Origin of the sequence: Bradyrhizobium sp. SZCCHNR1043 (assembly GCF_032489675.1) — a bacterium.
GTDB lineage: Bacteria > Pseudomonadota > Alphaproteobacteria > Rhizobiales > Xanthobacteraceae > Bradyrhizobium.
Map to the genome: position 1 here is coordinate 173,015 of NZ_JAUEYN010000017.1, position 56,702 is coordinate 229,716.

The 56,702-nt window shown below is 65.3% G+C and carries 52 protein-coding genes and 1 riboswitch (1 of these 53 cut by a window edge); of the genes, 33 read left to right on the plus strand and 19 right to left on the minus strand.

From position 1 onward, the window contains the following. The first annotated feature begins 112 nt into the window (after nt 1–112). The gene (locus QX039_RS28335; RefSeq protein ID WP_315773729.1) at nt 113–1,252 is read left to right on the plus strand and encodes an acyl-CoA dehydrogenase family protein; all 1,140 of its coding nucleotides are present in this window, start codon (nt 113–115) and stop codon (nt 1,250–1,252) included. A gap of 216 nt (nt 1,253–1,468) precedes the next feature. Here the strand turns inward: QX039_RS28335 and QX039_RS28340 are convergent, their stop codons facing one another. Further along, nucleotides 1,469–1,924 carry a fasciclin domain-containing protein gene (locus QX039_RS28340; RefSeq protein ID WP_315740630.1) on the minus strand — a complete coding sequence of 152 codons (456 nt, stop codon included), beginning with the start codon at nt 1,922–1,924 and terminating at the stop codon, nt 1,469–1,471. Between the two features lie 659 nt (nt 1,925–2,583). Between QX039_RS28340 and QX039_RS28345 the strand changes: the two genes are divergently transcribed. Beyond that, nucleotides 2,584–3,540 (plus strand): IS481 family transposase, encoded by a 957-nt coding sequence (locus QX039_RS28345; protein WP_315740559.1) that lies wholly within the window; start codon nt 2,584–2,586, stop codon nt 3,538–3,540. Between the two features lie 328 nt (nt 3,541–3,868). Here QX039_RS28345 and QX039_RS28350 read toward each other — a convergent pair whose 3' ends face one another. The 9 genes from QX039_RS28350 to QX039_RS28390 all read right to left on the minus strand — a co-directional run bounded on the left by QX039_RS28350 (nt 3,869) and on the right by QX039_RS28390 (nt 13,863). Then, complete coding sequence (locus QX039_RS28350; protein WP_315773727.1) at nt 3,869–4,906, minus strand: amino acid ABC transporter substrate-binding protein; 1,038 nt, start codon at nt 4,904–4,906, stop codon at nt 3,869–3,871. A gap of 66 nt (nt 4,907–4,972) precedes the next feature. Continuing rightward, nucleotides 4,973–5,566 carry a L,D-transpeptidase gene (locus tag QX039_RS28355; protein ID WP_315740557.1) on the minus strand — a complete coding sequence of 198 codons (594 nt, stop codon included), beginning with the start codon at nt 5,564–5,566 and terminating at the stop codon, nt 4,973–4,975. 109 nt (nt 5,567–5,675) lie between these two features. Continuing rightward, a complete protein-coding gene (locus QX039_RS28360) occupies nt 5,676–5,801 on the minus strand; it encodes a DUF2474 family protein (RefSeq protein ID WP_315757675.1) in 126 nt (41 codons plus the stop codon). Next, nucleotides 5,801–6,811, minus strand: coding sequence for a cytochrome d ubiquinol oxidase subunit II (cydB, locus tag QX039_RS28365; protein ID WP_315773725.1), 1,011 nt, complete (start codon nt 6,809–6,811; stop codon nt 5,801–5,803). Before cydB ends, QX039_RS28360 begins: the two co-directional genes overlap by 1 nt. Continuing rightward, nucleotides 6,808–8,214: a cytochrome ubiquinol oxidase subunit I gene (locus QX039_RS28370; RefSeq protein ID WP_315773724.1), complete on the minus strand. Its 1,407-nt coding sequence runs from the start codon at nt 8,212–8,214 to the stop codon at nt 6,808–6,810. Before QX039_RS28370 ends, cydB begins: the two co-directional genes overlap by 4 nt. 365 nt (nt 8,215–8,579) lie before the next feature. Beyond that, nucleotides 8,580–9,191, minus strand: a complete 612-nt coding sequence (locus tag QX039_RS28375; protein ID WP_315773723.1) for a sigma-70 family RNA polymerase sigma factor — start codon at nt 9,189–9,191, stop codon at nt 8,580–8,582. A 231-nt stretch (nt 9,192–9,422) separates the two neighbouring features. Continuing rightward, nucleotides 9,423–10,166, minus strand: coding sequence for a response regulator (locus tag QX039_RS28380; RefSeq protein ID WP_315740552.1), 744 nt, complete (start codon nt 10,164–10,166; stop codon nt 9,423–9,425). Beyond that, nucleotides 10,163–11,908 carry a DUF3369 domain-containing protein gene (locus tag QX039_RS28385; protein ID WP_315740551.1) on the minus strand — a complete coding sequence of 582 codons (1,746 nt, stop codon included), beginning with the start codon at nt 11,906–11,908 and terminating at the stop codon, nt 10,163–10,165. Before QX039_RS28385 ends, QX039_RS28380 begins: the two co-directional genes overlap by 4 nt. After that, nucleotides 11,878–13,863, minus strand: a complete 1,986-nt coding sequence (locus QX039_RS28390; RefSeq protein WP_409998914.1) for an ATP-binding protein — start codon at nt 13,861–13,863, stop codon at nt 11,878–11,880. The genes QX039_RS28385 and QX039_RS28390 overlap by 31 nt, the downstream gene beginning before the upstream one ends. 510 nt (nt 13,864–14,373) lie before the next feature. Between QX039_RS28390 and ugpB the strand changes: the two genes are divergently transcribed. From ugpB to QX039_RS28440, 10 genes are all read left to right on the plus strand, one after another. Next, nucleotides 14,374–15,699 carry a sn-glycerol-3-phosphate ABC transporter substrate-binding protein UgpB gene (gene ugpB, locus QX039_RS28395; RefSeq protein ID WP_315773721.1) on the plus strand — a complete coding sequence of 442 codons (1,326 nt, stop codon included), beginning with the start codon at nt 14,374–14,376 and terminating at the stop codon, nt 15,697–15,699. A gap of 2 nt (nt 15,700–15,701) precedes the next feature. Further along, nucleotides 15,702–16,652, plus strand: a complete 951-nt coding sequence (locus QX039_RS28400; RefSeq protein ID WP_315773719.1) for an aminoglycoside 3'-phosphotransferase/choline kinase family protein — start codon at nt 15,702–15,704, stop codon at nt 16,650–16,652. Nucleotides 16,653–16,875: 223 nt separating this feature from the next. Then, complete coding sequence (locus QX039_RS28405; protein WP_315773718.1) at nt 16,876–18,498, plus strand: ABC transporter substrate-binding protein; 1,623 nt, start codon at nt 16,876–16,878, stop codon at nt 18,496–18,498. Between the two features lie 195 nt (nt 18,499–18,693). Beyond that, entirely contained in the window at nt 18,694–19,707 is a 1,014-nt protein-coding gene (locus tag QX039_RS28410; RefSeq protein ID WP_315773716.1) for an ABC transporter permease, read from the plus strand. Continuing rightward, on the plus strand, nt 19,704–20,606 hold the full coding sequence (locus tag QX039_RS28415; RefSeq protein ID WP_315773714.1) for an ABC transporter permease: 903 nt from the start codon (nt 19,704–19,706) through the stop codon (nt 20,604–20,606). Before QX039_RS28410 ends, QX039_RS28415 begins: the two co-directional genes overlap by 4 nt. Before the next feature lie 137 nt (nt 20,607–20,743). After that, on the plus strand, nt 20,744–22,558 hold the full coding sequence (locus QX039_RS28420; protein ID WP_315773713.1) for an ABC transporter ATP-binding protein: 1,815 nt from the start codon (nt 20,744–20,746) through the stop codon (nt 22,556–22,558). Between the two features lie 26 nt (nt 22,559–22,584). Next, nucleotides 22,585–22,764, plus strand: a complete 180-nt coding sequence (locus QX039_RS28425; RefSeq protein ID WP_315773711.1) for a DUF4089 domain-containing protein — start codon at nt 22,585–22,587, stop codon at nt 22,762–22,764. A gap of 10 nt (nt 22,765–22,774) precedes the next feature. Continuing rightward, nucleotides 22,775–24,175 (plus strand): AtzE family amidohydrolase, encoded by a 1,401-nt coding sequence (locus QX039_RS28430; RefSeq protein ID WP_315773765.1) that lies wholly within the window; start codon nt 22,775–22,777, stop codon nt 24,173–24,175. Continuing rightward, nucleotides 24,156–24,548 (plus strand): oxalurate catabolism protein HpxZ, encoded by a 393-nt coding sequence (gene hpxZ / locus QX039_RS28435; RefSeq protein ID WP_315773709.1) that lies wholly within the window; start codon nt 24,156–24,158, stop codon nt 24,546–24,548. The genes QX039_RS28430 and hpxZ overlap by 20 nt, the downstream gene beginning before the upstream one ends. A gap of 2 nt (nt 24,549–24,550) precedes the next feature. Further along, nucleotides 24,551–25,282, plus strand: coding sequence for a GntR family transcriptional regulator (locus tag QX039_RS28440; RefSeq protein WP_315740542.1), 732 nt, complete (start codon nt 24,551–24,553; stop codon nt 25,280–25,282). Nucleotides 25,283–25,468: 186 nt separating this feature from the next. Here the strand turns inward: QX039_RS28440 and atzF are convergent, their stop codons facing one another. The 3 genes from atzF to QX039_RS28455 all read right to left on the minus strand — a co-directional run bounded on the left by atzF (nt 25,469) and on the right by QX039_RS28455 (nt 28,895). Continuing rightward, the gene (gene atzF / locus QX039_RS28445) at nt 25,469–27,256 is read right to left on the minus strand and encodes an allophanate hydrolase (protein WP_315773707.1); all 1,788 of its coding nucleotides are present in this window, start codon (nt 27,254–27,256) and stop codon (nt 25,469–25,471) included. A gap of 243 nt (nt 27,257–27,499) precedes the next feature. Then, complete coding sequence (locus QX039_RS28450; RefSeq protein ID WP_315773705.1) at nt 27,500–28,042, minus strand: DUF805 domain-containing protein; 543 nt, start codon at nt 28,040–28,042, stop codon at nt 27,500–27,502. Nucleotides 28,043–28,388: 346 nt separating this feature from the next. Next, nucleotides 28,389–28,895, minus strand: a complete 507-nt coding sequence (locus tag QX039_RS28455; protein WP_315740539.1) for a MarR family winged helix-turn-helix transcriptional regulator — start codon at nt 28,893–28,895, stop codon at nt 28,389–28,391. A 77-nt stretch (nt 28,896–28,972) separates the two neighbouring features. Between QX039_RS28455 and QX039_RS28460 the strand changes: the two genes are divergently transcribed. From QX039_RS28460 to QX039_RS28495, 8 genes are all read left to right on the plus strand, one after another. Next, nucleotides 28,973–30,196 (plus strand): cytochrome P450, encoded by a 1,224-nt coding sequence (locus tag QX039_RS28460; RefSeq protein WP_315740538.1) that lies wholly within the window; start codon nt 28,973–28,975, stop codon nt 30,194–30,196. A gap of 8 nt (nt 30,197–30,204) precedes the next feature. Next, nucleotides 30,205–30,528: a 2Fe-2S iron-sulfur cluster-binding protein gene (locus QX039_RS28465; RefSeq protein WP_315740537.1), complete on the plus strand. Its 324-nt coding sequence runs from the start codon at nt 30,205–30,207 to the stop codon at nt 30,526–30,528. Between the two features lie 70 nt (nt 30,529–30,598). Next, a complete protein-coding gene (locus QX039_RS28470; protein WP_315740536.1) occupies nt 30,599–31,819 on the plus strand; it encodes an ABC transporter substrate-binding protein in 1,221 nt (406 codons plus the stop codon). Nucleotides 31,820–32,080: 261 nt separating this feature from the next. Then, nucleotides 32,081–33,250 (plus strand): ABC transporter substrate-binding protein, encoded by a 1,170-nt coding sequence (locus QX039_RS28475; protein ID WP_315740535.1) that lies wholly within the window; start codon nt 32,081–32,083, stop codon nt 33,248–33,250. Between the two features lie 144 nt (nt 33,251–33,394). Continuing rightward, nucleotides 33,395–34,312 carry a branched-chain amino acid ABC transporter permease gene (locus QX039_RS28480; protein WP_315740534.1) on the plus strand — a complete coding sequence of 306 codons (918 nt, stop codon included), beginning with the start codon at nt 33,395–33,397 and terminating at the stop codon, nt 34,310–34,312. Then, entirely contained in the window at nt 34,309–35,256 is a 948-nt protein-coding gene (locus QX039_RS28485) for a branched-chain amino acid ABC transporter permease (protein WP_315740533.1), read from the plus strand. The genes QX039_RS28480 and QX039_RS28485 overlap by 4 nt, the downstream gene beginning before the upstream one ends. Then, entirely contained in the window at nt 35,249–36,019 is a 771-nt protein-coding gene (locus QX039_RS28490; protein WP_315740532.1) for an ABC transporter ATP-binding protein, read from the plus strand. The genes QX039_RS28485 and QX039_RS28490 overlap by 8 nt, the downstream gene beginning before the upstream one ends. A 16-nt stretch (nt 36,020–36,035) precedes the next feature. After that, nucleotides 36,036–36,740 carry an ABC transporter ATP-binding protein gene (locus tag QX039_RS28495; RefSeq protein WP_315740627.1) on the plus strand — a complete coding sequence of 235 codons (705 nt, stop codon included), beginning with the start codon at nt 36,036–36,038 and terminating at the stop codon, nt 36,738–36,740. Between the two features lie 343 nt (nt 36,741–37,083). On the opposite strand, the gene QX039_RS28500 is transcribed toward QX039_RS28495, so the two are convergent. Beyond that, nucleotides 37,084–37,419, minus strand: a complete 336-nt coding sequence (locus tag QX039_RS28500) for a hypothetical protein (RefSeq protein ID WP_315740531.1) — start codon at nt 37,417–37,419, stop codon at nt 37,084–37,086. Between the two features lie 219 nt (nt 37,420–37,638). Continuing rightward, nucleotides 37,639–37,740, plus strand: a riboswitch (guanidine-I (ykkC/yxkD leader). Between the two features lie 74 nt (nt 37,741–37,814). On the opposite strand from QX039_RS28500, the gene QX039_RS28505 reads away from it, so the two are divergent. From QX039_RS28505 to QX039_RS28525, 5 genes are all read left to right on the plus strand, one after another. Then, the gene (locus QX039_RS28505) at nt 37,815–38,885 is read left to right on the plus strand and encodes a putative urea ABC transporter substrate-binding protein (RefSeq protein WP_315740530.1); all 1,071 of its coding nucleotides are present in this window, start codon (nt 37,815–37,817) and stop codon (nt 38,883–38,885) included. A 151-nt stretch (nt 38,886–39,036) separates the two neighbouring features. Next, nucleotides 39,037–39,858 carry an ABC transporter permease gene (locus QX039_RS28510; protein ID WP_315773704.1) on the plus strand — a complete coding sequence of 274 codons (822 nt, stop codon included), beginning with the start codon at nt 39,037–39,039 and terminating at the stop codon, nt 39,856–39,858. Continuing rightward, nucleotides 39,858–40,631 (plus strand): ABC transporter ATP-binding protein, encoded by a 774-nt coding sequence (locus QX039_RS28515; protein WP_315773702.1) that lies wholly within the window; start codon nt 39,858–39,860, stop codon nt 40,629–40,631. Before QX039_RS28510 ends, QX039_RS28515 begins: the two co-directional genes overlap by 1 nt. A gap of 40 nt (nt 40,632–40,671) precedes the next feature. Further along, nucleotides 40,672–41,877 (plus strand): agmatinase family protein, encoded by a 1,206-nt coding sequence (locus tag QX039_RS28520; RefSeq protein WP_315757653.1) that lies wholly within the window; start codon nt 40,672–40,674, stop codon nt 41,875–41,877. A gap of 122 nt (nt 41,878–41,999) precedes the next feature. Beyond that, on the plus strand, nt 42,000–42,368 hold the full coding sequence (locus QX039_RS28525; RefSeq protein WP_315773763.1) for a hypothetical protein: 369 nt from the start codon (nt 42,000–42,002) through the stop codon (nt 42,366–42,368). A 12-nt stretch (nt 42,369–42,380) separates the two neighbouring features. Here QX039_RS28525 and QX039_RS28530 read toward each other — a convergent pair whose 3' ends face one another. From QX039_RS28530 to QX039_RS28540, 3 genes are all read right to left on the minus strand, one after another. After that, nucleotides 42,381–42,635 carry a hypothetical protein gene (locus tag QX039_RS28530; RefSeq protein ID WP_315773701.1) on the minus strand — a complete coding sequence of 85 codons (255 nt, stop codon included), beginning with the start codon at nt 42,633–42,635 and terminating at the stop codon, nt 42,381–42,383. 4 nt (nt 42,636–42,639) lie between these two features. Next, nucleotides 42,640–42,993 (minus strand): PilZ domain-containing protein, encoded by a 354-nt coding sequence (locus QX039_RS28535; RefSeq protein ID WP_315773699.1) that lies wholly within the window; start codon nt 42,991–42,993, stop codon nt 42,640–42,642. Between the two features lie 132 nt (nt 42,994–43,125). Further along, the gene (locus tag QX039_RS28540) at nt 43,126–44,046 is read right to left on the minus strand and encodes a helix-turn-helix transcriptional regulator (RefSeq protein ID WP_315773697.1); all 921 of its coding nucleotides are present in this window, start codon (nt 44,044–44,046) and stop codon (nt 43,126–43,128) included. 109 nt (nt 44,047–44,155) lie between these two features. On the opposite strand from QX039_RS28540, the gene QX039_RS28545 reads away from it, so the two are divergent. The 4 genes from QX039_RS28545 to boxB all read left to right on the plus strand — a co-directional run bounded on the left by QX039_RS28545 (nt 44,156) and on the right by boxB (nt 50,184). Further along, a complete protein-coding gene (locus QX039_RS28545; RefSeq protein WP_315773696.1) occupies nt 44,156–45,691 on the plus strand; it encodes a benzoate-CoA ligase family protein in 1,536 nt (511 codons plus the stop codon). Nucleotides 45,692–46,030: 339 nt separating this feature from the next. Next, nucleotides 46,031–46,834 carry an alpha/beta hydrolase gene (locus QX039_RS28550; RefSeq protein WP_315773694.1) on the plus strand — a complete coding sequence of 268 codons (804 nt, stop codon included), beginning with the start codon at nt 46,031–46,033 and terminating at the stop codon, nt 46,832–46,834. A gap of 95 nt (nt 46,835–46,929) precedes the next feature. Continuing rightward, on the plus strand, nt 46,930–48,618 hold the full coding sequence (boxC, locus tag QX039_RS28555; protein WP_315773693.1) for a 2,3-epoxybenzoyl-CoA dihydrolase: 1,689 nt from the start codon (nt 46,930–46,932) through the stop codon (nt 48,616–48,618). A gap of 114 nt (nt 48,619–48,732) precedes the next feature. Next, nucleotides 48,733–50,184: a benzoyl-CoA 2,3-epoxidase subunit BoxB gene (gene boxB / locus QX039_RS28560; RefSeq protein WP_315773691.1), complete on the plus strand. Its 1,452-nt coding sequence runs from the start codon at nt 48,733–48,735 to the stop codon at nt 50,182–50,184. Nucleotides 50,185–50,312: 128 nt separating this feature from the next. Here boxB and QX039_RS28565 read toward each other — a convergent pair whose 3' ends face one another. Further along, complete coding sequence (locus QX039_RS28565) at nt 50,313–51,122, minus strand: SDR family oxidoreductase (protein ID WP_315773689.1); 810 nt, start codon at nt 51,120–51,122, stop codon at nt 50,313–50,315. A gap of 115 nt (nt 51,123–51,237) precedes the next feature. After that, complete coding sequence (locus tag QX039_RS28570; protein ID WP_315773687.1) at nt 51,238–52,296, minus strand: polysaccharide deacetylase family protein; 1,059 nt, start codon at nt 52,294–52,296, stop codon at nt 51,238–51,240. 164 nt (nt 52,297–52,460) lie between these two features. Between QX039_RS28570 and QX039_RS28575 the strand changes: the two genes are divergently transcribed. The 4 genes from QX039_RS28575 to QX039_RS28590 all read left to right on the plus strand — a co-directional run. After that, complete coding sequence (locus tag QX039_RS28575) at nt 52,461–53,855, plus strand: OmpA family protein (RefSeq protein ID WP_315740517.1); 1,395 nt, start codon at nt 52,461–52,463, stop codon at nt 53,853–53,855. 4 nt (nt 53,856–53,859) lie between these two features. Then, a complete protein-coding gene (locus QX039_RS28580) occupies nt 53,860–54,165 on the plus strand; it encodes a hypothetical protein (protein ID WP_315740516.1) in 306 nt (101 codons plus the stop codon). A gap of 516 nt (nt 54,166–54,681) precedes the next feature. Next, the gene (locus QX039_RS28585; RefSeq protein WP_315740515.1) at nt 54,682–55,737 is read left to right on the plus strand and encodes a lysylphosphatidylglycerol synthase domain-containing protein; all 1,056 of its coding nucleotides are present in this window, start codon (nt 54,682–54,684) and stop codon (nt 55,735–55,737) included. A gap of 28 nt (nt 55,738–55,765) precedes the next feature. After that, a protein-coding gene (locus tag QX039_RS28590; RefSeq protein WP_315740514.1) for an ATP-binding protein crosses the window boundary here: on the plus strand, nt 55,766–56,702 show its 5' portion. 371 nt of this gene lie beyond the right edge of the window; 937 of the gene's 1,308 nt are visible here — the first part of the coding sequence; the start codon lies at nt 55,766–55,768; its stop codon lies beyond the right edge, outside the window.

Below are 56,702 nucleotides of genomic sequence, written 5' to 3' on the forward strand. Positions count from 1 at the left end.
GAAGGATGAGGCCCCGACGTTGGCCTCATGGTTCGAGACGGCGCTTGCGCGCCTCCTCACCATGAGGGTTGAGAGCGAACCGGTCAGACGCAGTTTTCAAGGGATTCGTGTCATGCCTCTCCTCCTCACCGAAGAACAATCCATGCTGCGCGACAGCGCGCGCGGCCTGATCTCAGATCACGCGCCGGTGTCGCACCTGCGCAAGCTGCGCGACAGCCGCGACGAGACCGGCTTCTCCAAAGAGCTCTGGGCCACCTTCGCCGAGATGGGCTTCGCCGGCCTGCTGGTGCCGGAGGAGCATGGCGGCTCCGCCCTCGGTGCGGTCGAGGCCGGTGTCGTAATGGAGGAGATCGGCCGCACCTTGATGCTGTCGCCGTTCCTGGCGACCGCGGTGCTGTCAGCCTCGGCGCTCACGCGCGCCGGCTCGGCGGCGCAGAAGTCGGAGTATCTGCCGAAGATCGCCAGCGGTGCGCTGCTGGCTGCGCTCGCGCTCGACGAAGGCGCCAAGCATCGTCCTCTGCACACCGCCCTGCAGGCCGTGCGCTCAGGCAATGGCTTCAAACTGAACGGCGCCAAGGCGATGGTGGTCGACGGCCACGTCGCTGATCTCCTGCTTGTCGTCGCCCGCAGCGCGGGCGCGCCGGGCGAGCGCGCGGGCCTGACCTTGTTCTTGGTCGATCCCAAGGCCAAGGGCGTTGCCATCGAGCGCACCATCATGGTCGACGCGCACAACGCGGCGCGCATCGGCTTCGATGATGTCGAGGTCACCGCGGATCATGTGCTCGGCGAGGTCGATGGTGGCGCGGCCGTGCTGAGCGGCGTGCTCGATCTCGGCCGCGGCGCGGTCGCCTCCGAGATGGTGGGTCTCAGCGAGGAGGTGTTCGGACGCACCGTCGCGTATCTCAAGGAGCGCAAGCAGTTCGGCAAGGCGATCGGCGAATTCCAGGCGCTGCAGCACCGTGCCGCGCAGCTCTACATCGAGATCGAGATCACCCGCGCCGCGGTGCTGAAGGCGCTGCAGACGCTCGACGCCGATTCCGCCGGCGCGACGGCCGCCGTGGCCGTCGCCAAGGCCCGCGCGGGCGCGACCGCGACCCGCGCGGTGCAGGAGGGCGTGCAGATGCATGGCGGCATGGGCATGACCGACCAGTTCGACATCGGCTTCTTCATGAAGCGCGCCCGGGTCTGCGAGGAGATGCTGGGCGATGCGAACTATCACGCAGCGCAGCTGGCTCAGCTCAGGGGGTACTAAGCAAGGCCGCTTGTCGGCACCCCGCCGACTCCACACGCTCAGCTGTCATCGTCCGCGAAGGTGGACGATCCAGTACGCCGAGAGAGGTGTGATTGACCGACAAGCCACAGCGTACTGGGTACCCCGCCTTCGCGGGGTACGACAGTGACTATCGACGGCAACAGCAGAGTTCGCAAAAAAAGAGCGCGCCATCACCGATGGCGCGCTCTCATTCGATCAATGATGCATCGCGGTCTTGGCCGGTGGCAGCAGCACCTTGTCGATGACGTGGATGACGCCGTTCGAGGCCATGACGTCGGCCTGCACCACATGCGCGTCGTTGACCTGCACGCCGAAGAAGGTGCCGTCGACGGCCACCGGCTGGCCTTGCGCGGTCTTTACGCTCAGCTTCTTGCCGGCGACGTCGCCCGCCTTCACCGCGCCGGGGATCACGTGATACTTCAGGATCGCGGCGAGCTTGCCCTTGTTCTTCGGCTTCAGGAGATCCTCGACCGTGCCGGGCGGCAGCGCGGCGAACGCCGCGTCAGTCGGCGCGAACACGGTGAAGGGGCCCTTGCTCTTCAGCACCGGCACGACGCCGGCGGCTTTGGCGGCGGCGACGAGCGTCGTGAACTGGCCGGCGCCGACGGCGGTATCGACGATGTCGGCAGCACGTGCCGCCGTTGCTGACATGGCGAGCGCGCCCAGCATCAACGCGCCAGCCACGAGCGAACGAAATCCCAGCGTCATTCGATTTTTTCCCTGTGAACTGAACTGATGAGTTGGCTGATGCGCAAACAGGATTTGCGGCCCTTGTTCGCCCTGTGATCCAGGGTCGCATCACCCCGACCGGATTGGTCATCCTCGTTACGATCGGTGGGCCCGGATGGATTTTCAGGGGTGGTCACGAACTCGTGAGCCTGCGCATCTGCGCGGTATATGGAGGCCGCGAGGCGGATGAATCCGCTGAACTAATTGGCCGATCCGCGCGAGCGAACTGCCCGTCGTGCCAATTTGTCGCAACCCGACGGGCGTTGTGTCGTCGGGCAAATCACCGGCACATTCCCCGCTGTCTTGGCCCACAAGAGGGACGCTTCGCGGTCGTCACGAGTGTCGGGCTGATGATGCGATGGCCGCATCGGATCGCAGCGTGAGCTTATCGCGCCGACGAACGATTGCGATGCGGACGGGAAGACGTGTGGTCCTGGCGCCTCGATGCTGGCGTCAAGTCGGCGGGTGATGATGATCCTGCCGGCGACGGTGGCTAACTGTGGTCTTCCAGGAGGTTGTCCATCCGGTCTGAACCGAGGAAGCTGAGGTTGCGAAGCTTCAGTGTTCCAAGGAGAGACCAGATGGACGTCCACAAGAATGCGCCTATGACACCGAAAGGTCGAGAGGCGATGGTGCGGAGTGTCGTTGAGGGTGGGCTGAGCTATGCTGAAGCTGCTTACCAGTACAATACGACGCCGAAGACCGTAGCCAAATGGGTGAAGCGGTTCCGCGAGGAAGGTGTCGAGGGATTGCTCGATCGCTCCTCCAGACCGCACTCATCGCCAGGCCAAACCACTGCTGCCACATGTACCGCTATCGAGGCTTTGCGCCGTCAGCGCCACACGGGCAAGCAGATTGCGGCTGAGGTTAAGGTGTCGCCGGCCACGGTCAGCCGCGTTCTGCGACGACTGGGGTTGAACCGAATCCGTGATCTGGAACCGATCGAACCCGTGCGTCGCTATGAGCACGCTGCGCCGGGCGAGATGATCCATATCGATATCAAAAAGCTCGGCCGTTTCGCGCAAAGCGGCCATCGCGTCACCGGCAATCGGAACGGCTATAGTCATTGTCGCGGACTTGGCTGGGAGTACATGCATGTCTGCATCGATGACCACTCCCGTGTCGCCTTTTCACAGCTCAAGCCTGATCAGACCGCCGAGAGTGCTGTTGCGTTTCTCAAGGCCGCTGTCGCTCACTACAAGAGCTTGGGCGTTACCGTCACCCGCGTCATGACCGACAACGGTGGCTGCTATATCGGCTTCGATTTCGATAAGGCCTGCCGCGATATTGGTCTCAAGCATATCCGCACCAAGCCCTACACGCCCAGAACCAATGGCAAGGCTGAGCGCTTTATCCAGACAGCGCTCCGGGAGTGGGCCTATGCACACACCTATCCCACTTCCGATCAGCGCGCCGCGCAACTGCCCATCTGGCTGCACCAGTATAATTGGCACCGGCCTCACGGCGGCATAAACTCCCAGCCGCCTATCAGCAGACTCGGTTTAACCGAGGACAACCTCCTGAGGCTCCACAACTAACAAGCCGGACACCGGGGAGAGCGCGCCATAACCGTTAAAGCCATCGCGCAGGGAGGGCCGGGTCGTTCCGGCTGTACCTGTGGTTCCTGCCGCCTGCATTTTTTTCGCAGGCGGGCCACGGGCCTCAGCCGAGGCCCGGCCTTCCCTGCGCCCTCGATTTCCAGAGGGCGGACGAATTTGCAAAGCTCGGACGCGTGAGGCGTCGCGAGAAGGTCAGGCCATGCTCCGTCATTGCGAGCGAAGCGAAGCAATCCAGAGTCTTTACAACAGCCCTGGATCGCTTCGTCGCGTTGCTCCTCGCGATGACGGTGGAAGTGTGCAGAGATCCTTACCTGATCGGCGGTGCATACTGGACGCCGCCGGCGTTCCAGAGCTGGTTCATGCCGCGCGGAATCTTCAGCTTCGACTCGCTGCCGACGTTGCGCTCATAGACCTCGCCGTAATTGCCGACGTGACGGATCACGCGCGCGGCCCAGTCCTTGGTCAGGCCGAGGTCCTGGCCATAGCTGCCCTCGTTGCCGACCAGGCGCATCACGTCCGGCTTCTTCGACCTCAGCGCCTCGTCGATGTTCTTGGAGGTGATGCCGAGTTCCTCGGCATTGATCATCGCGTACAGCGTCCACTTCACGATCATCATCCAGTCGTCGTCGCGCTGGCGCACCACGGGCGCGAGCGGCTCCTTGGAGATCAGGTCGGGCAGGATGTCGTGATCGCCGGGCTTCGACAGCGTCAGGCGCAGCGCGTAGAGCTGCGAGACGTCGGCGGTGAAGGTGTCGCACTTGCCGCTGTCATACGCCTTGATGACGTCGTCGAGCTTGGGAAACTTCACCTCGTCGTACTTCATGTTGTTGGTGCGGAAATAGTCCCCGACGTTGAGCGCGTTGGTGGTGGAATCCTGCACGCAGACCTTGCTGCCGTTAAGGTCCAGCGCGGTCTCCAGCTTGCGCGCGCGCGGCACCATGAAGCCCTGGCCGTCGTAATAGGCGACCGCCGGGAAATACAGATCGTAATTCTGCTCGCGTGCCATCGACCAGGTGGTGTTGCGCGAGAGGATGTCGACCTTGCGGCTCTGCAGCTCCTTGAAGCGCTCACTGGCGTCGAGCGGCACGAACTTCGCCTTCTTCGGATCGTCGAAGATCGCAGCCGCCACGGCGCGGCAGAAGTCGACATCGAAGCCGCTCCAATTGCCCTTGTCGTCGGGAATCGAGAAGCCGGGCAGCCCGGCGTTGACGCCGCACAGCACCTCGCCGCGGCGGATGGTCCGCTTCAAGGTGCGGGTGTCGTACATCTCATAGGTGACGGCGAGCGCCGCGACGAGGACGGCGACGGCGAGCCCGATCAGCAGGCCGCCTCGGAAAGTGCGCATGGTCAATCTCTTTCGGAAAATGTCAGGACAAAGCGATGGCTGGAAAATCGGCGGCCTTGGCCGCCGTCACAGTTCCGGCTTCTGCCGCACCACGATCTTGGTGCCGACGGGCACGCGGTCATAGAGATCGGCGACATCGGCATTCACCAGCCGGAAGCAGCCGGACGAAATCTTGCTGCCGATGGTCCAGGGCTGATTGGTGCCGTGGATGCGGTACACGGTGGTGCCCAGATACATCGCACGCGCGCCCAAGGGATTGCCGGGGCCGCCGGCCATGAAGCGCGGCAGATAGGGCTGGCGCTGGATCATCTCCGGCGGCGGCGTCCAATCCGGCCACTCCGCCTTCTTGGTGATCGACAGCAGCCCCTGCCACTGGAAGCCGTCACGGCCGACGCCGATGCCGTAGCGGATGGCGCGGCCACCCGGCTGCACCAGATAGAGGTGGCGTTCGGCGGTGGACACGATGATGGTGCCTGGCGGCTCGGTGGTGCGGAAATAAACCACCTGCTTGCGCCATTCGGGATCGAGCTCGTAGCCGTCATCGGCGACGAGGCCGGGCTGATCACCGGGATCCTCGGATTGGGCGAAACTGTGCGACGTAGACAGCGCCAGCGCGATGATGGCGCTGGTGGTACACAGGAGGCGACGGAAACTCGGCATTCAAAGCTCTCCTCAACGGACCCCTGCGAAGCTCGCCCGATTAAAATCACCCGCCAAATTTCAGGGGCATATTCGCAGCAAAGTCAAGGTGAGCGCGGGGCGCCCGCCGTCATCCAAGCTTCATCCAGAGCCGCAGCAGGAAGGCGACGGTGCCGACGGCCGCCACGCCGGCGAGCCACAGCACGACGAACCAGGCGAGGCGCTTCGCGAGCGGGGCAGGCTGCTCGGACGGCATCAATGATAGCCGCTGTCGTGCCCGACCTTGCCGCGAAACACCCAATAGGCCCAGCCGGTGTAGCCGAGAATCAGCGGCACCAGCACGAGCACGCCCGGCAGCATGATCAGTTGGCTGCGCTCCGGCGCCGCCGCCTGCCAGATCGTGATGCTCTGCGGCACGATGTAGGGGTACATGCTGATGCCGAGGCCGGCATAGGACAGCAAGAACAGCGCCAGCGCGAGGAAGAACGGCCAGCCGTCGGTCTTCTGGGCGAGGTTCTTCATCAACAGCACGGTGACACCGACGACGGCGAGCGGCACCGGCGCGGTCAGGACCACGGCCGGCCAGGTGAACCAGCGCTGCGCATATTGGATGGTGAGCAGCGGCGTCGCCAGGCTGACCGTGGCGATCGCGAGCAGCATGGCGAACAGGAGATACCAGCTGATGCGATACGCCTTGTCGCGCAGGTCGCCCTCTGCCTTCAGGATCAGCCAGGTCGCGCCGAGCAGCGCGTAGCCGACCACGAGCGAGACGCCGGTGAGGATGCTGAACGGCGTCAGCCAGTCCCACCAGCCGCCGGCATAGTGCCGGCCCTCGACATGCACGCCCTGCAGAATGGCGCCGAGCGCGATGCCCTGCGCCAGCGCCGCGACCCAGGAGCCGCCGGCAAAGGCGAGGTCCCACAGATTGCGCTGCGCGCGGGTGCGCCAGCGGAATTCGAAGGCGACGCCGCGGAAGATCAGCCCAACCAGCATCGCGATCAGCGGCGCATACAGCGCGGGCATCAGGATCGCATAAGCGAGCGGGAAGGCGGCCATCAGGCCGCCGCCGCCGAGTACCAGCCAGGTCTCGTTGCCGTCCCACACCGGCGCCACGGTGTTGGTGATGACGTCGCGGTCCGACCTGCCCGGGAACAGCGGAAACAGGATGCCGAGCCCGAGATCGAAGCCGTCCATCACGACGTAGATGAAGACGGCGAGCGCGATGATGAAGGCCCAGAGGGTCGCGAGATCGACGGCAACGCTCATGATCCGACGGCTCCCTGCACGACGCCCGCGGCCGGCGTGATGCCGGCCGTGCGGACCGGCTGCTCGCTGCTCGGGCCCGGCTCACCGGGATGCGGCGGCTCGGCCATCAGGCGCAGGATGTACAGCACGCCGGCGGCGAAGATGATGAAATACACGATGATGAAGGCGAGCAGCGAGGCACCCACGGCCGGGGCCGCGAGCGGGGAAACGGAATCGGTGGTGCGCAGCAGCCCGTACACGGTGAACGGCTGCCGGCCGGTCTCGGTGGTGATCCAGCCGGCCATGACGGCAATGAATCCCGCTGGTCCCATCGCAATCGCGAAGCGGTGCAGGCCGCGATTGACGTATAGCCGGTCGCGCCAGCGCTCCCACAGGCTGAACAGGCCGAGCGCCATCATCAGGAGCCCCAGGCCGACCATGATGCGGAACGACCAGAAGGTGATCGGCACCGGCGGCCAGTCCTGCCGCGGCACGGTGTCGAGGCCGGCCATCGGTGCGTCGATCTGGTGCTTGAGGATCAGCGAGCCGAATTTGGGAATGCCGAGCGCCCATTTCAGCTCGCCCTTGGCCTGGTCGGGCCAGCCGAACAGGTAGAGCGGCGCGCCGTCCTTGTGGCTCTCGAAATGGCCTTCCATGGCCATGATCTTCTCCGGCTGGTGCTCGAGCGTGTTGAGCCCGTGCTGATCGCCGACCACGATCTGCAGCGGTGCCACCAGCGCCGCCATCCACATCGCCATCGAGAACATCACGCGCGGGCCCGGCAGGTGCGGATTGCGCAGCAGATGCCAGGCGCCGACGGCGCCGACCACGAGCGAGGTCGTCAGATACGCCGCCAGCACCATGTGCACGAGGCGATAGGGGAAGGACGGATTGAAGATCACCTTGAGCCAGTCGACCGAGACGAACTGGCCGTCGGCGTTGACGGCGTAGCCGGCGGGCGTCTGCATCCACGAATTGGCGGAGAGGATCCAGAACGCCGAAATCAGGGTGCCGACGGCGACCATCAGAGTGGCCAGGAAATGGAGCTTCGGGCCGACCCGCCTGAGGCCGAACAGCATGACGCCGAGAAAGCCGGCCTCGAGAAAGAACGCGGTCAGCACCTCATAGGCCATCAGCGGGCCGATCACCGGTCCGACCTTGTCGGAATACACCGACCAGTTGGTGCCGAACTGGTAGGACATCACGATGCCGGAGACGACGCCCATGGCGAAGGTAATGGCGAAGATCTTGAGCCAGTAATTGAAGACGTTGAGATAGACGTCGCGTCCGGTCCACAGCCACAGCGCCTCGAGCACGGCGAGGTAGGACGCGAGCCCGATCGAGAAGGCGGGGAAGATGATGTGGAAGGTGACCGTGAAGGCGAACTGCGCGCGCGCCAGCTCAACCGCATCCAAACCGAACATCAGCACCGTCCGTCATTGCCACGGGGCTTGTCGCATCGCCCCATGACGGAAGATTGCACCGGCGCCGCGCGATATCAAATGGTCAAATCGACCAAGGCGGCGCTGCAGGTCCATAAACGACGAAGACCCGGCGGGGGCATCCGCCGGGTCTTCGGAGCAACCTTGGGAGGTGGAGGTTATCCTTGAATTTGCTCGCTCGAAACCGAGATCAGCTGGGGGACTGAGGCTCGGTCGATGGATAGCGTTCTAGCGGCCGAAATTTTCCAGGTGATTTCGCCGATTGTTTCAATTGTTTCGTTCGGCGATTTTCGTGCGTCGTCTTTGGAACCCGTCGGGACATCAGCCCCGACGAGAATGAACCTTGGTCAGGCGGCGAGGCTGTGGACGCCGGCACAGCGCAGGAGCTCGGCGAGGTGCTTGCGGGCATAGAACATGCGCGTCTTCACCGTGCTCTGCGGAATGCCGATGATCTGCCCGACCTCCTCTACCGACTTCTCGTGGTAGTAGATCAGGGTGATGATCTCGCGATGGGCCGGCGACAGCTTGGCGACGCAGGCACGCAGGATGGCGCTGGTGGTGGAGCGCTCGAGCGAGGTCTCCGGCGTGTCGGAGTCGTCGGCGATCTCGCGCACCTCGTCCTGGTCGATGTCCTCGAAGCGGCGCTGGCGCAGCGCGGTCAACGCCTTGAAGCGGGCGATCGACAGCAGCCACGTCGAGACCTGTGAGCGGCCCTCGAACTGCTTGGCGGTGCGCCAGACGTCCAGGAACACCTGGCTGACGAGGTCCTCGGCGATCGTGGTGTCGCGGACGATGCGCAGGATGAAGCGATAGACCCGCACATTGTGGCGCGCATAAAGCGTGTGCATCGCGGTGCGATCGCCATCGGCAATGCTCTCCAGGAGCATGCCGTCCGTGGTCGCCTGGGCTGCGATGATGCCCTGGCTGGCTGCGGAATTGATGGCAACGACGTTCTGCATGGCACTCTCCCGTTCCGCCGCCCCCTTGCGGCGTTTCGACGGGAGGGATTGTTAAGGAGCGCCCGTTTCGGGACGTCTGCACGAAAACAGGAAAATGGTTTCGTGCGCCTGCGGAAATGTTTCGTCGCGCCGCACATCGCGAAACAGTCGTGGCGGAATTGTGCCCAATTCCAAGATGCGGAACGGAATGTGGGTGCAGAGGCCGCTTCCGCCGCCGCCGACCGGCCGTCCTCAGGCCTTCTCGCCCGCCGGCGAGAACAGGTAGCCGCCGCCGCGGATGGTACGGATCACCGCCGGCTTGGTCGGATCCGGCTCGATCTTGCGGCGGATCCGCATGATTCTCAGGTCCACGGCGCGGTCGAATGCCTCGGCATCGCGGGCATTCGCCAGCTCGAGCAGCCGTTCGCGCGACAGCACCCGCTTCGGGTTGGCGGCGAACACTTTGAGCAGGCCGAATTCGGACGCCGTCAGCGGGTGCTCGTTGCCCTCGTCATCCCGCAGCGCCTGGGCATCGAGATCGAGCCATTTGGTGCCGAACCGCACCAATTGCGGGTCCTTCGCCTGGGCGGGAGCGGAGTCCGTAGCGGCCGCCGCAGTCTTGGCCGGCCCACTGCGGCGCAGCACGGAGCGGATCCGGGCCATCAATTCGCGCAATTCGCACGGCTTGGCGACGTAATCGTCGGCCCCGAGCTCGAGCCCCACCACCCGGTCGATCGGGCTGGCGGTAGCGGTCAGCATGATCACCGGGATGTTGGTGCGGCCCTTGAGATCGCGGATGATCGACAGGCCGTCCTCTTCGGGCATGTTGAGATCGAGCACGACGAGATCTGCCGGGCCGGTCTCGATGGCGCTGCGCAGGCTCTTGCCGCCGTCGCACAGCGTCACCGCGAAGCCGTGCATCTTGAGGTAATCACCCACCATTTCGCGGGCAGGGGCCTCGTCGTCGACGATGATGATGTGCTGGCTCTGACTCATGACAATTCGGCCGCCGGCAGTGTGATCGTGAAGGTCGATCCGGATCCCGGCCCATCGCTCCTGGCCGTCACCTCGCCACCATGCATGTCGACGATGCGTTTGACAATCGACAGGCCGAGCCCGGTCGAGCTCTCGCCGGCGGTCGGCTTGGCCGACAGCCGCTGGAACCGGCCGAACAGGCGGCCGAGATCCTCCGGCGACAGCCCGGCGCCCTGGTCGGTGACGCCGATGATGGTGTTGTCGCCGTCATCGGCGGCATTCACGGTGATCCTGCCGCCGATCGGGCTGTACTTGATCGCGTTGCTCAGGAGGTTGTCGATCGCCTCGCGGATCCGGTCGATGTCGCACATGGTCGACAGATGCGGCGGCGCCGACACGGCAATGACCTGCTGCTTGTTGAGCGCGAGCGGCTGGTTGGCCTCGACCACCTCGTGGACCAGGGCTGCGATGTCGACCGGCTCACGGCGGATGGTGATGTCGAAGGCGTCGGCCATCGCATCCGAGATCAGATGGTCGACCATCGAGGTCAGCCGCTTGGCGGCATCGCGGATATGTCCGACCTGGCTGGTGATGCCGTCGGCGGAGGCGCCGGTCGCGATCAGCTCGGTCAGCATCTCCGTGCGGCCGAGGATCACGCCCAGCGGATTTTTCAGGTCGTGGGCGACGGTGCCCAAAATCTCGTTCTTGAAGCCGTTGGCGCGCTGCAGCCGCAGCCATTGCGCCGACAGCCGCCGGTTGGCCTGCATCAGCGCGCGGGTGCGCTGGGCGACGCGGTCCTCGAGCTGGGTGTTGGCCTCATGCAGCTGCTGATACAGGATCACGTTGTCGAAGGCGATCGACAGCCGGCTGGAGAAGATCTCGACCAGCGAGCGGTCGGTCTCGGACAGCGGCCGCTCCGCCTGCAGCAGCACCACGACCTCGCGCCCCGAGCCAGTGCGGACATAGAGCACGGTGCGATGGTCGGCAAATTCGTTGCTGCGCTGCCTGAAGGCGGCCTCCACCATGTCGCGCAGATCCGGATCGAGCGAGCGCGAGGTGACGGCGCCGGAGAAGCGGCTGTAGCAGCCGGAGCCGGCCAGCACCGAAAAATCGTCGGTCTGGCTGCCGTCGTCGCGCAGCACCAGGATGCCTGCGCAATCCACGTTCAGCAGCGAAGCGATCTGGGTCAGCACGCCCTCGGCCAGCCGCTGCATCGACTTGAAGTCGTACAGCGTCGAGGCGGCGTCGATGATGATCTCGAGGCCGCGGCGGGTCTGTACCATGCGCTCGAGCTGCTGGTAGCTGCGCAGCGCCGCCGTCAGCGAGGTGAACAGCTTGTCGGCGGTGAGCTCGGTCTTGGCCTTGTAGTCGTTGATGTCGTACTGGACGATGACGCGCCGCTCCGGCGCCTGACCCGGCTGTCCGGTGCGGAGGATGATGCGGACGGTCTCGTTCTTGATCTCGTTGCGGATGTATTCGACGAGCTCGAGGCCGGCGACGTCGGTCTCCATGATGACGTCGAGCAGCACGGCCGCGATGTCGGTGTGCTCCCGCATCAGCGCGCGGCCTTCGGCCGCCGAATAGGCGGACAGGATTTCGAGCCCCTGGCCGTTCAGGCTGTAATCCGACAGCGCAAAGCGGGTGCCCTCGTGCACGGCATGGTCGTCGTCGATGACGGCGATCTTCCATTTCCGGGCCGAACCGTCATCCTCGTCGAAACCGGCATCCTCGATCAGTTGGAGGACATCGTCCTGTTCGGCCATTGCGTCGTTCCGTCGCCCATTGCTGTCTCGGCGCCGCCCTTGGCGACCCGCGGCATGATAATCCGAAAGGTGGTGCCTTGTCCCTCGCGGGATTCCAGCATCATGCGGCCGCCGAGCTGCTGCGTCACCAGATTGTAGACGATATGCAGCCCGAGCCCCGTTCCCCCTTCGTTGCGGCGTGTCGTGAAGAACGGATCGAAGGCCTGACGCTGGACGTCGGGGGTCATGCCGGCCCCGTTATCGGCGAAAATGATCTCGATGTCATCCGCGCCGCGCGGCCGCGCCGTAATCGAGATGGTGCCCGCGCGCCCGTCGACAAAGGCATGATTGACGGCGTTGAGGAACAGGTTGGTGAGGATCTGACCGTAGAACCCGGGATAGCCATCGATGAAAAGTCCCTCGGGGACGTCGACCGCAAGCGTGATCGGCGCGCGCTTGAGCACCGGCTTGAGGCTGGTGATGATCTGATCGGTCGCCTCGCTCAGGACGAAGGTCCGTCGCTCCGCGTGGGAGCGGTCGACCGCGACCTGCTTGAACGATTGGATCAGCTCGCCGGCGCGCTGCAGATTGGCGACCAGCTGCTCGGATGCATCGCGCGAGGAGCGCACGAACTCCTCCAGCTGCGACCGGCGCAGGCCGCCTTCGGGCGACCGCAGTGCGGCCTCGAACATCTCGACCCGGCGCGCGAAGCTGGAGGCCACCGTCAGGCTGATGCCGATCGGGTTGTTCACCTCATGTGCGACGCCGGCGACGAGCCCGCCCAGCGCCGCCAGCCGCTCGGCATCGATCAGGTTGCGCTGCGCGGCGTTGAGTTCGAGCAGCGCGCTCTCGGCCTTTTCCTTCGCGGCGCGGAGCTCGTCCTCGGTCTTGCGCTTGGCGATTGCGTTCTCGCGGAAGGTCTCGACGGCGCGGGCCATCGCGCCGACCTCGTCGCGCGCCTCGGTGCCCTGGACCTCGCGGTCGTAGTCGCCCAGCATGATCGCGCGCATCGAGGCCATGATCTGCTGCAACGGCAGCCGGATCGACAAGGCGATCAGCACCCCGGCGGACAGGATGACTCCCAGGAAGATCACGGCGATCGAGAGGACGCGACGGGAGATGTCCTTCAACGTCCGATCGAAGGTCGCCTGCGCCTTCTGCTCGTGCTGGCGCATCTTCACCGACAGGCCGTCGATGGCGCCGATGGTTTCGGCCTGGCTCGCATCGATGGTATTGCGCAGCAGTTCGGTGCGGTTGGTGAGCTGATCGGTGAGCTTGGAGAATCCTGCGCGCAGCGCCGCGGTCCGGGCTGACAGTCGCTGCAGCGCCAGCCGCTGCAGATCATTGTCCGCAAGACTCGACATCACCGGGATGGTCTTCTCGATCGTCTCCGTGTTGCGGCGCGCGTCGTCGGCGGAGGCGGGCGCGAGCGACAGATAGTAGGAATTGGCCGCGACCAGCATCGCGGTGAAGGCCTCGCGCGACTTGCCGAGCGAGGGCCAGATCTGCGCGTCGCGATGGCCGGTCGCGCCTTCGATCACCGAATAGAGCCCGGCGATGTCGCGGGCGGGGCCGAGAACCTCTTCCTCATAGGTCTTGGAGATCGTCGCCTGCAGACTGCGCAGCTCGCCGAAGCCGTCCAGGAAACGCACGGTGACGCGCTCCAGCTCCTCGACCGACCCCGACAGCATCGGGTCGGTCGAGGCGCGCGTCGTGAGCGTCCCGAGCACGGCCTCGCGCAGCAGCAGGATCTCGGCGAACAGCTCCGGGCTCGGCTGATTGATGTAGCGATGAATGAGGTTCTGCAGCCGGCTCGTCTCGCTTTCGAGCAGGGCCAGCACCTTGTCGGATTCGCGGACCTGGCGAACGTCGTCCCAAGCCGTGCCGAGCACCGTCGCGCCGTTCCAGATCAGCGCCGCCAGCACGATCACGACAGCCGAGTTGAGCGCGGCGATCGAGAGGATGCGCCAGCGGATCGGAACCGCCCGCAGCGCGCGAACGATCCGTGCCCGCCCCAGCACCGCCAGACTGAGCGGCCGCGCGACGGATTTCCGCTGCTCGGATCGCGCCACGATCGCTACCTCGGGCCGGTCGTGCGGAGCCTGCCTGCGTCCGCTCTGCCGCGCTCTGCCGCGCTTGTATGCTGCGGCGCAGCCAGTCGCGACGCCGAGCATGAAAGGGACGAGCGGTACCGCGCGCCCGCCTCAGCGCGCATCAGCACCGGCGTGACGTCCACTCTCGAGATCGACGAAAGATGGGCGCGGTACACAGGCAACACTCTTCCCCCTGATGATGAGGTCGGCCCGGACATGAAAAGGTTCAATGCACTCCCGAACAGGTGCTATAACGTCATTCTGACGTCAAAGCGATACGCGTCAATGGTTTGTTGATAGTCTGTTGCAGCCTTGGGTTGTTAGGCCCAATTTTCGGTCCGATTGCGATCTCAGCCCGGGCAGATTCATTCATCGAATTGGAGTTGGCTCCCGTTGACGGTCCTCTTGCGTTCTGTTTCGTTTGCAATCCTGCTCTGGACGGTTGTTTGCGCAAGCACGGCCCAGGCCGCGACCGAGATCATGTGGTGGCATGCGATGTCGGGTGAGCTCGGCAGGCAGGTCGACAGACTGGCCGCCGACTTCAATGCGTCGCAGTCCGACTATCGCATCGTGCCGAGCTACAAGGGCAGCTATACCGAGACCGTGACGGCGGCCATCTTCGCGTTCCGCTCGCGCAGCCAGCCGGCCATCGTGCAGGTCAACGAGATCGCGACCGCGACGATGACGGCGGCGAAGGGCGCGATCTACCCCGTCTACGAGTTGATGCGCGACGAGCAGGAGAGCTTTTCGCCGTCGGCCTATCTGCCCGCGATCGCCGGCACCTATGCCGACGCCGACGGCAACATGCTGTCGTTTCCGTTCAACGCCTCCACGCCGATCCTCTACTACAACAAGGATCAGTTTCGCGCGGCCGGGCTGGATCCGGGCGCGGCGCCGAAGACCTGGCCCGAGCTCGGCAAGGCTGCCCGGCGGCTGCGCGACAACGGCGTCGCCTGCGGCTTCACGACGTCATGGCCGGCCTGGATCAACGTGGAGAATTTCTCGGCCTTCCACAATCTGCCGATCGCCACCCGCGCCAACGGCTTTGCCGGACTGGACGCCGTGCTGACGTTCAACAATCCGCAGGTCACGCGGCACATCGCCCAGCTTGCGGAATGGGAGAAGAGCAAGGTCTTCGACTATGGCGGCCGCGGCCAGGCAGCCGAGCCGCGTTTCCAGAAGGGCGAGTGCGGCATCTTCATCGGCTCCTCGGCGACGCGCGCCGACATCAAGGCGACTTCGAAGTTCGAGGTCGGCTACGGCATGATGCCGTACTGGCCTGACGTTGCGGGCGCGCCACAGAATTCGATTATCGGCGGCGCGACGCTGTGGGTGCTGCGTGACCGTCCCGCGGCCGAGTACAAGGGCGTCGCCAGGTTCTTCGCCTATCTGTCGCGGCCCGACGTTCAGGCCGCCTGGCACCAGAATACGGGCTATCTGCCGATTACGCAGGCGGCATTCGATCTGACGCGCGCGCAGGGCTTCTACGACCGTAATCCGGGAGCTGCTATCTCGATCGAGCAGGTGACGCTCAATCCTCCCACGGAGAATTCGCGCGGCCTGCGGCTGGGCTCGTTCGTGCTGATCCGTGATGCCATCGAGGACGAGATGGAGCAGGCCTTCAGCGGCCGCAAGCCGGCGCAGGCGGCGATCGATGCGGCCGTCGACCGCGGCAACCGTCTGCTGCGCCAGTTCGAGCGCGCGAGCCCGGATCGCTGAAAATGGCTTTGCCACCGGTCGCCGATGGCGCGCAGCTCCGGCGCCTCCGTGCCGACGCGACGCGCTGGCTGCCGGCTGCACGCGATATTGCGCGCGGCCATGGCTACGACGACGCGCGGCTGGTGCCGTTCGCGGCAGGCACCAATCTGGTTCTCGCGCTGAACGACGGACTGATCCTGAAAATCTTCCCGCCGTTTCATCGCGGCAAGTTTCAGTCCGAGCGGGCGGCCTTGCGCGTGCTCGCCGGTGGCGTCGGCGACGTCCGTACCCCCGACCTGCGCCATGAGGGGGAGCGCGACGGCTGGTGCTATCTGATCATGACCAGGCTCGGCGGCATGCCTGCTTCGGATGTCTGGCGGCAACTACAGGAGCAGGACAAGCAGCTCTTGCTCAGGCAGGTCGGTCGTCTGATCGCCGCCGTGCAGCGGGTCCCGCCTGGCGAGCTGCTCGCGCTCGGTCCGCGCTGGTCGGATTTTTTGAGGATGCAGATGGCCGGATGTCATGCACGCCATCAGAGGTTCGGCTTGCCGCCGACGCTGCTCGCCGGGCTGGACGATCTCCTGCGCGAGGCCGCAGCACTGCTGCCGAAGGATCCGCCGCCGGTCATCCTGACCGGTGAATACATTCCGGAGAATTTCCTCGTCACGCGCAGCGGTGATGGCTGGCAGCTGAGCGGGCTGTTCGACTTCGGCGACGTCATGACTGGTCTTGGCGAATATGATCTGCTCGGGCCGAGTGCGTTCATGGCAGCGGGTCAGCCCGGGCGCGTGCGTGCCTTGTTCGATGGTTACGGATTTGCCCTGGAGGACATCAACTGGCAGCTGAAGCGACGGCTGCTCGCCTTGATGCTGCTGCACCAGGCGAGCGATCCCGTTCGCCACATCTGCATTCCGGATTGGCCGGCCAAGGTCCGCGACTTCGACGAGCTGCAGGCGCTGATCTGGCCGGAGTGATCCCCAACCGGGCGGCGGTCCAACAGGCGTTGCGTAAATCTGTCGCAGGCTATTTGAGGTGATTATAAATGCAGCAAATATGCAGCTCTGTATGCAATAGGGGGCATCGAGCTGTGCCGCTCGGTGAAGGCGCGTCGATATTTCAATAGCTTAGCTTTCGGCCGGGCTTGGCACGAAGCTTGCGATCACTGTTCCCGACAGTCGTTATTCTCGGGAGCATTTGATGAAGCGTCGCGATTTTCTGAAATCCGTGTCCGGTCTGGCTGCGGGGGCCGCGCTGCCAATGGCGCCGGCCATCATGTCTTCCGCCAAGGCCGATGCGCGGTCCGAGACGCTGCTGATCGTGTCCGAAGGCGGTCCCAACAACCTCGACATCCACGGCGTCGGCACCAACGTACCGGGCTACGAGGTGTCCTGGAACTGCTATGATCGCCTGATCAGCCACGAGATGAAGAGCGGCCCCGGCGGGGTGCCGTACTATGACCGCGACAAGTTCAAGCCCGAGCTCGCCGAGGACATGACCATCGGCGACATGTCGGCGACCTTCAAGCTGCGCAAGAACGCCAAATTCCACGACGGCACGCCGGTCACGGCCAAGGACGTGAAGTGGTCGCTCGATCGCGCCGTCAGCGTCGGTGGCTTCCCGACCTTCCAGATGAGCGCGGGCTCGCTGACCAAGCCGGAGCAGTTCGTCATCGTCGATGACCACACCGTGCGCGTCGACTTCCTGAAGAAGGACCGGCTGACGATCCCCGATCTCGCCGTCATCGTACCCTGCGTGGTCAACTCGGAGCTCGTGAAGAAGAACGCGACCGACAAAGACCCATGGGGGCTCGAATATACCAAGCAGCAGACCGCGGGCTCCGGCGCCTACAAGGTGACGAAGTGGACCGCCGGTACCGAAGTGATCATGGAGCGCAACGATGACTGGGTGTGCGGTCCGCTGCCGAAGATCAAGCGCGTGATCTGGCGCATGGTGCCGCAGGCCGGCAACCGCCGCGCGCTGCTCGAGCGTGGTGACGCCGACATCTCCTATGAGCTGCCGAACAAGGACTTCCAGGAGATGAAGTCGAACGGCAAGCACACCGTGATCTCGCTGCCGATCTCCAACGGCATCCAGTATGTCGGCATGAACGTGACCAAGCCGCCGTTCGACAATCCCAAGGTTCGGCAGGCGCTCGCCTATGCGATGCCCTATCAGAAGATCATCGACGCCGTGATGTTCGGCCTTGCCAATCCGATGTTCGGTGCGCCGTCCGACAAGGCGACCGAGGTGGCGTGGCCGCAGCCGACGAAGTATGTCACCGACATGGAGAAGGCCAAGGCGCTGCTGGCAGAAGCCGGCTACCCCAACGGCTTCGAGACCACGATCTCGTTCGACCTCAATTTCGCGCAGGTCAACGAGCCGCTGTGCGTGCTCGTGCAGGAGAGCCTCGCCCAGCTCGGCATCAAGACCACCATCAACAAGGTGCCCGGCGCCAACTGGCGCACCGAGCTGAACAAGAAGGAGATGCCGCTCTTCACCAACATCTTCTCCGGTTGGCTCGATTACCCCGAGTACTTTTTCTACTGGTGCTATCACGGCAACAATTCCGTGTTCAACACGATGAGCTACAAGTCGCCCGAGATGGACAAGCTCATCAACGGCGCGCGCGACGCCGCCGCGACTGGGGACAAGGCCACGTACGACGCCGACGTGAAGGGCTTCGTCGATCTCGCCTTCGCCGAGGTGCCGCGCATTCCGCTATATCAGCCGTTCGTCAACGTCGCGATGCAGAAGAACATCTCCGGCTATCAGTACTGGTTCCACCGCAGGCTCGACTATCGGGCTCTGGTGAAGGGGTGAGGACGTGGGTGACCTTGGTGGTGTGAGCCCAGCTCTCTCATTCCCTCCCCCCTTGTGGGGGAGGGGCAGGGAGGGGGGTAGCCGCACCCACTGCCGTCTCGGCTCACCCCCCACCCCAGCCCTCCCCCACAAGGGGGGAGGGAGCAGACTGCGCCGTGCTGTGGGATCTGGGCCAATTCGGGCGGGGGGCTGCCCATGCTGAGCCTTATCGCCAAGCGCCTCGCCTTCGCGATTCCCTCCCTGATCGGCGTCGTGATCGTCACCTTCCTGCTCACGCGTGCGCTGCCCGGCGATCCCGCGGCGTATTTCGCCGGCCCTGCGGCAACCAAAGAGGCCGTCGAGCAGATCCGTAAGAAGCTCGGCTTCGATAAGCCGCTGGTCGAGCAGTTCTTCCGCTACACCGTCGATCTCGCCCATGGCGATCTCGGCAGTTCGCTGACCACAGGCCAGCCGGTCGCCAGCGAGATTCGCAACCGACTGCCGGCCTCGGCCGAGCTGACCTTGCTCGGTCTGTTGGTATCCGTCGCGATTGCGCTGCCGCTCGGCGTGCTCGCGGCGACGCGGCCGGGGTCGTGGATCGACCATACCTGCCGTATCGTCACGACCGCGGGCGTCTCGCTGCCGGTGTTCTTCACCGGGCTGGTGCTGGTCTATGTGTTCTACTTCCGGCTCGGCTGGTCACCGGCGCCGCTCGGCCGGCTCGACGTGTTTTATAGCGCGCCGGACCCCGTGACCGGCTTCTACCTCATCGATACGCTGATCGCGCGTGACGGTGAGGCGTTTCGCTCGGCGCTGAGTCAGCTGATCCTGCCCGCCGCCACGCTCGCGATCTTCTCGCTGGCGCCGATCGCGCGCATGACGCGCGCCTCGATGCTGTCGGTGCTGTCGTCGGAATTCGTGCGCACGGCGCGCGCCTCGGGCCTATCGCCCGCGACGGTCACCGTGACCTATGCGTTCCGTAACGCCATGCTGCCGGTCATCACGACGCTGTCGATGGTGTTCTCCTTCCTGCTCGGCGCCAATGTGCTGGTGGAGAAGGTATTTGCCTGGCCCGGCATCGGCTCCTACGCGGTCGAGGCACTGATCGCCTCGGACTTCGCGCCGGTGCAGGGCTTCGTGCTGACGATGGCTGTGATGTACGTCGTCCTGAATCTCGTCATCGACATTCTCTATGGCGTCATCGATCCCCGTGTGAGGCTGGAAGGATGAGCTCCGTCGCGCCGACCATTGAGCCTGCCACCGTTCCCTCGCGAATGTCGGGACTGTCAGCCCTGATCGGGCACACGCGCTATGTGCTGGCCGAGAACAAGGTCACGGGCTTCGCCTTCGGCCTCCTGGTCGTGATCCTGTTCGCCGCGGTCTTCGGTCCGTGGATCGTCCCGTATGATCCGCTCGCGAGCGACACGGCGTCGGCGCTGAAGCCGCCGTCGGCGGCGCACTGGTTCGGCACCGATCAGCTCGGCCGCGACATCTTCAGCCGCGTCGTCGTCGCGACCCGGCTCGACACCTTCATCGCGGTCGCCTCGGTGGCGCTGGTGTTCTTCATGGGCGGACTTGCCGGCGTCGCCGCCGGTTTCTTCGGCGGCTGGACCGACCGCATCGTCGGACGCATCGCCGATACGATCATGGCGTTCCCGCTGTTCGTGCTGGCGATGGGCATCGTCGCCGCGCTCGGCAACACCGTGCAGAACATCATCATCGCCACGGCCATCGTGAACTTCCCGCTTTACGCGCGGGTCGCGCGCGCCGAGGCCAATGTCCGCCGCAACGCCGGCTTCGTTCAGGCGGCGCGGCTGTCGGGCAACAGCGAGCTGCGCATTCTGCTCGGCCACATCCTGCCCAACATCATGCCGATCATGATCGTGCAGATGTCGCTGACGATGGGCTACGCGATCCTCAATGCCGCAGGCCTGTCGTTCATCGGCCTCGGCGTGCGGCCGCCGACGGCGGAATGGGGCATCATGGTCGCCGAGGGCGCCTCCTTCATGGTGTCGGGCGAATGGTGGATCGCGCTGTTTCCGGGCCTTGCGCTGATGATCGCGGTATTCTGCTTCAACCTGCTCGGCGATGGCCTGCGCGACATCGTCGACCCGCAGCGCAGGACGTAGTTGATGGGTGCGCCACAGCAACACTCCGTCATTGCCGGGCTTGACCCGGCAATCCATCCCTTGGAACAGGCCTTCCCTGGCTTGATGGACGCGCGGGTCAAGCCCGCGCATGACGGTCGTAACAAGCGGAGCCATGGATGACCGCCCAGCCGCTGCTCGACGTTCGCGATCTCACGGTCGAATTCTCCACCCGGCGTGGCATCGTCAAGGCCGTGCAGCATGTCGATATCTCCGTCGCCAAGGGCGAGACGCTCGCGATCGTCGGCGAATCCGGCTCGGGGAAGTCGGTGACCTCCTATGCCGTGATGCGCATCCTCGACCGCGCGGGACGCATTGCCGAGGGCTCGGTGATGTTCTCGGGGATCGACGTCAAGGCGGCCGAGGAAAGCGCGATGCGCGATCTGCGCGGCCGCGAGATCTCGATGATCTTCCAGAACCCCCGCGCGGCCCTCAATCCGATCCGGAAAGTGGGCCAGCAGATCGAGGACGTGCTGAGGCAGCACGCCCAGGCGGCCGCGACTGATCGCGCCGAAAAGGCGATCGCAGCGCTCGAGCAGGTCAAGATCGCCCGCCCGCGCGAGCGCTACCACGCCTATCCGTTCGAATTGTCCGGCGGCATGTGCCAGCGCGTCGTCATCGCGCTGGCGCTGGCCTGCAACCCGCAGCTGCTGATCGCGGACGAGCCGACCACCGGCCTCGACGTCACCACGCAGAAGGCGGTGATGGATCTCGTGGTCGAGCTGACCAGGAGCCGCGGCATGTCGACGATCCTGATCACGCACGATCTGGGTCTCGCCGCTGCCTATTGCGATCGCGTCGTGGTGATGGAGAAGGGCCGGGTGGTCGAGACCGCCAGGGCCGCCGACATCTTCGCCAACCCGCAGCATCCCTACACGCGCAAGCTGATGCGCGCGACGCCGCGGCTCGGCGTGTCCCTGCGCGAATTGCTGCCGGAGGAGGAGGCTACGTCTTCTCCGCAATCTCACTCCGTCATCGCCGGGCTTGACCCGGCGATCCATCCTTCCGCGCAAGACTCTTCGAAGGAGATGGCCCCCCGGGTCAAGCCCGGGGGTGACGAGCGGAGTGCGGAGGACGAGCGGAGCGCGACGAGCCTGCGCCCGCTTCTCCTCATCGACAAACTGGTCAAGGAGTATCCCCGCCAGGGCGCCTCGGCGACATTGTCAAAGCTGTTCGGCCGCAAGCCGGCGGTCGAGCCGGAGATGTTCCGCGCCGTCGACGGCATCAGCTTCACGGTCGGTCATGGCGAGAGCGTCGGCCTGGTCGGCGAATCCGGCTGTGGCAAGTCGACGACGTCGATGATGGTGATGCGGCTGCTCGACCAGAGCTCGGGCCGCATCAGCTTCGATGGCGAGGAGATCGGCAACATCCTGCCGCAGGCCTTTGCCCGGCTTCCGCTGCGCAGCCGCATCCAGATGGTGTTCCAGGATCCGACCGACAGCCTCAATCCGCGCTTCACCGCGGCGCGTGCCATCGCCGATCCGATCCTGCAGCTCGGCGACATCAAGGGCCGCGACGCGCTTCGTGCGCGCTGCGAGGAGCTCGCCACCATGGTCGGCCTGCCGCTCGATCTGCTCGACCGCTTTCCGCACCAATTGTCGGGCGGCCAGAAGGCGCGCGTCGGCATCGCCCGCGCCATCGCACTGCACCCGAAGCTCGTCATCCTCGACGAGCCCACGGCGGCGCTCGACGTCTCCGTGCAGGCGGTCGTGCTCAATCTGCTGCAGGACCTCAAGCAGCAATTAGGTATGAGCTATCTGTTCGTCTCCCATGATTTGAATGTGGTGCGGCTGTTGTGCGATCGTGTGATCGTGATGCGGTCGGGCCGAATCGTCGAGGAGGGCACCTCCGAACGTGTGCTAGGTCATCCGCAGGATGACTATACGCGGGAGTTGCTGACGGCGATTCCGCACCCGCCATTGCCGGCGCATTGAGCGTGAAAGCTTGAGGAGAAAAGCTGATGGCGGAGCCATTGGACGATTACATCGACGCGGTCGGGCATGCATTGGCTCTGCCGATCGAGGACGCGTGGCGCCCGCCGATTCGCGCCAATCTCGAGGTCTCGCTGAAGATGGCGAAGCTGGTCGACGAATTCTCCCTGCCTGACGAAGCCGAGCCTGCCAGTGTCTTCACCGCTTGATCCTGCCGACATGACCGCGCGCGCGATTGCGGCCGCAGTCGCCACCCGCAAGCTCTCCGCCGTCGAGGCCACCGACGCTGCGCTGGCGCGGATTGCGGCGCGCGATGGTGTGCTGAATTCCTTTACGGACATCACCGCCGAGCGTGCGCGAGCGAGGGCGTGCGCCGTGGATGCGGCCATCGCTGCGGGCAAGCCCGTCGGCCCGCTCGCCGGCGTGCCGTTTGCGGTGAAGAACCTGTTCGACGTCACGGGGCTGCCGACCCGGGCCGGCTCCAGGATCAACCGCGATCGCCCGGCGGCGACGCGGGACTCGACGCTGATCGCGCGGATGGAAGCCGCCGGCGCGGTGTTGATCGGTGCGCTCAACATGGGCGAATACGCCTACGACTTCACCGGCGAGAACGTGCACGACGGCCCGTCGCGCAATCCGCATGATCCGACGCGGATGAGCGGCGGCTCGTCGGGCGGCTCGGGCAGCGCCGTCGGCGGCGGCCTGGTGCCGATCGCGCTGGGCTCCGACACCAACGGCTCGATCCGCGTGCCGTCCTCGTTCTGCGGCATCTTCGGTCTCAAGCCGACCTATGGCCGGCTGTCGCGTGCGCGCTCGTTTCCGTTCGTCATGAGTCTGGATCATCTCGGTCCGTTCTCGCGCTCAGTCGAGGATCTCGCGCTCGCCTATGACGCCATGCAGGGGCCCGATCCGGACGACGCCGCGTGCACCACGCGGGCACCGGAGCCGGTCTCCGGTCGGTTCTCGCAAGCCATCGGCGATCTGCGCATCGCCCTTGCCGGAGGGCACTTCCAGAAGAATCTGTTTCCCGAAGCCGCCGAAGCGGTCGCTCGTGTCGCGGCCGCGCTGAAGGTCACCGAGGTGATCGAGGTGCCCGAAGCGGCGCGCGCCCGCGCCGCGGCTTACGTCATCAGCACCACCGAGGGCGCCTCGCTGCATCTCGACCGGCTGCGCACGCGCCCGGGTGATTTCGATCCGGCGGTGCGCGACCGCCTGATTGCGGGTGCGATGATTCCGGCGCCGATGGTCGACCGCGCGCAGAAGTTTCGCCGCTGGTACCGCGCCCGGGTGCTGGAGCTGTTCAAGTCCGTCGACGTGCTGATCGCGCCGGCAACGCCCTGCGTTGCACCCAAGCTCGGGCAGACGACCTTCGTGCTCGACGGCGTCGAGCTGCCGGTGCGCGCCAATATCGGCATTCATACCCAGCCGATCTCGTTCATAGGGCTTCCCGTCGTCGCCGTTCCGATTCCGCTCGAGCCGATGCCCATCGGCGTGCAGATCATCGCGGCGCCGTGGTGCGAACATGTCGCATTGCGTGTGGCCCACGCCTTGCAACAGCTTGGCGTCGCCGCTGCGCCGGCCCCGCGAGGAGTTCTGGAGAATGGAAGTCGATCTGCCTGACGTCGTCGCGGAAGTCACCGCGCAGTTCCAGCGTTATGAACAGGCGCTGATCAGCAACGACGTCGCCGTGCTCGACGAGCTTTTCAAGCAGGACTGCCGCACGCTGCGCTACGGCATCGGCGAGAACCTCTATGGCTACGGCGAGATCGCGGCATTTCGCGCCGCGCGTTCGCCGGCCGGGCTGATGCGGCGGACCGCGCGCACCGTGATCACCGCTTACGGCCGTGACGCCGCGGTCGCCTCGACGCTGTTCTATCGCGACACCGCGCCCGGCAAGGTCGGACGCCAGATGCAGACCTGGATCCGGTTTCCGGAAGGCTGGAGAATCGTCGCTGCCCATGTCAGCATCATCGATGAAGCAAAAGGCGGCTGAGGATGAGCCTGGACGATCTTCCGCCGCGAACGCGGCAGCGGCCCGCCCGCGACTCCGAGATCAAGCGCATCGACCGCGCGCCGCCTGCGGTTGCGAAGATCACCCGCGCCGAGGAGTTGCGCCTGCAACTCGCCGATGAGATCGTGCGCGGCGCGCTGGCGCCGGGGGCGCCGCTGGACGAGACCGAGATCGCCAAGCGCTTCAACGTCTCGCGCACGCCGGTGCGCGAAGCGCTGCGTCAATTGGCGACTTCCGGGCTGATCGAGGCGCGTGCACATCGCGGCGCTGTCGTGGCGCGACCGTCGGCCGACCGTCTCACCGGCATGTTCGAGGCGATGGCCGAGCTCGAGGGCCTGTGCGCCGGTCTCGCGGCGCAGCGCATGACGCCGGTCGAGCGGCAGCGGCTGGAAGCCATCCACGAGGAGCTGCGCAATCTCAGCCACGCCGGCAATCCCGAGCGCTTCCACGAGGTCAACGAGCGCTTCCACAACGCGATCTATGCCGGCGCGCACAATGCCTACATCGCCGAGATCACCTTGGCGACGCGGGTGCGTGTGCAGCCGTTCCGCCGCGCACAGTTCCGCAATCTCGGCCGCCTCGCCAAGTCGCATGCCGAGCACGACCGCGTCGTCGTCGCCATCCTGCGCGGCGACAAGGCCGGCGCGGCGAGTGCCATGAAAGCCCACATCGAGCTGGTGCGCGGCGAATACGAGATCTACGCGGTGTCGGTGTAGCTCTTCGTTCGAGCGGTAGGGTGGGCAAAGCAGTCGCCGTCAGGCGGCAGCGTGCCCACCGTCGGGCCACGGACTCCGCGGCGAAACGGTGGGCACGGCGCCACCGCGATCTCGCTCGTTGGGACAGTACGGGCGCGCCTTTGCCTACCCTACGGCAGCGCACGCAATCATGACGCGCGAAATAGATCAGCCCTTCTGCGCCATATACGCTCGCCAGCCGCCGAACTCCGAGATGTCGCGGGCGCCATCGAGCGCGGCCGGCTCGACGAGGAAGCCCTTGGCGCTGCGGCCGTCCGCCAAGCGGATGGTGCCGACCGACAGCGGCGGCGGAATCAGATCGACGAACTTGCCGAAGCTCGCCGCCGACAGCGCCCAGAGTTCGACCTCCATCGCGGTGCCCTTGCCGTCTTCGATCCGCAACATGCCGGGCTTGGGTGGCGTGGTCGACAGTGCATAGAGCTTGTAGTCGGGCGCGGTGTTGGTCGCTTCCAGCAGCCGGCCGCCGAGGCTCGTTAGTTCGTGGTTCAAAGCCATGCCGGAGAGATGCGCGCCGACCACGATGATGGCGATCTCGTCGCCATGCAGCGCTGACGACGGTGCTGCGAGCGGCGGCTGCGGTGTCGCCTTGGCGCCGACCGGCAGCGCCGTGTCGGCATGGAAGGCGCGCCCGAGACTGGCGAGCGCCGCATCGCGGCCGGCTGGCGCAAGCAGGGTGATGCCGAACGGGACGCCGTCGCTGCGCATCGCAGCCGGCACGGCAAGCCCGCAGAGATCGAGCAGGTTGACGAAGTTGGTGTAGGTGCCGAGCCGGCTGTTGAGCTCGATCGGGTTGGCGAGCACGTCCGCGGTGGTGTAGGCGGTCGGCGCCGTCGGCAGCACCAGCGCGTCGACATCGGCGAAGGTGTGCTCGGCCACCTTGCGCAGCGCCTGCAGGCGGTACAGCGCAGCAAAGGTCTCGGCCGCGCTGCCGCGCGCGCCGCCGATGGTGATCTCGCGCGTCACGGGGTGGATCGCATCGGGATCGGAGGCGAGGAGATCGCGGATCACGAGATAGCGCTCGGCGACCCAGGGGCCTTCATAGAGCAGCCGCGCGGTCTCGTAGAACGGCTCGAGGTCGAACTCGACCAGCTCGGCGCCGAGCTTGACGAAGCGCGCGGCCGCAGCGCCATAGGCGGCGTCCGCTGCCTTGTCGCCGAAGAAGATCAATTGCCCGGGGCGGGGAATGCCGAGCTTCACGCCCTCGGGAAATGCCGTCACGGCCGCAAGCGGCCGGTCGCGCGAGAACGGATCGAGCGGATCCGGCGCCGCCAGCACCGAGAGCGCCGCGACGGCGTCGTCGACCGTCAGCGAGAACACCGAAATGCAGTCGAGCGTGCGGCAGGCCGGCACCAGCCCCGACGTCGAGATCATGCCGAGGCTCGGCTTCAGGCCGACGATGTTGTTGAGCATCGCCGGCACACGGCCGGAGCCTGCCGTATCCGTTCCGAGCGACAGCGGCACGAGACCGGCTGAGACGGCGACCGCCGAGCCGGAGCTCGATCCACCCGGTACGAGATCGGCGTGAACGGGATTTCTCGGGATGCCGTAGGGCGACCGCACCCCGACGAGGCCGGTGGCGAACTGGTCGAGATTGGTCTTGCCGATGATGATGGCGCCGGCGGCGCGCAGCCGCGCCGCCGCCGTGGAATCGCGTGCGGGCGTATAGGCAAAAGCCGGGCACGCCGCTGTTGTCGGCAGGCCTGCAACGTCGATGTTGTCCTTGACCGCGACGGGCACGCCGTAGAGCGGCAGTGATCTGTCCTTCTCGGCGAGGGTTTCGGCCTCCGCGAGCGCGTCCTTCTCGCCGCGCAGGCTGATGAAGATGGCGGGGTCGTTGTGCGCGCGGATGCGGGCGAACGTGCGCGCGAGCGTGTCCTTTGGCGTCGTCAGGCCGGCGCGATGGGCGGCGACGATCTCGGCAATGGTCTCGGTCACGCGGCGCTCCGCGTCTCGTCCGAGCCCAAACTCTGGCCTGCCATTTCCTTGCGCTCCGCTTCGCCAATCCGGCTGCGAACGTAGCAAGCCATGTGCCATTGTGTACACGGCGGGGATGCGGGCCTGATAAGGAAAAATCTTGAAAGTCAGTGGGTTGGTGCGCCGTCCGGCAGGCCGCCGGGCATTCGGATGTGGTTGCCGAAGGCGATTTGCCTAATTTGTGAGCAGGCTGGGCGCCGCCGCCTAGTACCCGCGCCGCTCGGCCTCCCCGCCGGTGATGCGCGCAAGTCGTGCCTCGGTGGCCGAGCCGGCGCCACGGGCCGTCCGGAACGATGCGGACGGCGGGCGACCCACGGTAGCTCCCGACGATGGCGGGTCGTCAGCCCCGCTGGGGAAGAACAGCAGCGCAACGCTCAGGCCGAGATTGACCAGGGCGCCAACCCACGTGCCGTGGTGCGATGATGTCGCCGCGTATTCGGGAAACCGGCCGGCGATCACGTAGTCCAGCACCATGACGGCGATCCAGGCCGGGATCACACAGACCGGGTCCCAGCCGATGTCGCGAAAGCGCATCGCCTGCAGCATCAGGTTCGCCACCAGGCACAGGCCGATCAGCACCACGATCGGCAAGCTCACCGTCAGCTCCGACTTCTGAGGGGCGAGGGCGGCAAGACCGACGGCCACGACCACGATTAGGACCACCGAAACCAGCGCAAGACCGAGCGAGGCGAGAAAATATTGCAGACGGCCGAGACGCGCATTGAAACCGAAAATGAACCCCAACATCCGCCTCTCCCCGCAGGCCGCGCCGCAATCGGGAGCGCGGCCGACACGGCATATCAGGGCGAAATTGCCGCGCGCCTTCGCCGATAGCTAGAATTTGAAGGATCGAGTGCGACGGCGCTTTCGCGCTGCGGGATCTCATGCGGCCGAAAATATATCGTTGCTAAAGCAACTAATATGTGGAACGATCGACCCGATCAGCAATGGAGGCGCGGGATGATCCGCGTCTCGAAGAAGGGACGGGAACGTCATGCGCAGCCTGCTCGCCGCAGGCGCGGCCGCTTGCGCGCGCGCCAACAGATTGCCGCAGCGAACGGGTCAGCCGTTTGGCGGCTCCTGCCTGAGTGGCTCAGCTCGCGCCCGTGACGGCGTCGAGATTGTCGTGGATTCGGCGCAGCAGCGTGATCAGGACTTCCCGCTCATCCTTGTCGAGACAGGCGAGCAGACGCCGCTCGCGTTCCAGCGCGGCGATGATGACCTTGTCGTGCGTCGCGCGGCCCTTGGCGGTCAGCGAGATCGAATGGCTGCGGCCGTCCTCCGGATCGTTGCGGATCGCGATCAGGCCGCGGCCCTTCATCAGCGCCAGCGTACGGCTGACCGGCCCCTTGTCGAAGCCGATCACGCTGCAGATGCGCGAGGCCGGGATGCCCGGCTCGATCGCCAGCAGCGACATGATACGCCATTCGGTGACGTTGACGCCGAAATTGCGCTGATAGAACGCGGTGGCGCTGTTCGACAGCTTGTTGGCGATGAAGGTGATGAAGGCCGGCACATAGCGGTCGAGATCGAGCGTGAGGCCTTGCCCCTCAGCTTCGCGCGGCTGCGCCTTGCGCGGCGTCCCGGATTTCTCGCTCATGATCCCCAACGTCCATGCATCGCCACTCATACGGATACGAAAAGCCGCATGACAAGGCCAAACTTCGGGAGCTCCGCATGAACCCAACAGGTCTTTCCCCTGCTGCCGGCGTGGCGCCGGCCATCCCGCACCTCGCCATCGACCCTTTCTCGTATGAATTCTTCGACGATCCCTATCCCGCGCATCAGGAGATGCGCGAGGCCGGCCCCGTCGTCCATCTGGACGCGTGGAACGTCTACGGCGTCGCCCGCTACGCCGAGGTCTATGCCGTTCTCAACGATCCCCAGACGTTCTGCTCCAGCCGCGGCGTGGGCTTGAGCGACTTCGCCAAGGAGAAGCCGTGGCGGCCGCCGAGCCTGATCCTCGAGGCGGATCCGTCGGCGCATACGCGCACCCGCGCCGTGCTGAGCAAGGTGCTGTCGCCGGCTGTCATGAAGCGGCTGCGCGACGGCTTCATGGCCGCGGCCGAGGCCAAGGTCGACGAGCTCGTAGGCCGTGGCTCGTTCGACGCGATCCCCGATCTCGCCGAGGCCTATCCGCTGTCGGTGTTTCCCGATGCGCTCGGGCTGAAGCCGGAGGGGCGCGAGCATCTCATTCCCTATGCGAGCCTGGTGTTCAACGCGTTCGGTCCGCCGAATGAGCTGCGCCAGCAGGCGATCGAGCGCTCGGCGCCGCACCAGGCCTATGTCACGGAGCAGTGCCAGCGCGACAATCTCGCGCCCGGCGGCTTCGGTTCCTGCATCCATGCCTTCAGCGACAGCGGCGAGATCACGCCGGCTGAGGCGCCGTTGCTGGTGCGCTCGCTGCTGTCGGCCGGCCTCGACACCACCGTCTATGGCATCGGCGCCGCGGTGTATTGCCTGGCGCGCTTCCCCGATCAATGGGCGCGGCTGCGCGCCGATCCGTCGCTGGCGCGCAACGCGTTCGAGGAGGCCGTGCGGTTCGAAAGCCCGGTGCAGACCTTCTTCCGCACCACCACGCGTGACGTCGAACTCGGCGGCGTCACGATTCCCGAAGGCGAGAAGGTGCTGATGTTCTTAGGTAGCGCCAATCGCGACCCGCGCCGCTGGGAGCAGCCCGACGCCTACGACGTCACCCGAAAAGTCTCCGGCCATGTCGGCTTCGGCTCGGGCATCCACATGTGCGTCGGCCAGCTCGTCGCGCGGCTCGAAGGCGAGGCGGTGCTGACGGCGCTCGCACGCAAGGTCGGGAGCATCACGATGAGCGGCGAGCCGAAGCGCCGCTACAACAACACGCTGCGCGGGCTGGAGAGCCTGCCGGTCACCTTTACTCCAGCCTGAGCTGTACCATGACCACGATCACCTTCATCCATCCCGACAACCGCAGCGAAAGCGTGGAGGCCGAGGACGGCGCCAGCGTCATGCTGGCGGCGCTGACCCACGGCATCGACGGCATCGTCGCCGAATGCGGCGGCAACGCCGTCTGCGCCACCTGCCACGTCTATGTCGACGGCGCCTGGACCGGCAAGCTCGATCCCGTGTCCGACGATGAGGATGCGCTGCTGGACGGCACCGCCGCCGAGCGAAGGCCGAACAGCCGGCTGTCCTGCCAGATCAAGGTGCAGCCGGCGCTGGCCGGACTGGTGGTGCGCATTCCGGATCGGCAGAGCTGATTTCGCAACTGGAGACGATCTCCAGTCGCAACGACAACAATCAAACAAGCAACACACGGGGAAGGACATCATGAAGCAGCTGAATTCGTGCGCGCTGGCGCTGGTCGCAATATTCTGCCTTGCAGGCGCGGCGCGGGCCGGCGAGATCTCGGACAATGTCGTACGCGTCGGCGTGCTCAACGATATTTCCGGCATCTTCCAGGACACCAACGGCATGGGCTCGGTCGAGGCCGCGCGCATGGCGGCGGAGGATTTCAACGGTGGCGGTAAAGGCATCAAGGTCGAGATCGTCTATGCCGATCACCAGAACAAGGCCGATGTCGGCTCGGCGATCACGCGCAAATGGCTCGATGTCGACAAGGTCGATGCCGTCGTCGACGTGCCGAACTCGGCCGTGGGCCTCACCGTCAACGAGCTGCTGCGCAAAAGCCGCATGACGTTCCTAGCCTCGTCCACCGCCAGCTCCGATCTGACCGGCAAGGCGTGCTCGCCCAATACGATCCAGTGGGTCAACGACGCCTGGGCGACCGGCAACACCACGGCAGCCGCGATGATGGGCCGCGGTGGCAAGGACTGGTACTTCATCACGGTCAACTACGCGCTCGGCCAGGGCATCGAGGCGGAGGCCACCAACTACATCGAGAAGCACGGCGGCAAGGTGCTCGGCTCGGCCAAGCATCCGCTCGGCACGACGGACTTCGCCTCGTTCCTGCTGCAGGCGCAGGGCTCGAAGGCCAAGGTGATCGGGCTGGCGAATGCCGGCGGCGACACCATCAATGCGGTCAAGCAGGCGTCCGAGTTCGGCATTCAGCAGGGCGGCCAGTCGCTGGTCGCGTTCCTGCTGTTCATCAACGACATCCATGGCATGGGCCTGAAGGCGGCGCAGGGCCTGCAACTGCTCGAGGCCTTCTACTGGGACATGGACGACGACACCCGCGCTTTCGCCAAGCGTTTCGCGGCGCGCCCCGGCATGAACGGCAAGATGCCGAGCGGCAACCAGGCCGGCGTCTACGCCTCGACGCTTGCCTATCTCAATGCGGTTGCGGCCACCGGCAGTGACGATGCCAAGGACGTCGTGCCGCAGATGAAGACGGTGAAGGGCAAGGACAAGCTGTTCGGCGATGTGACGATCCGGGCCGACGGCCGCGTGATCCACCCGATGTATCTGTTCGAGGTCAAGAAGCCGGAGGAGTCGAAATATCCTTACGACTACTATCGTCTGGTCTCGACGATTCCGGCCGAGCAGGCGTTCCGGCCGATTGCGGACGGTGGTTGCGCGCTGGTGAAGTGACGCTCGTTGCGAGTGATACCGAGAGTATCGCAGCCGGCCGTGTCAGGCTGACGCGGCCGGTTCTGCTGTGCTGCGGTATCCTTAACAGGCACTATAGTTCTTGCCTTTGTCCGTTTCCGGGAATTATGGTGCATAGATCGACGGCGCGCAGGATGAGCACCGCGCGACGGATGCTGCGGCGAAACGCCGCCGCTGGTCGTGCTACTGCGTGCCGGCGACGAAACAACGATAAGAACGATTTGCTTGAGGGGAGGGAAGACCATGAAGAGGTTCTGGCTGGCAGGCGCCGCGGCGCTGCTGTTTTCGAGCACGGCCTTCGCCGGCGACACCATCAAGATCGGCTTCGTCTCGACGTTCAGCGGTCCGACCGCCGTGATCGGCAACGACATGCGAAATTCGTTCGAGCTCGCGCTCGACCATCTCGGCCGCAAGATCGACGGCAAACCGGTCGAGGTGATCTACGAGGACGACCAGCAGAAGCCTGACGTCGGCAAGCAGAAGACCGAGAAGCTGGTGCAGTCCGACAAGGTCGACTTCATCGTCGGCTACATCTGGTCGAACGTGCTGCTGGCGTCGCTGAAGACCGCGGTGGATTCCCAGACCTTTCTGATCTCGGCCAATGCCGGCCCGTCGCAGCTCGCCGGTGAATTGTGCTCGCCTTACGTGTTCTCGACCTCCTGGCAGAACGACCAGACGCCCGCCGCGATGGGCCTCTACATGAACCAGAAGGGCGTCAAGTCGGTGTTTCTGATCGGCCCGAACTATGCGGCCGGCAAGGACATGCTGGCGGGCGTGAAGAGCACCTTCAAGGGCCAGGTCGTCGGTGAGGAATACACGGTGTGGCCGAGCCAGCTCGACTTTTCCGCCGAGCTCTCCAAGGCGCGCGCCTCGGGCGCCGAATCCATCTTCGTGTTCTATCCCGGCGCTGCCGGCGTGCAATTCCTCAATCAATATTCGCAGGCCGGCCTCAAGGAGAAGATGCCGCTCTACACCGCCTTCACCGTCGACGAATTGTCGCTGCCGCTGCAGAAGGACAATGCGATCGGCGTGCCCGGCGCCCAGGAATGGGTCAACGACCTGCCGAACGAGCAGAACAAGAAGTTCGTCGCCGACTACCGCAAGAAATACACCGGCCTGCGTCCGACCTATTACGGCGCCCAGGCCTATGATGCGGCGCAGCTGATCAACAGCGCCGTGGTTGCGGTCAAGGGCGACACGTCCAAGAAGGACGCGATGAAGGCCGAGATGGAGAAGGCCAACTTCAAGTCGCTGCGCGGCTCCTTCAAGTTCGGCAACAACCACATCCCGATCCAGAACTTCTACCTGCAGGACGTGGTCAAGGACGCCGACGGCCAGCTGTCGCTGAAGATGGTCGCCACCATCGTCGAGAACGACCAGGACCGCTTCCACGACAAGTGCCCGATGAAGTGAGCGGAAAGAATTCCGAGCCAGGGACGAAACAGGCCTGGAATTTGCTTGAAGCTTAAAACATCTCCGGCCTAAGATCGGGACGGACATGGCGGCAGCGCCTGGAACGGGTTCTGCCGCCGTCTTTTTGAGCGTGAAGTGAGGGGCATGCTTCTCGTCGTCGAACAATTCCTGAACGGGCTGCAGTTCGGACTGCTGCTGTTCCTGCTGGCCGCCGGCCTGACGCTGGTGTTCGGCATCATGGACCTCGTCAACCTCGCCCACGGCTCGCTCTACATGATGGGCGCCTATTTCGCGGCGACCTTCGTGGCCTGGACCGGCAGCTTCGTGCTCGGCGCGGTCATGGCGCTCGGTGCCACGCTTCTGCTCGGCATCGTGCTCGAATTCACGGCACTACGCCATCTCTATGGGCGCGACCATCTCGACCACGTGCTCGCGACGTTCGGCCTGATCCTGTTCTTCAACGAGGCCGTCCGGCTGATCTGGGGCCCGGCGGGACTGGCGCTGCCGCTGCCGTCCTGGCTCGCCTTCCCGGTCACGATCCTGCCCGGCATCCAATATCCGGCCTATCGGCTTGCGATCATCGTCGTGGCGTTGCTGGTGGCGCTTCTGCTCTATCTCGGCGTGATGAGGACGCGGATCGGCATGCTGATCCGCGCAGGCGCCTCCAACCGCGAGATGATCGGCGCGCTCGGCATCAACATCAAGCTGCTCTACACGTTGGTGTTCGGCCTCGGCGCCGCGCTCGCCGGCCTCGCCGGGCTCATGCAGGCGCCGATCCTCACGGTGCAGATCGGCATGGGCGAGAACATCCTGATTCTCGCCTTCGTGGTGATCGTGATCGGCGGCATCGGCTCGATCCGCGGCGCCTTCATCGCGGCGATCATGATCGGCCTGATCGATACCATGGGCCGCGCCTTTCTGCCCAATCTGCTGCGCCAGGTCCTGAACTCGGCCGCGGCCTCCACTGCGGCGCCGGCGATGTCGTCGATGCTGATCTACCTCCTGATGGCGATCGTGCTGGTGGCGCGGCCTGAAGGTCTGTTTCCGGCCAACCGCAGATGAAATCCTCGCTCAACGTTTCGACCATCGTGGCCGTCATCGTCGTGGCCGGCCTGGTGCTGCTGCCGGTCTATTCGAACCTCTCCGGCAACATCTTCATCCTCACGCTGTTCACCCGCATCGTGATCCTGGCGCTGGCGGCCGTCAGCCTCAACCTGATCATGGGCTATGGCGGCATGATGAGCTTCGGCCATGCCGCCTATCTCGGCATCGGCGGCTACGCCGTCGGCATCCTGGCGCAGGAGGGCATCGGCTCCGGCTATGCCCAGTTCGCGGTCGCCATCGCGGTTTCTGCGCTCTATGCGCTGGTCATCGGTGCGCTCTCCTTGCGTACCCGCGGCGTGTATTTCATCATGATCACGCTGGCCTTTGCGCAGATGGCCTACTACGTCGCGTCCGGCCTCGCCCGTTACGGCGGGGATGACGGGCTCACCGTCTACAAGCGCAGCGATTTCGGTGGCCTCATCAATCTCGGCAACCGCGTGCAGTTCTATTATCTCTGCCTGTTCTGCCTGCTCGCCGTCGTCGTGCTGGTCTGGCGCATCGTCAATTCGCGCTTTGGTCTCGTGCTGCAGGGCCTGCGTTCCAACGAGCAGCGCATGCAGGCGATCGGCTTCCCGTCGAAGCGCTACAAGCTGGCCTGCTTCGTCATCGCCGGCATGCTGTGCGGGCTGTCCGGCGCGCTGCTCGCCAACAACACCGATTTCGTCAGCCCTGCCGTGATGTACTGGACCCGCTCCGGCGACCTCATGGTGATGGTCATCCTCGGCGGCATGGGCACCCTGATGGGGCCAGTCGTCGGCTCGGTGGTGTTCCTGGTGCTGGAAGAGGTGCTGTCGCAGATCACCGAATATTGGGCGCTGATCATGGGGCCGCTGCTGCTCCTGATCGTGCTGTTCGGCCGCGGCGGCATCATGGGCATGCTCGGGAGGTTGAACCGTGGCTGAACCTCTGCTTCGCGTCGACAATCTCGTGCGCCGGTTCGGCGGCATCGTCGCGACTGATCACGTCTGTCTCGACGTTGCCAAGGGCGAGATCCACGCCATCATCGGGCCGAACGGCGCCGGCAAGACCACGCTGATCAGCCAGCTCACCGGCCACCTGGCGCCGCATGCGGGTCGCATTTTCTTAGGGGGCCGCGACATCTCGCATTTCCCCGCCTATAAGCGCAGCGCGCTGGGGCTGGCGCGTTCGTTCCAGATCACCTCGCTGCTGACGGACTTCACCGCAGCCGACAATGTCGCGCTTGCGGCGCAAGCCCATGACGGCAAGCACTCGTTCCGTTTCTTCGCCGCCGCGCGCAAGGACAAGCCGCTGCGTGCCGCCGCGCACGCCGCGCTGGAGCGCGTCGGTCTCGGCCATCGCGCCGATGTGCTGGTGTCGAAGCTAAGCCATGGCGAGCAGCGCGAGCTGGAGCTCGCGGTCGCGCTCGCGACCAAGCCGCAGCTCCTGCTGCTCGACGAGCCGATGGCCGGCCTGGGGGTGACCGAGTCGCAGCGCATGGTGAAGCTGCTGAACGAGCTGCGCAAGGAAGTGTCGATCGTGCTGGTCGAGCATGACATGGAGGCGGTGTTCGCGCTCGCCGACCGCATCTCGGTCCTCGTCTATGGTCGCATCATCGCCTCGGGCAAGCCGGACGAGATCCGGCAGAACGAGGAGGTCAAGCGCGCCTATCTCGGCGATCAGCACGTGGTGGTCGGCCATGGTTGATCTGGGGACAAGCGCCATGCTGCTCGAGGTCGACGGCATCGAGACCTGTTACGGCCTGAGCCAGGTCCTGTTCGGCCTGTCGTTGGCGATCCGTCCCGGCGAGATGGTCTCGCTGATGGGCCGCAACGGCATGGGCAAGACCACCACGATCCGCTCGATCATGGGTCTCACCCAGGCGCGCGCCGGCCTGATCCGCTTCAGCGGTCAGGAGACACGAAAGCTGCCGTCCTACAGGATCGCTCAGCTCGGCATCGGCCTGGTGCCGGAGGGACGGCAGATCTTTCCGAATCTGACCGTCACCGAGAATCTCGTGGCGGCCTCGACCAACCGGCTCGGCGCGTCCGATCCCTGGACGCTCGACAAGATCCACGCGCTGTTTCCGCGGCTCGCCGAACGCGGCAGCAACATGGGCAACCAGCTCTCCGGCGGCGAGCAGCAGATGCTGGCGATCGGCCGCGCCCTGATGACCAACCCGAAACTCCTCATTCTCGACGAGGCGACCGAGGGTCTGGCGCCGTTGATCCGAGAGGAGATCTGGAACTGCCTGTCGCTGCTGAAATCGCGCGGGCAGTCGATCCTGGTGATCGACAAGAATGTCGGACATCTGACCCGCATCTGCGACCGCCACTACATCATCGAGCGTGGCCGCACCGTGTGGCACGGCACGTCGGAGCAACTGATGGCCGAGCCGGAGCTGCAGCACCGCTATCTGGGTATTTGAGGGCGGCGCGCTGCCGGCTATTCCGACGTGGATGCGGATTGACTCAAATCAAGATCGCGTCGGGCGTTGGGCGTAGATTTTGATTGCTGCCCCGACATGCGCTGATTTTTCGCCTTGAGGCGCGGCTTGGACGGGATTATTTTTCCAGGGTAGTAGTTTGTTTTTCCTTTTATCAGAGGTTGAACAAATGCGTGCACCTCGTATTCGAATCGAATCACCACAGAAGGCCGTGGCCGGCCTGCGCGGCTTCTGGTCTGTTCATTCTGACCTTGAGACGGGGCTGTGTCTCGCCTTCATGCTGATCGTCGGAATCATCGTGAAAATGACGCCGCCACTCTAGACCTCAGCGATGGAACGGGATGTACTTCTGGTACTCCTTCGGCACCCGGCTGCGATAGCGTGACGGCACCGTGCCGCTGCGCAGGGAGTCCTCGACTTCCTTGCGCGTGCTGGTCCTCGTCCGCGTCTTCTTCGGCGCGGTCGCCTCGCTGGCCGGCTTGGCGTCGCCGGGTTTCTCGGCCGAGGCGGCTGGTGCGGGAGTGGCTGTCGGCGTGGGGCTTGCGGCGGGAGCAGGTTGCGCCGGCGCATCGGGAGCGGGCGCGCTCTGCGCGAAGGCTGCATCGGCGGCGAGGCTGAGAGCCAGAATGGTTGCCAATGCGATCCCGGAAGACCTGATCATATCAACGAGACTCCAAGTCACTGCGACTGACGTGCCTGCCTGATGATGTCGCCCCCGTGCACCGGACGGTTCATGCTGTCGTTGCATGACCGGCGTCGGCTGACGCGCCACATCGCCCAAGAAGAATTCTGAGTGCCTGATTTTTGAGCACAGCGTGCCGCCGGTTCCGTTGAATCGCAAGCATTTTTCCTGGCATGCGGATTGCTCCCCTTGTTGATCAGAGTTGGCAGCTAGGGTTCCGGTTCTCCATCGAGAATGCTGGTCCGAGAGCAGCCGCCAGGGGAGAGCCCTGGTGCACGGCGGGATAAAAACCCGGGAGACCTCAGTGGCCGCGCTTGGCAGGCACGAGGTTCTTCATGCCAGTCCGCGGTCAGAAAACCGATGAGGGACTGGACATGGGAAAAGCGCGAAATCTGTTTGTTGCACTGCTCGCTGCATCGACGCTGGCGACCGCATCGCTGTCGCCCGCGTCAGCTGAGAAGAAGAAGGAATTCAATATCGCCTGGACGATCTATGTCGGCTGGATGCCGTGGCCGTATGCGGCCGAGTCCGGCATCGTCAAGAAATGGGCCGACAAATACGGCATCTCGATCAAGGTCACCCAGATCAACGACTACGTCGAGTCGATCAACCAGTACACCGCCGGCAAGTTCGACGGCGTCACCGTCACCAACATGGATGCGCTGACCATCCCCGCTGCCGGCGGCGTCGACACGTCGGCCATCATCATGGGCGACTATTCCAACGGCAATGACGGCGTCGTGCTGAAGAAAGGCAAGACGCTGGCCGACATCAAGGGCCAGAAGGTCAACCTCGTCGAGCTCTCGGTGTCGCACTATCTGCTGGCGCGCGGCCTCGAGACCGTGAAGCTGTCCGAGAAGAACATCAAGACCGTCAACACCTCCGACGCCGACATCGTCGCCGCTGCGAAGTCGCCCGACACCACCGCGGTCGTGACCTGGAATCCGCAACTCCTGGAGGTGAAGGCCGAGCCGGGCGCGACGCTGGTGTTCGACTCCAGCAAGATCCCCGGCGAGATCGAGGATCTCCTGGTCGTGAACAGTGCGACGCTCAAGGACAATCCCGAGCTCGGCAAGGCGCTGACCGGCATCTGGTACGAGACCATCGCGCTGATGAAGGACCAGAGCGAGAAGGGCAAGGCCGCGCGCGAGGCGATGGCCAAGCTGTCGGGCACCGATCTCGCCGGTTTCGAGGCCCAGCTCAAGACCACGTTCATGTACTATGAGCCGAAGGACGCGCTCGCCTTCATGACCGGACCGGAGCTGCCGAAGATCATGGATCTCGTGCGCACCTTCTGCTTCGATCACAATCTGCTTGGCGAGAAGGTGAAGTCGAAGGACGCGGTCGGCATCTCCACGCCAACGAAGGCGCTGGGCTCGGCCAGCAACGTGAAGCTGCGCTTCGATCCGACCTTCATGAAGATGGCGGCCGAAGGAAAGCTCTGACCGTGTTCCCGCCGGGCAACCAGTGTCTCCCCTCATCCTGAGGAGCTTGCGCGAGCGCAAGCGTCTCGAAGAATGACGCCCGGATCGGGGCCTCATGGTTCGAGACGGCGCTGGCGCGCCTCCTTTCAATGAGGAATGACGGAGTCTGTCGATGCCGCGTGCCATGAACGTCGTTCCGAACCGGGGCAGCCGGCTGTTGCTGGCCCTGTTGCCGTTCCTGCTGATCGCGCTGATCTACGTGGTCGGGTCGGCGCAGCGGCGCGCGGACAATCCCGACGACAAGCTGCTGCCGCCGGTCTCCGAGATGGTCGCGACCTCCAAGCGGCTCGCGACCGAGCCTGATCGCCGCTCCGGCGACTACGTGCTGTGGTCCGACACGGCGGCGAGCCTGCAGCGCCTCGCGCTCGGGCTCGGCATTTCCGCCGCAATCGGTCTCGTGCTCGGACTCGCCATCGGATTGCTGCCGGTGGCCGGCGCCGGCTTCGGCACGCTGGTCGCGGTGCTGTCGATGATCCCGCCGATGGCGGTGCTGCCGGTTCTGTTCATCGTGTTCGGTCTCGGCGAATTGTCCAAGGTGGTGCTGATCGTCATCGGCGTCACGCCGACACTGGTGCGCGATCTCTCACTCGAGGTGCAGGCCATGCCGCGCGAGCAGTTGATCAAGGCGCAAACGCTCGGCGGCTCGACCTGGCAGGTCGCGATCCGTGTCGTGTTGCCGCAGATCATGCCGCGCCTGATCAAGTGCCTGCGGCTGATGATCGGCCCGGCGTTCCTGTTCCTGATCTCGGCGGAGGCCATCGCCTCCGACGTCGGGCTCGGCTACCGCATCTTCCTGGTCAGGCGCTATCTGTCGATGGACGTGATCCTGCCCTATGTCGTCTGGATCACGCTGCTCGCCTATCTGTTCGACCTGGCCTTGGTGTGGATCGGCCGGCGCGCGTTCCCCTGGGCATATGACGGCGGAGCGCGCTGATGAGCACGCTGTCGTTCCGCAACGTCTGGGTCGAGTACGGCAACCAGGTCGTGCTCGAACGCATCAACCTCGAGATCGCCTCCGGCACCTTCCTGTCGATCGTCGGTCCTTCCGGCGCGGGCAAGAGCACCTTTCTGCGTCTGATCCTCGGCCAGGAGAAGCCGACGCAAGGCGCCGTGCTGCTCGACGGCCAGCCTTTCCCGGCCGAGCCGGGGCCGGACCGCGGCATCGTGTTCCAGCGCTACTCGGTGTTTCCGCATCTGACCGTGCTCGGCAACGTGCTGCTCGGCTATGAGCTCGCGGCGAGCCCGTTCACGGCGCGGCTGTTCGGGTCGGCGCGCAAGGAGGCGATGGAGAAGAGCCTCGCGCTGATCGAGGCCGTCGGCCTGGCCGAGCATCGCGACAAATATCCAAGCGCGTTGTCCGGCGGCATGCAGCAGCGCCTGGCGATCGCGCAGGCACTGGCGAAGCAGCCGCGCGTGCTGCTGCTCGATGAGCCCTTCGGCGCGCTCGATCCCGGCACCCGCGCCCAGATGCATTCGCTGATCAAGCCGCTGTGGCGCGAGCACAACATGACCATCGTGATGGTCACCCACGACATCAAGGAGGCGTTCGGCCTCGCCACGCGGCTGATCGCACTCGACCGGCCGCGCAAGGATCCGCAGGCGCCGGAGCGGTTCGGCGCGCGCATCACCTACGACCTCGATCTCACCCGCGACAGCGCTGTGCCCGTGCTCGGTTTCATCCGCGCCAGCGTGCAGGCGGCGCAATAGTCAGTTCAAGAAACGTCGAAAGAAACGAAGGAGAGTCTTCATGTCATTCCCATCCATGCGCAGGTCACGCCGTGCCGGCTTGCAGCCGCAGCGCCAGAGCATGCGCCGCCACCATCCGGACTTCGACAAGATGGCCACCCAAGGCTGGCAGGCGCTGGAGGCCGAAGGCAAGCTGCCCAGCAATGGTTGGCGCAAGGAGCGGCAATGGGCGCTCGACATGGGCCTGCCCGGCGCCGACAGCCTGACCGATCGCGAGATCCCGACCTTTGCGCGCGGTGAGCTGCCGCATTTCGCCGGGATCAACACCTTCATGAAGGCGCCCTATGTCGAGAACGTCCGCGACGTCGCCAAATACGACGCCGCCGTGATCGGCATTCCCTTCGATTCCGGTACCACCTATCGCCCCGGAACGCGCTTCGGGCCGCAGGGCATCCGCCGCATCTCCGCGCTCTACACGCCCTACAATTACGAGCTCGGCGTCGACCTGCGCGAGCAGATGACCTTGTGCGATGCCGGCGATGTCTTCACCATTCCCGCCAATCTGGAAAAGAGCTTCGACCAGATCAGCCGCGGCGTCGCGCATGTGTTCTCGTCCGGAGCGCTGCCGATCATGCTCGGCGGCGACCATTCGATCGGATTCCCCTGCGTGCGCGGTATCGCGCAGTGTACCGACAAGCGCATCGGCATCATCCATTTCGACCGTCACATCGACATCCAGGAGAAGGATCTCGACGAGCGCATGCACACCACGCCCTGGTACTGGGCGACCAATTTGCCGAACGTCTCGCCGACCAACCTGGTGCAGCTCGGCATCGGCGGCTGGCAGGTGCCGCGCGAGGGCGTCGAGGTCGCGCGCAAGCGCAACACCAACGTCCTGACCATCGCGGACATCGAGAAGATCGGCCTGGAGAAGACGGCGGAGATCGCGCTCGAGCTGGCCTGGAAGGATGCCGACGCGGTCTACATCTCGTTCGACGTTGACTCCATCGATTGCGGCTTCGTGCCCGGCACCGGCTGGCCCGAGCCCGGCGGCTTCCTGCCGCGCGAGGCGCTCAAGCTGCTCGGCCTCGTCGCCGCCGAGGGCCTATGCGGCCTCGAAGTGGTCGAGGTCTCGCCGCCCTATGACACCTCGGACATCACCGCGCTGATCGGCGTCCGCGTCGTGGTCGAGGCGCTCGGCTCGATGGTCGCGCACGGCAAGCTCGGCAGCCACAAGCACATCATCAACAAGCCGGTCAGCTATTGAGGCCCGCGATGCGACATCATCACCACCATCACGGCCATGATCACCACGCGCATGATCACGACCATCATCATGACCATCCGCCGCACGGCCCCGGGCACAACCATGCGCACGGGCGCGCACCGGTGCAGTGGCAGACGCCGCACCAGCCGGAGGGCGCCAAGCCGGTCGCGGTGACCGAGCCCGACCTCGACAAGGTCGAGGCCGCCTTCGTCGACGGCTTCATCGCCGCCCCCGATCCGACCAGCTTCCTGCGGCTGGCGCGCGTCCCGTTCGAGATCCTGCGCGACGGCGCCAGCCTCAAGCTGCTGCGGGTGGAGATCGATGCGCTGACCGATGTCGGCAGCCTGACGCCGCATCTCGGCGGCGGCACCTTCCGCTACGATCCGCTGCCGTCGAACTTCATCTCACGCCGCCGCCGGCTGCGCTTTGTCTATTTCGACGGCACCGGCCTGCTGCCGCTGACCTATGCGGAGCTGCGGGAGATCGAGTGACCAGCTCAGAACTCAAGGCAGCGGCGTTCGCTTGAGCGCCGCTGCGACGGCCTCGAAGCGACCGGTGACTTCCGGCAGCACGAATGCGCGCACGGTCGAGGCCGCGGCGACGCCGATCACCAGCACGATGACATATTGAGCGGCGAGCAGCAGCGTGACGCGCCGGAGCCAGTGCGATCGCGGGCGCTCGGCGGTGCGCGCCGCGACCGGCGGCGGCGCATCGGAGGCGATCAGCCAGTCGTCGTGCTCTTGCGAGGATTCGGACATTTGCTCAGTGCCCCGAGAGCAATTGCTCGAGGCGCGATTTGAGCTGCCTGTTGGCGCGCTCCTGCAGGCGCAAGGCGCGCGCCGTTTCGAGATCGATCACCTCGCCATCGTCGTGATGGAAGGCGAGGCCGGCGCCCGCGCCGTCGCGCCACACCATCTGCGCCGGTCGTGACCATCCGCGCCGTTCGATGCTGATCTCGACGCGGTCCGGCAGCAGCACGCTGCCCTCGAGCTCGACCTTGACGCCGCGGTGGTTGAAATTGCGCACGACACAGGCCAGCGTCGAGCAGCCTGAATTGAAGGTCAGCACGCCGCCATAGTAGACGCGCTGGCGAGCCTCACGACGACGATTTTGCATCCCACGTCCTCCAGTGACTTAACGATTGATTAAGCAATCGGAGGGTGTGTGGCGAGTCTCGCCGGTATTGAAATGTGGGTGGTGGTTAATGCGTACCGGACGCTTGCGGCGCGATCGAAGTCGCACGACGTCTCACGCCCGCGCGAACATCCGGGCGTCGCCCGTCAGCACCGGCTGCACGGCATCGCTCAGCCGCACAGCGGCCGCCTCGACCGACAGCCCCGCCGTATCGACCACCGCATTGGCCCTTGCGTACAGCGGCTCGCGGCTCGCCAGGATGTTGCGCAGCTCGGCCATCGCCGAGCGGTCGTCGGCCATCGGGCGCAGGTCACCTTGTTTGCGCACACGCCCCATGTGCTCCTCCGGCTCGGCCTTGAGCCAGATGGTGTAGAACGAGGTCAGGATCAGGTCGAAGGTGACCGGCTCGGAGACGATGCCGCCGCCGGTCGCCAGCACCATCGGCTTCTTGCGCGCGAGCAGTTGCACCAGGGCGGCCTGCTCCATGCGGCGAAAGCCTTCCTGGCCGTAGAGCGCGATGATCTCGGCAACCGAAAGCCCGTTCTGCCGCTCGATCTCCTTGTTCAGCTCGACGAAGCTCCAGCCGATCCGCTCCGCCAGCATCTTGCCCAGCGTCGACTTGCCGGCGCCGCGCAGGCCGATCAGCGCAATGCCTGAGAACGAACGCCGCAGCGGCGCCGATGCGCTGCCGGCAAGCAGCTCCTTGACCTCCGCGATCTGGCTCGGGCTCGCCTTCTTCAGGAGATCGCGAATGACCGGCCAGTCCGGCGATGGCTCGCCGCCGGGGATGATGTCGTCGAGCGGCGCGTTGATCGCATTGGCGATCCGGCGCAGCAGCACGATCGAGACATTGCCCTTGCCGCTTTCGAGCTGGGCGATGTAGCGCTCGGAAATCCCGGAGACCTCGGCCAGCACCTTGCGCGACATGCCGGCGAGCCCGCGCATCCGCCGCACCCGCTGGCCCAGCTGGTCGAGGAAATCGGTCTCGGCCGCGGACTGGCCGTCGTCGCGCGGGGCATCGCTGTGTGGCGTCATATCCCTATGGTACTCTTTTGACCAGGAAACATAATGCCGAGGAGGATTGACAGCAAGCGACGTTGATGGCCTTGTATGAATTATAATTCAAAAATCCGGGGAGAATGCCGTGAAGTCGTACAATGCGGTATCGTGGTTGCTTGACCGCAATGTCGAGGCGGGGCGCGGCGACAAGCTCGCCTACACGGACACGGTCTCGGAGCTGACCTATCGCGGTCTGCAACAGCAGACCTGCCGCGTCGCCAACATGCTGCGCCGCCTTGGCGTCCGCCGCGAGGAGCGCGTGGCGATGATCATGCTCGACACGGTGGATTTCCCCGCGGTGTTTCTCGGCGCGATGCGCGCGGGCGTCGTCCCGGTGCCGCTCAACACGCTGCTGACCTCGGAGCAATACGCCTATGTGCTCGCGGACTGCCGCGCCCGCGTGCTGTTCGTGTCCGAGGCGCTGTATCCGGTCGTGAAGGACATTGTCGGCCGGATGCCGGATCTCGATTGCGTCGTCGTGTCCGGCGCCAATGCCTTCGGCCACAAGCTGCTCACCGAGGAGCTCGCGCGCGAGAGCGATCAGTTCGACACGGTCGCGACCCACGAGGATGAGCCTGCGTTCTGGCTGTATTCATCCGGTTCGACCGGCATGCCCAAGGGCGTGCGCCATCTGCACGGCAATCTCGCCGCGACGGCCGAGACCTATGCCAGCCAAGTGCTCGGCATCCGCGAGAGCGATGTCTGTCTGTCAGCCGCAAAGCTGTTCTTCGCCTATGGCCTCGGCAATGCGCTGACCTTCCCGCTGTCGGTCGGCGCAACCACGATCCTCAACTCCGAGCGCCCGACGCCGGCGCTGATGTTCAAGCTCCTCAACCGCTACAATCCGACCATCTTCTACGGCGTGCCGACCTTGTTCGCCGCGATGCTGCACGATGAGTCGCTGCGCCATGAGAAGGCCGGCAGCGCTCTGCGCATCTGCACCTCGGCCGGGGAGGCGCTGCCGGAATCGGTCGGCAATGCCTGGAAGGCGCGGTTCGGCGTCGACATTCTCGATGGCGTCGGCTCGACCGAGCTCCTGCATATCTTCCTGTCCAACGCGCCCGGGGACATCAAATACGGCTCATCGGGGCGCCCTGTGCCGGGCTATCAGGTTCGTCTTGTCAATGAGGCCGGCCAGGACGTGCCGGACGGCGAGGTCGGCGAGATGCTGGTGCATGCACCGTCCGCCGGTGAGGGCTACTGGAATCAGCGCCACAAGACCCGCTCGACCTTCGAGGGCTATTGGACGCGCACCGGCGACAAATATGTCCGCGACGCCGATGGGCGCTACACCTTCTGCGGCCGCTCCGACGACATGTTCAAGGTCTCCGGCATCTGGGTGTCGCCGTTCGAGGTCGAGAGCGCCCTGATCACGCATCCCTCCGTGCTCGAAGCGGCCGTGGTGCCGGAAGCCGATCCGGAGGGCCTGTTGAAGCCCAAGGCCTATGTCGTGCTGCGCCCGAGCGTCGATCGCTCGACCCTGCACGAGGCACTGAAGGAACACGTCAAGCAGAAGATCGGCCCGTGGAAATATCCGCGCTGGATCGAGGTGGTGGACAGCCTGCCGAAAACCGCGACCGGCAAGATCCAGCGCTTCAAGCTGCGCGAGGGGGCACATTAGCTGTCATTGGCTGTCATTCCCGCGCGCGCCGCAGTCGCGAACCCGGAAGCTCGACGTGGGTGAGATCAAGCGACAGACAATCTCGAGATTCCGGATCGGCCCAGCTTCGCTGCGCCGTCCGGAATGACGGGGCCGGGATATGTGCATGGTGACGCAACTCATCGCCGCGAACTCCGCTCGGCTCTCTCCCCCCTTGTGGGGGAGAGGTGGAGAGGGGGGTACCACGCGCGCCGGTGCGTGTGGCTTACCCCCCTCCCTAGCCCTCCCCCACAAGGGGGGAGGTAACGAGGGAGCGAGCTGCGGGAGCATTTTACATCACGTGCAGACGGAGCGGTCGCGATGGCGCTAGCTGCATCAGGCTTCCTCACCATCGACACCGCTCAACTCGAATATCGCTTGATCGGTCCGCAGCCATCCGACGCGCCATGCATCGTGCTGCTGCATGAGGGCCTCGGCTCGGTCGGCCTGTGGGGCGATTTTCCCGACAAGCTCCAAGCCGCGACCGGCGCCTCCGTGTTCGCCAATTCGCGCGCCGGCTACGGCGCCTCAAGCCCGGTGACGCTGCCGCGGCCGCTCGACTACATGCAACGCGAGGCCCGCGATGTGCTGCCGAAGCTACTTGATGCGATCGGCTTCCAGCGCGGTCTCCTCGTCGGCCATTCCGATGGCGCCTCGATCGCGGCGATCTACGCCGGCGGCCGCGCCGATCATCGCCTCGACGGTGTCGTGCTGATCGCCCCGCACGTGATCGTCGAGGACGTCTCGGTCGCGTCGATCGCCGCTATCAAGACCATTTACGAAACCACGGAGCTGCGCGCCAAGCTCGGACGCTGGCACAAGGACGTCGACAACGCGTTCCATGGCTGGAACGGCGCCTGGCTCGATCCGGCATTCCGGGCCTGGGACATCACCGGCGACCTCGCCTACATCCGCGTCCCCGTCGCGGTGATCCAGGGCATCGACGACCAGTACGGTACCATCCGCCAGGTCGAGATCATCCAGGAGGAGTGCTACTGCCCGGTCGAGGTGACGATGCTTCCCAAGACCGGCCATTCCCCGCATCGCGAGTCGCCTGACGCCACCTTGCGGGTCATCGCCGAGTTCGCGGCCGCGACCTTGCCGGCCCCGGCATCACGAACATGAAACAAAGTGCATGTTTCGGCTTTTTGTCGTAGACGTCGGTCAAAACATGAATTATTGTGCATCTCAACGATAAGCACTCCAACGAAGGGTGACTCATGGCCGGGGAAGACCGCGTGCTCGCGGGAGGCAAGACGTTCATCGATTTTCAGACCGATCCCTCCCGCTACAAACATTGGAAGCTCTCGATCGACGGCGAGGTGGCGACGCTCGCCATGGACGTCGACGAGAATGGTGGCCTGTTCGAGGGCTACCAGCTCAAGCTCAATTCCTATGATCTAGGTGTCGACATCGAGCTGGCGGACGCCGTGCAGCGGCTGCGCTTCGAACACCCCGAGGTGAAGGTGGTCGTGCTGCGCTCGGCCAAGCCGCGTGTGTTCTGCGCCGGCGCCAACATCCGCATGCTCGCGGGCGCCACCCATGCCCACAAGGTGAACTTCTGCAAGTTCACCAACGAGACGCGCAACGGCTTCGAGGATTCCAGCGAGAATTCCGGCCAGCGCTTCATTACCGTGGTGAACGGCACAGCGGCCGGCGGTGGCTATGAGCTCGCGCTCGCCACCGACCACATCATCCTCGCCGATGACGGATCGTCCTCGGTGTCGCTGCCGGAGGTTCCGCTGCTCGCCGTGCTGCCGGGCACCGGCGGCCTGACGCGCGTCGTCGACAAGCGCAAGGTGCGCCGCGATCGCGCCGATGCGTTCTGCACGACGGAAGAGGGGGTCAAGGGCAAGCGCGCCGTGCAGTGGCGGCTGGTCGATGAGATCGCGGCGAACTCCAAGGTCGATGCCAAGGTGGCCGAGCGCGCCAAGGAGTTCGCGGCCGCCTCCAAGCGCAACGGCCGCGGCAAGGGCGTTGCGCTCACGCCGCTCAAGCGCGTGATCGATGCGTCGAGCGTGCGCTACGGCTTCGTCAACGTCGACATCGATCGCGCCGCCCGCATCGCCACGATCACGATCTCGGCCCCCGAAGCCGCACCGCCCGCCGACATCGACGGCATGATCGCGCAGGGCGCATCGTTCTGGCCGCTGCAGGTTGCGCGCGAGCTGGATGATGCCATCCTGCATCTGCGCATCAACGAGCTCGGCATCGCCATGCTGGTGTTCAAGTCGCATGGCGAGCGCGCCCAGGTGCTGGCCCATGACGCCTTCCTGGAGGCCAACAAGGCGCATTGGCTGGTCAACGAGATCCGTCACTATTGGAAGCGCGTGCTGAAGCGCATCGACGTCACGTCGCGGACGCTGGTGACCTTGGTCGAGCCCGGCTCCTGCTTCGCCGGCACACTCGCCGAGCTCGTGTTCGCCTCCGACCGCTCCTACATGCTGATCGGCACCATCCAGGGCGACAACCGTCCGGCGCCGGCGATCGAATTGTCGGCGATGAATTTCGGCCCCTATCCGATGAGTCACGGCCTGACGCGACTGGAGTCGCGCTTCCTCGCGGATCCCAGCGATCTCGAGCGTGTCCGCGCGCAGACTGGCAAGCCGCTCGAGGCCGATGAGGCCGAGGAGCTGGGCCTCGTCACCTTCGCGCTCGACGACATCGACTGGGAGGACGAGATCCGCGTCTTCCTCGAGGAGCGCGCCAGCTTCTCGCCGGACAGCCTCACGGGTCTCGAAGCCAATCTGCGCTTCGCCGGCCCCGAGACGATGGAATCGAAGATCTTCGCCCGCCTCACCGCCTGGCAGAACTGGATCTTCCAGCGCCCCAACGCGGTCGGCGAGGAGGGCGCGCTCCGGCGCTACGGCACCGGCGAGCGGCCGCAATACGACATGACGCGAGTGTAAGGGGAGCGAATAGGGAGTGGCGAATAGCGAACAGGGAAGGATGTCTGGAACCCCTATTCGCTACTCGCCATTCGCTACTCGCATCCAACAGATCAAAGCCCCCGGGAGGTCTCCATGAACATGAACATCATGAACGTCGACTACTCGACCAAGATTCCGAACAACGTGAATCTCGCCGAGGACCGCCAGGTCCTCAAGGCGCTGGAAGGCTGGCATCCCGGCTATGTCGACTGGTGGAACGACATGGGTCCCGACGGCTTCCAGCAGTCGCTCGTCTACCTGCGCACGGCCTATTCGGTCGATCCGCGCGGCTGGGCCAAGTTCGACTACGTCAAGATGCCGGATTATCGCTGGGGCATCCTGCTGGCTCCGCAGGAGGAAGACCGCAAGATTCCGTTCGGCGAGCATTATGGCGAGCCGGCCTGGCAGGAGGTGCCCGGCGAATACCGCGCGCTGATGCGCCGCCTGATCGTGATCCAGGGCGACACCGAGCCGGCCTCGGTCGAGCAGCAGCGCCATCTCGGCAAGACCGCGCCGTCGCTCTACGACATGCGCAACCTGTTCCAGGTCAACGTCGAGGAGGGTCGCCACCTCTGGGCGATGGTCTATCTGCTGCAGAAATATTTCGGCCGTGACGGCCGTGAGGAGGCCGACGAGCTGCTGCGCCGCCGGTCGGGCGACGCGGATTCCCCACGCATGCTCGGCGCCTTCAACGAGAAGACGCCGGACTGGCTGTCGTTCTTCATGTTCACCTACTTCACCGACCGCGACGGCAAGATGCAGCTGCACTCGCTCGCGCAGTCCGGCTTCGACCCGCTGTCGCGCACCTGCCGCTTCATGCTGACCGAAGAGGCGCACCACATGTTCGTCGGCGAGACCGGCGTCGGCCGCGTCATCCAGCGCACCGTCGAGGCGATGCGGGCCGCCAGGATAGATGATCCCACCGACATCGCCAAGGTCCGCGCGCTCGGCGTCATCGATCTGCCGACGATCCAGAAGAAGCTGAACCTGCACTACACGCTGTCGCTCGACCTGTTCGGCTCGGAGGTCTCGACCAACGCTGCGAACGCCTTCAATGCCGGCATCAAGGGCCGCTATCACGAGAGCCAGATCCAGGACGATCACCAGCTCAAGAACGCGACCTATCCGGTGCTCAAGCTGGTCGACGGCGAGATCAAGCGGGTCGACGAGCCGGCGCTGACCGCGCTCAACATGCGCCTGCGCGACGACTACTCGCAGGACTGCGTCAAGGGCCTGTTGCGCTGGAACAAGATCGTCAGCACCGCCGGCTACGACTTCCAGCTCAAGCTGCCGCATACCGCCTTCCACCGCGCCATCGGCGAGTTCAAGGACGTCCATGCGACGCCCGACGGCATCCTGATCGACGAGGGGACCTGGGCCAAGCGCAAGAGCGACTGGCTGCCCTCGACCGATGACGGCGCCTACATCTCCTCATTGATGAAGCCGGTCACCGAGATCGGTGAGTACGCGTCGTGGATCGCGCCCCCGAAGGTCGGCATCGACAACAAGCCGGGTGACTTCGAGTACGTGAAGATCGAGACTTGATGAGAGGCGAATAGCGAGTTGCGAGTAGCGAATAGGGGAAGTAGCCTATTCGCTATTCGCTATTCGCTATTCGCTATTCGCTATTCGCTATTCGCTATTCGCTATTCGCTATTCGCTATTCGCCCTTCTCAACTATCCCAGCCCGCGCCCGGAATCCCCGGATTTGCGTAGACGATACCGCCATCGACCGCGATCGTATTCCCCACCACGTAGTCGCCCGCGCGCGAGGCGAGGAAGATCGCTGTGCCCGCCATGTCCTCGTCGGTGCCGATGCGCCCGGCGGGCACGCGCGAGGCGACCTCGTCGGCGTTGTCGCGCGCGGCCTTGTTCATGTCGGACTTGAACGGTCCGGGCGCGATCGCGGTCACCACGACGTGGTCCTTGATCAGCTTGGCCGCCATGCGCCGCGTCAGATGGATCAAGCCGGATTTGCTCGCCGCATAGGAATAGGTCTCGAGCGGGTTGACGAAGATGCCGTCGATCGAGGCGATGTTGATGACCTTTGCGGGCCGTTCGGCGCTGGCCGCCGCACGCAAGGGAGCTGCGAGCGCCTTGGTCAGGAAGAACGGCGTCTTGAGGTTGAGGTTCATCACCTTGTCCCAGCCGCTCTCCGGGAATTCGTCGAAGTCGGCGCCCCACGCCGCGCCGGCATTGTTGACGAGGATGTCGAGCTTGGGCTCGCGCTTCTTGATCTCGCTCGCGAGCGTCTCGATGCCGGCCATCGTCGAAATGTCGATCGGCAGCGCGACACATTCGCCGCCATATTCCGTCGTCAGTGCCTTGGCGGTCGCCTCGCAGGGGCCGGCCTTGCGCGCGGTGATGTAGACCCTCGCCGCGCCATGCGCGAGCAGGCCGGATGCGATCATCTTGCCGATGCCGCGCGAGCCGCCGGTGACGAGCGCGATGCGTCCTTCGAGTGAGAACAAGTTCCTGAGCATGAAGCCTCCCTTTCCTTATGTCATGCGCGCTTGTGAGCGGGACGCGCCAGCACGTCAAGTGAGACGCAGTCGCACGAATTCGCCGCAATTCAATCGGGGGAACGTTATGGCGGGGCTATGCCGCGTCGATGCGGCGGAAGCCGTTCCACATCGCGGTGGCCGCGCCCGAGGTCAGCACCGGCAGCACGCGGGCGTCCTGGTAGTGGCCGTTCAGCGAGACACGCGACAGGGCCGTGAGATGATCGGCGCTCTCGGCGAAGATCATGCCGGGGCGGGTGGTGACAGCGGTCTTGTAGCCGGTCGCGGCCGCCAGCACGAACTCGCGCTGGGAGGCGGCGGCGCGGTCGCCGTAGGGATAGGCCATGTGTAGCACCGGCCGCTGCAACTCGTTCTCGATCCGGGCACGGCTGTCGGCGATCTCGATGCGCGCCGTCTCCTCGGTCTGCTTGGCGAGATTGCAGTGACTGATCGAATGCGCGCCGATCGAGATCAATGGCTCAGTCGACAGCGCCCGGAGCTCGTCCCAGGACAGGCAGAGCTCACGGCAGATCGAGGCCTCGTCGACGTCGTAGCGCGCGCACAGCGCGCTGATCTCACGCCGGACGTCGTGCTCGCCCGGCAGTGCGCGCAGCCAATCGTGCAGGCGCTGGAACGTCACGCATTTGGCTGCCGGCGTCGATGCATCGAGCTGCAGCGACAGCCCGCCGATCTCGATGTCGATCGTTTGCGCCTTCGCGACCAGCCGCTCCAGCGTCACCCACCAGAGCCGGCCCAGTCCCGATGCGAAATCGCTCGTCACATAGATGGTGAACGGCGCATCGAACTCGCGCATGACAGGCAGCGCGAAGTCGCGATTGTCGCGATAGCCGTCGTCGAAGGTGAAGCAGGCGAAGCGGCGCGAGAAGTCCTTCGCCACCAGCCGGCTGTGCAACTCGTCGAGGGTGATGATCTCGATGTCGTTGTCGCGCAGGTGCGACAACATTTCGCGCAGGAAATCCGGCGTGACCTCGAGGTGACAATTGGGCTGGAAATCGGCGTCGTGGTGCGGCCGCACATGATGCAGCGTATAGATCGCTCCCACGCCCGAGAAGATCGGGCGCAGCCAGACATGCGCGCCGCTCAGATACAGCGCTTCCAGGCCGGCACGGATAAAGGTTTTGCGAAATCGCCTCATCTGAAATATGCGGCCCGGTGAGTGTCGGGACAAGGTTACCGACGAATGATTGAAGAAAGCCTTAGCCTGCGGTCGCAACGTACCGTGCGGCGCGCCTCATTTCCGGTTTGACAGGCATGCAAGGGTTTGTTTTCTCTCTGCTTCCTCGATGCGACGGATGACGAATGCGTGGACTTTTCAGGTGGAGCGGGAAATGGTGGCCTGGCGTCCTCCCGCTGATCGTGCTTTGGGGCCTCGCGGCCTGGACCAGCACCGTTCCCCTGGAGAATGATCTCGCAGGCCGCAGCTCGGCCGTCCTGAAGGGGGCCGTGCTCGACAGGACAAGCATCACGGTGGATGGCCGCGATGTCTCGCTGCGCGCCAATGCATTTTCCGAGGCTGGACGCCGCGATGCGGTCGCTGCGGTGGACGGCGTGGCCGGCGTGCGGCTCGTCAACGACGAGACGCGGCTGGTCGCCGAGGCCAAGCCCTTCGTCTGGTCGGCCGAACGCGACGTCGTCCGGGTGACGCTGGGCGGCAATGCGCCGTTGCCCGCCTTGAAGGGCAGGCTGATGGACGCGACGCGGGCGGCGCTGCCGGGCGTGGAGGTCGCTGACCAGATGGGCCTGGCGCGCGGCGCGCCAACGCGCTTCGAGGATGCGGCGCTGCTGCTGATCGGCCAGATCGGCAGGCTGAAGGACGGCAAGTTCACGATCTCCGATGGCGAGGTCGCATTGTCCGGCATGGCACGCGAGCTCGGCGGCCGCGAGGCGATCGCAGCCGCGCTCGGCAAGCTGCCGGACGGCTTCAAGGTCGCCAGCAACGAGGTCAAGGCGCCACCCTACATCTTCCAGGCCTACAAGGACCCGGTCGCGGTCACCGTGACGCTCGCCGGCAACGTTCCCGACGAGAACATCCACGCCGTCGTCGTCGGCTCTTCATCGCGGAAATTCTTCAGCGAGAAGGTCGTGGACAATCTCAAGAACAGCATCGGTGCGCCCACCAACTTCGTGAATGCGGTGGTGCCGGCGCTGGGCGCCTTGTCGCGGCTGTCGACCGGCACGCTGGTGGTGTCCGACCGCGACATCAAGATCTCCGGCGACGCGCTCTATGACGCCGCCGCCGCCCAGATCCGGACCGGGCTCGCCAAGGATGTCCCGCAGGGCTGGCAGGTGAAGGCCGACATCACGGTGAAGCCGGCAGCTGCCCCGGTCGATCCCACGGTGTGCCAGCAGCTGTTCTCCGACCTGCTCGGCAAGGCGAAGATCCGATTCGAGACCAGCCGCAGCGACCTCGACAGGGATTCCACCGGTCTGCTCGACCGCCTCGTCGAGATCGCGTTCCGCTGCCCCTCCGCCAATGTCGAGATCATCGGCCACACCGATGCCGATGGCGACCCCGCGGCCAATCAGGTGCTGTCGCAGAAGCGCGCCCAGGCCGTGGTCGATTATCTGGTCAAGGCCGGACTGCCGGCCGACCGCTTCACCCCGATCGGCTATGGCAGCACCCAGCCGGTCGTCTCCAACGACACCGCCGACGGCCGGGCACAGAACCGCCGCATCGAATTCGTGGTGAGGTAACGTCATGGCCTATCTCGTTGCCTTTCACTGGGGCTGGCTGGCCGGCGCCTTCGCCATCGGGCTGGCGATGGGCTGGGTCGCCGTGGTGCATCGCGCCCCGCGCGTGTCGGGCTGGCTGACCTGGCTGCTGGCGGTGCTGGCCGCCGGCCTGGTCGCGGCGGCCGTGGCCTGCCTGATCCCCGGCCGGGCCGGCTACTGGCTCGAGCTGCTGCTGATCATGTTCGTGCCCTACCTCGTCGGCTGCGCCATCGGCACCTGGCTGCGGGCGCTGGTGGTGATCCGCAGCATGCGGACGAAATCCGCGGCCTGAAGCGGCCGCCCGCCGGTCTGCGTCCGACGCCACCTGCCAAGACTGCTGCCAAGACTGCGGCGGTGCCCCCGCCGTCCGTGTGCCCGGGTCATCGCAACTGCGAGACACGAAGGTTTGACGAGGCGCGATCCTGTCAAACGCGCAGCCGGTGCTTATCGTTGAGCCATGCCGACCCGCCGAGCCCTGGGACGCTCCGGAAAGCCCGGAGATGCGCGTTCCTCACCGAAGTTTAACCTGGGGTTTGCAGGCTGGCCGGGAGCGTGCGCCGACCCTCCGTCCTGCATGATGGCTTGCCCGATGTCTTTGCCTGATGTCTTGCCTCATGTGCGGCAAAACGGTGCATCGCATTTCCGTAAAGCCTGCTAAGTATATCCATGTGTACGCTTTTGTTCGCACGCTCCGTGTTCCCCAATGCGTCGAAACGCGCTACGAGGGCGTTGTATGCGCACATGACGCTGCGGCCTCCGGGGCGCGGCGTCCCCGGCCGTCGTGATCGGATCACGGTGAGAGGTGTAGATGCTTGAAGCCATACGCAGAGCGGCCACGTTCCTGCGCGAGAAGCAAGTCCTGCACAAGCTCGGCGTGCTGATCAGCATCGCTGTGATCGCGGTCGCCTGCTACGTCCTCTACCACATGCTGCGCGGCATCGACACCTACGAGGTGCTCGAGGCGATCAAGAGCACGGAGCCGCATCAGATCGCGCTCGCCGCGCTGTTCGTTGCCGCCGGCTATTTCACGCTGACCTTCTACGACCTGTTCGCGGTGCGCGCGATCGGCCACGACCACGTGCCCTACCGCGTCAATGCGCTGGCCGCCTTCACCAGCTATTCGATCGGCCACAATGTCGGCGCCAGCGTCTTCACCGGCGGTGCCGTGCGCTACCGCGTCTATTCGGCCCATGGGCTGAACGCCATCGACGTCGCCAAGATCTGCTTCCTCGCCGGCCTGACGTTCTGGCTCGGCAATGCCGCCGTGCTCGGGCTCGGCATCAGCTATCATCCGGAGGCGGCGGCCTCGATCGACCAGCTGCCGCCCTGGGCCAACCGCATGGCGGCGATCGCGATCCTGGTCGGTCTGTTGGGGTATGTCGCCTGGGTATGGACCAAGCCGCGCGTGGTCGGCCGCGGGCCGTGGACCGTGGTGTTGCCGAGCGGCCCGCTGACCCTGCTGCAGATCGCGATCGGCATCATCGACCTCGGATTCTGCGCGCTCGCGATGTATGTGCTGGTGCCGGACGAGCCCAATCTCGGCTTCGTCGTCGTGGCCGTGATCTTCGTCTCGGCGACCTTGCTCGGCTTCGCCAGCCATTCCCCCGGCGGGCTCGGTGTGTTCGACGCCGCGATGCTGGTCGGGCTGTGGCAGATGGACCGCGAGGAGCTGCTGGCCGGAATGCTCTTGTTCCGGATGCTGTATTATTTGGCGCCGTTCCTCATTTCTGTAATCTTGCTGACGTTTCGCGAGGTTATCATCAGCACGCGGTCGAAACGGCTGCGGCAGGCCGCGCTCAGCCTCGATCCGGGCCCCCCGCCCGAAGCCGCTTTTGTGAGGAAGCGCAGCGATTCCGGTGCCTGACGCCAGCTCAAGGGAACAGTAGGACGAGATGGCTCTCGACGCTCCCTCCGACACGGCGCTCTCGATCTTCACCCCCTGGCCGGACCGGCTGCGCCATTCCGCGATCATTCTGCTGGCTGCGGCGCTCGCGCTTGCCGGGCTCGTGCTGCTGGACGAGCTGCTGCCGCTGCGCGCCCTGGCGGTATTCCTGTGTATCGCCGCCGCAGCCCTGGTGCCGTGGCGGCTGCATGGCGCGGTCGCCAAGCGGGAGGAGGAGCGCCACGCCAACCCGGTCGAGGCGCCGGCCGTGAGCGCGGTGGTCGAAGGCATCCCCGATCCCGCCGTGCTGCTCGATCGCGCCGGCCGCGTCATCCACCTCAACGCCGCCGCCGCGCAGCTCGCGCCTGCCTTGCGCAAGGGCGAACTGGCCCAATTCGCGCTGCGCACGCCGGAGATCATCACCGCGCTGCGCGAGGCGATCGCCACCACCGAGATCCGCCGCGCCACCTATCACGATCACGTTCCGGTCGATCGCTGGATGGAGCTGATCATCACGCCGGTGCCGGTGCCGACGGCGTTCGGCGGCACCGACAAATGCATGCTGATGACGTTCCACGATCTGACCCCGCTACGCCGGGTCGAGGAGATGCGCGCCGATTTCGTCGCCAATGCCAGCCACGAGCTGCGCACACCGCTGGCGGCGCTCTCGGGCTTCATCGACACGCTGCAGGGGCCGGCCAAGGACGATCCGAAGGCGCGCGAGCGCTTCCTCGGCATCATGCACATCCAGGCGACGCGCATGGCGCGGCTGATCGACGATCTCCTGTCGCTGTCGCGGGTCGAGCTGTCGGCGCATGTCCAGCCCCACGCCATGGTCGACGTCGTCCCCATCATCCGCCAGGTCACCGACGGGCTGGAGTCGCTGGCGCGCGAGCGCCAGGTGGTGATCGAGACCAGCCTGCCGGAGGCGCCGGTGACGATCGCCG

Excerpts from the sequence above, each read along its gene's own strand:
- QX039_RS28385 (WP_315740551.1), bottom strand. The coding sequence starts at position 11,908 with ATGGCCGAACAGGACGATGTCCTCCAACTGATCGAGGATGCCGGTTTC.
- QX039_RS28575 (WP_315740517.1), top strand. The coding sequence starts at position 52,461 with ATGCGTGGACTTTTCAGGTGGAGCGGGAAATGGTGGCCTGGCGTCCTC.
- QX039_RS28405 (WP_315773718.1), top strand. The coding sequence starts at position 16,876 with ATGAAGCGTCGCGATTTTCTGAAATCCGTGTCCGGTCTGGCTGCGGGG.
- QX039_RS28495 (WP_315740627.1), top strand. The coding sequence starts at position 36,036 with ATGCTGCTCGAGGTCGACGGCATCGAGACCTGTTACGGCCTGAGCCAG.
- QX039_RS28380 (WP_315740552.1), bottom strand. The coding sequence starts at position 10,166 with ATGAGTCAGAGCCAGCACATCATCATCGTCGACGACGAGGCCCCTGCC.
- QX039_RS28360 (WP_315757675.1), bottom strand. The coding sequence starts at position 5,801 with ATGCCGTCCGAGCAGCCTGCCCCGCTCGCGAAGCGCCTCGCCTGGTTC.
- QX039_RS28410 (WP_315773716.1), top strand. The coding sequence starts at position 18,694 with ATGCTGAGCCTTATCGCCAAGCGCCTCGCCTTCGCGATTCCCTCCCTG.
- QX039_RS28550 (WP_315773694.1), top strand. The coding sequence starts at position 46,031 with ATGGCGCTAGCTGCATCAGGCTTCCTCACCATCGACACCGCTCAACTC.
- QX039_RS28520 (WP_315757653.1), top strand. The coding sequence starts at position 40,672 with ATGTCATTCCCATCCATGCGCAGGTCACGCCGTGCCGGCTTGCAGCCG.
- QX039_RS28450 (WP_315773705.1), bottom strand. The coding sequence starts at position 28,042 with ATGTTGGGGTTCATTTTCGGTTTCAATGCGCGTCTCGGCCGTCTGCAA.
- QX039_RS28455 (WP_315740539.1), bottom strand. The coding sequence starts at position 28,895 with ATGAGCGAGAAATCCGGGACGCCGCGCAAGGCGCAGCCGCGCGAAGCT.
- QX039_RS28440 (WP_315740542.1), top strand. The coding sequence starts at position 24,551 with ATGAGCCTGGACGATCTTCCGCCGCGAACGCGGCAGCGGCCCGCCCGC.
- QX039_RS28425 (WP_315773711.1), top strand. The coding sequence starts at position 22,585 with ATGGCGGAGCCATTGGACGATTACATCGACGCGGTCGGGCATGCATTG.
- QX039_RS28505 (WP_315740530.1), top strand. The coding sequence starts at position 37,815 with ATGGGAAAAGCGCGAAATCTGTTTGTTGCACTGCTCGCTGCATCGACG.
- boxC (WP_315773693.1), top strand. The coding sequence starts at position 46,930 with ATGGCCGGGGAAGACCGCGTGCTCGCGGGAGGCAAGACGTTCATCGAT.
- QX039_RS28515 (WP_315773702.1), top strand. The coding sequence starts at position 39,858 with ATGAGCACGCTGTCGTTCCGCAACGTCTGGGTCGAGTACGGCAACCAG.
- QX039_RS28535 (WP_315773699.1), bottom strand. The coding sequence starts at position 42,993 with ATGCAAAATCGTCGTCGTGAGGCTCGCCAGCGCGTCTACTATGGCGGC.
- QX039_RS28340 (WP_315740630.1), bottom strand. The coding sequence starts at position 1,924 with ATGTCAGCAACGGCGGCACGTGCTGCCGACATCGTCGATACCGCCGTC.
- QX039_RS28460 (WP_315740538.1), top strand. The coding sequence starts at position 28,973 with ATGAACCCAACAGGTCTTTCCCCTGCTGCCGGCGTGGCGCCGGCCATC.
- QX039_RS28480 (WP_315740534.1), top strand. The coding sequence starts at position 33,395 with ATGCTTCTCGTCGTCGAACAATTCCTGAACGGGCTGCAGTTCGGACTG.
- QX039_RS28570 (WP_315773687.1), bottom strand. The coding sequence starts at position 52,296 with ATGAGGCGATTTCGCAAAACCTTTATCCGTGCCGGCCTGGAAGCGCTG.
- QX039_RS28485 (WP_315740533.1), top strand. The coding sequence starts at position 34,309 with ATGAAATCCTCGCTCAACGTTTCGACCATCGTGGCCGTCATCGTCGTG.
- QX039_RS28350 (WP_315773727.1), bottom strand. The coding sequence starts at position 4,906 with ATGCGCACTTTCCGAGGCGGCCTGCTGATCGGGCTCGCCGTCGCCGTC.
- QX039_RS28370 (WP_315773724.1), bottom strand. The coding sequence starts at position 8,214 with ATGTTCGGTTTGGATGCGGTTGAGCTGGCGCGCGCGCAGTTCGCCTTC.
- QX039_RS28415 (WP_315773714.1), top strand. The coding sequence starts at position 19,704 with ATGAGCTCCGTCGCGCCGACCATTGAGCCTGCCACCGTTCCCTCGCGA.
- QX039_RS28580 (WP_315740516.1), top strand. The coding sequence starts at position 53,860 with ATGGCCTATCTCGTTGCCTTTCACTGGGGCTGGCTGGCCGGCGCCTTC.
- QX039_RS28530 (WP_315773701.1), bottom strand. The coding sequence starts at position 42,635 with ATGTCCGAATCCTCGCAAGAGCACGACGACTGGCTGATCGCCTCCGAT.
- QX039_RS28355 (WP_315740557.1), bottom strand. The coding sequence starts at position 5,566 with ATGCCGAGTTTCCGTCGCCTCCTGTGTACCACCAGCGCCATCATCGCG.
- hpxZ (WP_315773709.1), top strand. The coding sequence starts at position 24,156 with ATGGAAGTCGATCTGCCTGACGTCGTCGCGGAAGTCACCGCGCAGTTC.
- QX039_RS28375 (WP_315773723.1), bottom strand. The coding sequence starts at position 9,191 with ATGCAGAACGTCGTTGCCATCAATTCCGCAGCCAGCCAGGGCATCATC.
- QX039_RS28420 (WP_315773713.1), top strand. The coding sequence starts at position 20,744 with ATGACCGCCCAGCCGCTGCTCGACGTTCGCGATCTCACGGTCGAATTC.
- QX039_RS28430 (WP_315773765.1), top strand. The coding sequence starts at position 22,775 with ATGACCGCGCGCGCGATTGCGGCCGCAGTCGCCACCCGCAAGCTCTCC.
- QX039_RS28465 (WP_315740537.1), top strand. The coding sequence starts at position 30,205 with ATGACCACGATCACCTTCATCCATCCCGACAACCGCAGCGAAAGCGTG.
- QX039_RS28540 (WP_315773697.1), bottom strand. The coding sequence starts at position 44,046 with ATGACGCCACACAGCGATGCCCCGCGCGACGACGGCCAGTCCGCGGCC.
- QX039_RS28510 (WP_315773704.1), top strand. The coding sequence starts at position 39,037 with ATGCCGCGTGCCATGAACGTCGTTCCGAACCGGGGCAGCCGGCTGTTG.
- QX039_RS28475 (WP_315740535.1), top strand. The coding sequence starts at position 32,081 with ATGAAGAGGTTCTGGCTGGCAGGCGCCGCGGCGCTGCTGTTTTCGAGC.
- QX039_RS28500 (WP_315740531.1), bottom strand. The coding sequence starts at position 37,419 with ATGATCAGGTCTTCCGGGATCGCATTGGCAACCATTCTGGCTCTCAGC.
- QX039_RS28400 (WP_315773719.1), top strand. The coding sequence starts at position 15,702 with ATGGCTTTGCCACCGGTCGCCGATGGCGCGCAGCTCCGGCGCCTCCGT.
- QX039_RS28335 (WP_315773729.1), top strand. The coding sequence starts at position 113 with ATGCCTCTCCTCCTCACCGAAGAACAATCCATGCTGCGCGACAGCGCG.
- QX039_RS28470 (WP_315740536.1), top strand. The coding sequence starts at position 30,599 with ATGAAGCAGCTGAATTCGTGCGCGCTGGCGCTGGTCGCAATATTCTGC.
- QX039_RS28585 (WP_315740515.1), top strand. The coding sequence starts at position 54,682 with ATGCTTGAAGCCATACGCAGAGCGGCCACGTTCCTGCGCGAGAAGCAA.
- QX039_RS28345 (WP_315740559.1), top strand. The coding sequence starts at position 2,584 with ATGGACGTCCACAAGAATGCGCCTATGACACCGAAAGGTCGAGAGGCG.
- QX039_RS28565 (WP_315773689.1), bottom strand. The coding sequence starts at position 51,122 with ATGCTCAGGAACTTGTTCTCACTCGAAGGACGCATCGCGCTCGTCACC.
- cydB (WP_315773725.1), bottom strand. The coding sequence starts at position 6,811 with ATGAGCGTTGCCGTCGATCTCGCGACCCTCTGGGCCTTCATCATCGCG.
- boxB (WP_315773691.1), top strand. The coding sequence starts at position 48,733 with ATGAACATGAACATCATGAACGTCGACTACTCGACCAAGATTCCGAAC.